General features: G+C 56.9%; 58 protein-coding genes (1 of these 58 cut by a window edge). 31 read left to right on the top strand and 27 right to left on the bottom strand.

The features are described 5' to 3' along the window. The 3 genes from BLV11_RS02475 to BLV11_RS02485 form a co-directional block, all read left to right on the top strand. On the top strand, positions 1-325 hold a 325-nt coding region (locus tag BLV11_RS02475), incomplete at its 5' end, for an integrase core domain-containing protein (RefSeq protein WP_139173192.1). 375 nt (positions 326-700) lie between these two features. Then, the gene (locus BLV11_RS02480; RefSeq protein ID WP_091811385.1) at positions 701-1201 is read left to right on the top strand and encodes a hypothetical protein; all 501 of its coding nucleotides are present in this window, start codon (positions 701-703) and stop codon (positions 1199-1201) included. Between the two features lie 535 nt (positions 1202-1736). After that, positions 1737-2438: a transposase gene (locus BLV11_RS02485; RefSeq protein ID WP_091811386.1), complete on the top strand. Its 702-nt coding sequence runs from the start codon at positions 1737-1739 to the stop codon at positions 2436-2438. A 91-nt stretch (positions 2439-2529) separates the two neighbouring features. Here the strand turns inward: BLV11_RS02485 and BLV11_RS02490 are convergent, their stop codons facing one another. The 3 genes from BLV11_RS02490 to BLV11_RS02500 are packed head-to-tail and all read right to left on the bottom strand — an operon-like array spanning position 2530 to position 5435. Then, entirely contained in the window at positions 2530-4137 is a 1608-nt protein-coding gene (locus BLV11_RS02490; protein ID WP_091811387.1) for a GMC oxidoreductase, read from the bottom strand. Next, on the bottom strand, positions 4134-4583 hold the full coding sequence (locus BLV11_RS02495) for a hypothetical protein (RefSeq protein WP_091811388.1): 450 nt from the start codon (positions 4581-4583) through the stop codon (positions 4134-4136). Before BLV11_RS02495 ends, BLV11_RS02490 begins: the two co-directional genes overlap by 4 nt. A 15-nt stretch (positions 4584-4598) precedes the next feature. After that, complete coding sequence (locus tag BLV11_RS02500) at positions 4599-5435, bottom strand: SDR family NAD(P)-dependent oxidoreductase (protein WP_175528259.1); 837 nt, start codon at positions 5433-5435, stop codon at positions 4599-4601. Positions 5436-5594: 159 nt separating this feature from the next. On the opposite strand from BLV11_RS02500, the gene BLV11_RS18600 reads away from it, so the two are divergent. The 3 genes from BLV11_RS18600 (at position 5595) to BLV11_RS02515 (ending at position 7241) form a co-directional block, all read left to right on the top strand. Beyond that, positions 5595-6245, top strand: coding sequence for a TetR/AcrR family transcriptional regulator (locus BLV11_RS18600; protein ID WP_091811390.1), 651 nt, complete (start codon positions 5595-5597; stop codon positions 6243-6245). Between the two features lie 108 nt (positions 6246-6353). After that, entirely contained in the window at positions 6354-6707 is a 354-nt protein-coding gene (locus tag BLV11_RS02510; protein ID WP_245725890.1) for a transposase, read from the top strand. A 90-nt stretch (positions 6708-6797) separates the two neighbouring features. Continuing rightward, the gene (locus BLV11_RS02515) at positions 6798-7241 is read left to right on the top strand and encodes a hypothetical protein (RefSeq protein ID WP_091811391.1); all 444 of its coding nucleotides are present in this window, start codon (positions 6798-6800) and stop codon (positions 7239-7241) included. Between the two features lie 76 nt (positions 7242-7317). Here the strand turns inward: BLV11_RS02515 and BLV11_RS02520 are convergent, their stop codons facing one another. From BLV11_RS02520 to BLV11_RS02535, 4 genes are read right to left on the bottom strand one after another with little or no spacing between them, the layout of a single operon-like run. Continuing rightward, positions 7318-8325, bottom strand: coding sequence for a fatty acid desaturase family protein (locus tag BLV11_RS02520; RefSeq protein ID WP_091811392.1), 1008 nt, complete (start codon positions 8323-8325; stop codon positions 7318-7320). A gap of 31 nt (positions 8326-8356) precedes the next feature. Continuing rightward, a complete protein-coding gene (locus tag BLV11_RS02525; protein ID WP_091811393.1) occupies positions 8357-9355 on the bottom strand; it encodes a fatty acid desaturase family protein in 999 nt (332 codons plus the stop codon). A gap of 22 nt (positions 9356-9377) precedes the next feature. Then, complete coding sequence (locus tag BLV11_RS02530) at positions 9378-10430, bottom strand: fatty acid desaturase family protein (RefSeq protein ID WP_217634520.1); 1053 nt, start codon at positions 10428-10430, stop codon at positions 9378-9380. A 1-nt stretch (position 10431) separates the two neighbouring features. Beyond that, entirely contained in the window at positions 10432-11214 is a 783-nt protein-coding gene (locus BLV11_RS02535) for a PaaX family transcriptional regulator C-terminal domain-containing protein (protein ID WP_217634521.1), read from the bottom strand. 250 nt (positions 11215-11464) lie between these two features. Between BLV11_RS02535 and BLV11_RS02540 the strand changes: the two genes are divergently transcribed. After that, the gene (locus BLV11_RS02540) at positions 11465-12433 is read left to right on the top strand and encodes a crotonase/enoyl-CoA hydratase family protein (protein ID WP_091811395.1); all 969 of its coding nucleotides are present in this window, start codon (positions 11465-11467) and stop codon (positions 12431-12433) included. Positions 12434-12513: 80 nt separating this feature from the next. Here the strand turns inward: BLV11_RS02540 and BLV11_RS02545 are convergent, their stop codons facing one another. The 4 genes from BLV11_RS02545 to BLV11_RS02560 all read right to left on the bottom strand — a co-directional run bounded on the left by BLV11_RS02545 (position 12514) and on the right by BLV11_RS02560 (position 15756). Beyond that, complete coding sequence (locus BLV11_RS02545) at positions 12514-13998, bottom strand: hypothetical protein (RefSeq protein ID WP_091811396.1); 1485 nt, start codon at positions 13996-13998, stop codon at positions 12514-12516. Next, a complete protein-coding gene (locus tag BLV11_RS02550; protein WP_091811397.1) occupies positions 13995-14510 on the bottom strand; it encodes a hypothetical protein in 516 nt (171 codons plus the stop codon). Before BLV11_RS02550 ends, BLV11_RS02545 begins: the two co-directional genes overlap by 4 nt. Positions 14511-14724: 214 nt before the next feature. Then, a complete protein-coding gene (locus tag BLV11_RS02555; protein ID WP_091811398.1) occupies positions 14725-14946 on the bottom strand; it encodes a hypothetical protein in 222 nt (73 codons plus the stop codon). 327 nt (positions 14947-15273) lie between these two features. Continuing rightward, positions 15274-15756: a DUF1264 domain-containing protein gene (locus tag BLV11_RS02560; RefSeq protein ID WP_091811399.1), complete on the bottom strand. Its 483-nt coding sequence runs from the start codon at positions 15754-15756 to the stop codon at positions 15274-15276. A 252-nt stretch (positions 15757-16008) separates the two neighbouring features. Between BLV11_RS02560 and BLV11_RS02565 the strand changes: the two genes are divergently transcribed. Both BLV11_RS02565 and BLV11_RS02570 read left to right on the top strand, forming a co-directional pair. Further along, a complete protein-coding gene (locus BLV11_RS02565) occupies positions 16009-16902 on the top strand; it encodes a hypothetical protein (protein WP_139173193.1) in 894 nt (297 codons plus the stop codon). A 241-nt stretch (positions 16903-17143) separates the two neighbouring features. Further along, positions 17144-17815 (top strand): HAD family hydrolase, encoded by a 672-nt coding sequence (locus BLV11_RS02570; protein ID WP_091811401.1) that lies wholly within the window; start codon positions 17144-17146, stop codon positions 17813-17815. Between the two features lie 118 nt (positions 17816-17933). On the opposite strand, the gene BLV11_RS02575 is transcribed toward BLV11_RS02570, so the two are convergent. Next, the gene (locus BLV11_RS02575; RefSeq protein WP_091811402.1) at positions 17934-18488 is read right to left on the bottom strand and encodes a hypothetical protein; all 555 of its coding nucleotides are present in this window, start codon (positions 18486-18488) and stop codon (positions 17934-17936) included. Between the two features lie 226 nt (positions 18489-18714). On the opposite strand from BLV11_RS02575, the gene BLV11_RS02580 reads away from it, so the two are divergent. Together BLV11_RS02580 and BLV11_RS02585 are read left to right on the top strand one after the other, a co-directional pair. Continuing rightward, complete coding sequence (locus BLV11_RS02580; RefSeq protein WP_091811403.1) at positions 18715-19338, top strand: hypothetical protein; 624 nt, start codon at positions 18715-18717, stop codon at positions 19336-19338. 182 nt (positions 19339-19520) lie between these two features. Beyond that, the gene (locus BLV11_RS02585) at positions 19521-21152 is read left to right on the top strand and encodes a tetratricopeptide repeat protein (protein WP_091811404.1); all 1632 of its coding nucleotides are present in this window, start codon (positions 19521-19523) and stop codon (positions 21150-21152) included. Positions 21153-21234: 82 nt separating this feature from the next. Here the strand turns inward: BLV11_RS02585 and BLV11_RS02590 are convergent, their stop codons facing one another. The 3 genes from BLV11_RS02590 to nhaR all read right to left on the bottom strand — a co-directional run bounded on the left by BLV11_RS02590 (position 21235) and on the right by nhaR (position 23084). Beyond that, a complete protein-coding gene (locus BLV11_RS02590; RefSeq protein WP_217634522.1) occupies positions 21235-21681 on the bottom strand; it encodes a phosphate-starvation-inducible PsiE family protein in 447 nt (148 codons plus the stop codon). 61 nt (positions 21682-21742) lie between these two features. After that, positions 21743-22078, bottom strand: coding sequence for a DUF7352 domain-containing protein (locus BLV11_RS02595; RefSeq protein ID WP_091811405.1), 336 nt, complete (start codon positions 22076-22078; stop codon positions 21743-21745). Positions 22079-22157: 79 nt separating this feature from the next. Continuing rightward, positions 22158-23084 (bottom strand): transcriptional activator NhaR, encoded by a 927-nt coding sequence (gene nhaR, locus BLV11_RS02600; protein ID WP_091811406.1) that lies wholly within the window; start codon positions 23082-23084, stop codon positions 22158-22160. A gap of 562 nt (positions 23085-23646) precedes the next feature. Between nhaR and BLV11_RS02605 the strand changes: the two genes are divergently transcribed. The 5 genes from BLV11_RS02605 (at position 23647) to BLV11_RS02625 (ending at position 29482) form a co-directional block, all read left to right on the top strand. Further along, positions 23647-25233 carry a glycoside hydrolase family 5 protein gene (locus tag BLV11_RS02605; protein WP_091811407.1) on the top strand — a complete coding sequence of 529 codons (1587 nt, stop codon included), beginning with the start codon at positions 23647-23649 and terminating at the stop codon, positions 25231-25233. 238 nt (positions 25234-25471) lie between these two features. Then, positions 25472-26557: a helix-turn-helix domain-containing protein gene (locus BLV11_RS02610; protein ID WP_175528260.1), complete on the top strand. Its 1086-nt coding sequence runs from the start codon at positions 25472-25474 to the stop codon at positions 26555-26557. A 96-nt stretch (positions 26558-26653) separates the two neighbouring features. Beyond that, positions 26654-28417: a DNA repair helicase RadD gene (gene radD / locus BLV11_RS02615; protein ID WP_091811409.1), complete on the top strand. Its 1764-nt coding sequence runs from the start codon at positions 26654-26656 to the stop codon at positions 28415-28417. A gap of 73 nt (positions 28418-28490) precedes the next feature. After that, positions 28491-28973, top strand: coding sequence for an FKBP-type peptidyl-prolyl cis-trans isomerase (locus tag BLV11_RS02620; RefSeq protein WP_091811410.1), 483 nt, complete (start codon positions 28491-28493; stop codon positions 28971-28973). Positions 28974-29026: 53 nt separating this feature from the next. Beyond that, positions 29027-29482 carry a GatB/YqeY domain-containing protein gene (locus BLV11_RS02625; RefSeq protein WP_091811411.1) on the top strand — a complete coding sequence of 152 codons (456 nt, stop codon included), beginning with the start codon at positions 29027-29029 and terminating at the stop codon, positions 29480-29482. 170 nt (positions 29483-29652) lie between these two features. On the opposite strand, the gene BLV11_RS02630 is transcribed toward BLV11_RS02625, so the two are convergent. Together BLV11_RS02630 and BLV11_RS02635 are read right to left on the bottom strand one after the other, a co-directional pair. Further along, entirely contained in the window at positions 29653-29838 is a 186-nt protein-coding gene (locus tag BLV11_RS02630) for a hypothetical protein (protein WP_091811412.1), read from the bottom strand. Between the two features lie 167 nt (positions 29839-30005). Beyond that, positions 30006-30518 (bottom strand): MOSC domain-containing protein, encoded by a 513-nt coding sequence (locus BLV11_RS02635; RefSeq protein ID WP_091811413.1) that lies wholly within the window; start codon positions 30516-30518, stop codon positions 30006-30008. Positions 30519-30694: 176 nt separating this feature from the next. Here BLV11_RS02635 and BLV11_RS02640 point away from each other — a divergent pair, with 176 nt between their 5' ends. Together BLV11_RS02640 and BLV11_RS02645 are read left to right on the top strand one after the other, a co-directional pair. Then, positions 30695-32224, top strand: coding sequence for an arylsulfatase (locus BLV11_RS02640; RefSeq protein WP_245725891.1), 1530 nt, complete (start codon positions 30695-30697; stop codon positions 32222-32224). Between the two features lie 133 nt (positions 32225-32357). After that, on the top strand, positions 32358-33143 hold the full coding sequence (locus BLV11_RS02645; RefSeq protein WP_091811415.1) for an alpha/beta fold hydrolase: 786 nt from the start codon (positions 32358-32360) through the stop codon (positions 33141-33143). Between the two features lie 42 nt (positions 33144-33185). Here the strand turns inward: BLV11_RS02645 and BLV11_RS02650 are convergent, their stop codons facing one another. After that, positions 33186-33902: a nitroreductase gene (locus BLV11_RS02650; protein ID WP_175528261.1), complete on the bottom strand. Its 717-nt coding sequence runs from the start codon at positions 33900-33902 to the stop codon at positions 33186-33188. Between the two features lie 178 nt (positions 33903-34080). Between BLV11_RS02650 and BLV11_RS02655 the strand changes: the two genes are divergently transcribed. Together BLV11_RS02655 and BLV11_RS02660 are read left to right on the top strand one after the other, a co-directional pair. After that, positions 34081-34662, top strand: a complete 582-nt coding sequence (locus tag BLV11_RS02655) for a DJ-1/PfpI family protein (protein ID WP_091811417.1) — start codon at positions 34081-34083, stop codon at positions 34660-34662. Between the two features lie 83 nt (positions 34663-34745). Then, on the top strand, positions 34746-35054 hold the full coding sequence (locus BLV11_RS02660; protein ID WP_091811815.1) for a ribbon-helix-helix domain-containing protein: 309 nt from the start codon (positions 34746-34748) through the stop codon (positions 35052-35054). A gap of 131 nt (positions 35055-35185) precedes the next feature. Here the strand turns inward: BLV11_RS02660 and BLV11_RS02665 are convergent, their stop codons facing one another. Beyond that, the gene (locus BLV11_RS02665) at positions 35186-36190 is read right to left on the bottom strand and encodes a 3-isopropylmalate dehydratase small subunit (protein WP_139173195.1); all 1005 of its coding nucleotides are present in this window, start codon (positions 36188-36190) and stop codon (positions 35186-35188) included. Positions 36191-36433: 243 nt separating this feature from the next. Between BLV11_RS02665 and BLV11_RS02670 the strand changes: the two genes are divergently transcribed. Both BLV11_RS02670 and BLV11_RS02675 read left to right on the top strand, forming a co-directional pair. After that, positions 36434-36778 (top strand): PBPRA1643 family SWIM/SEC-C metal-binding motif protein, encoded by a 345-nt coding sequence (locus tag BLV11_RS02670; protein WP_091811419.1) that lies wholly within the window; start codon positions 36434-36436, stop codon positions 36776-36778. Between the two features lie 37 nt (positions 36779-36815). Next, positions 36816-37247, top strand: a complete 432-nt coding sequence (locus BLV11_RS02675) for a DUF3010 family protein (protein ID WP_091811420.1) — start codon at positions 36816-36818, stop codon at positions 37245-37247. 73 nt (positions 37248-37320) lie between these two features. On the opposite strand, the gene BLV11_RS02680 is transcribed toward BLV11_RS02675, so the two are convergent. Then, the gene (locus tag BLV11_RS02680) at positions 37321-37692 is read right to left on the bottom strand and encodes a VOC family protein (protein ID WP_091811421.1); all 372 of its coding nucleotides are present in this window, start codon (positions 37690-37692) and stop codon (positions 37321-37323) included. A gap of 961 nt (positions 37693-38653) precedes the next feature. Here BLV11_RS02680 and BLV11_RS02690 point away from each other — a divergent pair. Together BLV11_RS02690 and BLV11_RS02695 are read left to right on the top strand one after the other, a co-directional pair. Continuing rightward, a complete protein-coding gene (locus BLV11_RS02690; protein WP_091811422.1) occupies positions 38654-39646 on the top strand; it encodes a lipid A deacylase LpxR family protein in 993 nt (330 codons plus the stop codon). Positions 39647-39841: 195 nt separating this feature from the next. Then, positions 39842-40231, top strand: a complete 390-nt coding sequence (locus tag BLV11_RS02695) for a DUF2750 domain-containing protein (protein WP_091811423.1) — start codon at positions 39842-39844, stop codon at positions 40229-40231. A 21-nt stretch (positions 40232-40252) separates the two neighbouring features. On the opposite strand, the gene BLV11_RS02700 is transcribed toward BLV11_RS02695, so the two are convergent. Genes BLV11_RS02700 through BLV11_RS02710 form a run of 3 tightly spaced genes read right to left on the bottom strand, consistent with a single transcriptional unit; the run spans position 40253 to position 43688 of the window. Continuing rightward, a complete protein-coding gene (locus tag BLV11_RS02700) occupies positions 40253-40783 on the bottom strand; it encodes a PqiC family protein (RefSeq protein WP_091811424.1) in 531 nt (176 codons plus the stop codon). 2 nt (positions 40784-40785) lie between these two features. Beyond that, on the bottom strand, positions 40786-42402 hold the full coding sequence (pqiB, locus tag BLV11_RS02705) for an intermembrane transport protein PqiB (RefSeq protein WP_091811425.1): 1617 nt from the start codon (positions 42400-42402) through the stop codon (positions 40786-40788). Continuing rightward, positions 42399-43688 carry a paraquat-inducible protein A gene (locus BLV11_RS02710; RefSeq protein WP_217634523.1) on the bottom strand — a complete coding sequence of 430 codons (1290 nt, stop codon included), beginning with the start codon at positions 43686-43688 and terminating at the stop codon, positions 42399-42401. The genes pqiB and BLV11_RS02710 overlap by 4 nt, the downstream gene beginning before the upstream one ends. Positions 43689-43838: 150 nt before the next feature. Here BLV11_RS02710 and BLV11_RS02715 point away from each other — a divergent pair, with 150 nt between their 5' ends. After that, positions 43839-44681 carry a DUF2914 domain-containing protein gene (locus BLV11_RS02715; protein ID WP_091811426.1) on the top strand — a complete coding sequence of 281 codons (843 nt, stop codon included), beginning with the start codon at positions 43839-43841 and terminating at the stop codon, positions 44679-44681. Positions 44682-44801: 120 nt separating this feature from the next. Here BLV11_RS02715 and BLV11_RS02720 read toward each other — a convergent pair whose 3' ends face one another. Genes BLV11_RS02720 through BLV11_RS02730 form a run of 3 tightly spaced genes read right to left on the bottom strand, consistent with a single transcriptional unit; the run spans position 44802 to position 47213 of the window. Continuing rightward, complete coding sequence (locus tag BLV11_RS02720) at positions 44802-45608, bottom strand: SDR family NAD(P)-dependent oxidoreductase (protein ID WP_139173196.1); 807 nt, start codon at positions 45606-45608, stop codon at positions 44802-44804. Positions 45609-45617: 9 nt separating this feature from the next. Further along, positions 45618-46637: an NAD-dependent epimerase/dehydratase family protein gene (locus BLV11_RS02725; RefSeq protein WP_091811428.1), complete on the bottom strand. Its 1020-nt coding sequence runs from the start codon at positions 46635-46637 to the stop codon at positions 45618-45620. Positions 46638-46697: 60 nt separating this feature from the next. Further along, positions 46698-47213: a 2,4'-dihydroxyacetophenone dioxygenase family protein gene (locus tag BLV11_RS02730; RefSeq protein ID WP_091811429.1), complete on the bottom strand. Its 516-nt coding sequence runs from the start codon at positions 47211-47213 to the stop codon at positions 46698-46700. Between the two features lie 142 nt (positions 47214-47355). On the opposite strand from BLV11_RS02730, the gene BLV11_RS02735 reads away from it, so the two are divergent. The 4 genes from BLV11_RS02735 (at position 47356) to BLV11_RS02755 (ending at position 52935) form a co-directional block, all read left to right on the top strand. Further along, the gene (locus BLV11_RS02735; RefSeq protein WP_091811430.1) at positions 47356-48369 is read left to right on the top strand and encodes an AraC family transcriptional regulator; all 1014 of its coding nucleotides are present in this window, start codon (positions 47356-47358) and stop codon (positions 48367-48369) included. A 341-nt stretch (positions 48370-48710) separates the two neighbouring features. Then, entirely contained in the window at positions 48711-49754 is a 1044-nt protein-coding gene (locus BLV11_RS02745; protein WP_091811817.1) for a helix-turn-helix domain-containing protein, read from the top strand. Between the two features lie 256 nt (positions 49755-50010). After that, entirely contained in the window at positions 50011-51561 is a 1551-nt protein-coding gene (locus BLV11_RS02750; RefSeq protein WP_245725892.1) for a parallel beta-helix domain-containing protein, read from the top strand. Positions 51562-51663: 102 nt separating this feature from the next. Continuing rightward, entirely contained in the window at positions 51664-52935 is a 1272-nt protein-coding gene (locus BLV11_RS02755; protein ID WP_091811432.1) for an SO2930 family diheme c-type cytochrome, read from the top strand. 82 nt (positions 52936-53017) lie between these two features. Here BLV11_RS02755 and BLV11_RS02760 read toward each other — a convergent pair whose 3' ends face one another. Continuing rightward, positions 53018-53899, bottom strand: coding sequence for a DMT family transporter (locus tag BLV11_RS02760; RefSeq protein ID WP_175528286.1), 882 nt, complete (start codon positions 53897-53899; stop codon positions 53018-53020). Positions 53900-54411: 512 nt separating this feature from the next. On the opposite strand from BLV11_RS02760, the gene mtgA reads away from it, so the two are divergent. Next, the gene (mtgA, locus tag BLV11_RS02765; protein ID WP_091811433.1) at positions 54412-55107 is read left to right on the top strand and encodes a monofunctional biosynthetic peptidoglycan transglycosylase; all 696 of its coding nucleotides are present in this window, start codon (positions 54412-54414) and stop codon (positions 55105-55107) included. A gap of 97 nt (positions 55108-55204) precedes the next feature. Continuing rightward, positions 55205-55477, top strand: the 5' portion of a protein-coding gene (locus BLV11_RS02770) for a PilZ domain-containing protein (protein ID WP_175528263.1). The gene runs 150 nt beyond the window's last position; only the first 273 of its 423 coding nucleotides appear in the window; its start codon is at positions 55205-55207; its stop codon lies beyond the right edge, outside the window.

Consider the following 55477-nt stretch of genomic DNA (forward strand, 5'->3'; position numbering starts at 1 on the left):
ACCAGAAAAAGTCATGTTCCACTCGGATCAGGGAAGCCAGTACGCCAGCCGCAAGTTCCGTCAGCGGCTCTGGCGCTGCCGGATGACGCAAAGCATGAGCCGGCGCGGCAACTGTTGGGACAACGCACCGATGGAGAGATTGTTCCGAAGCCTGAAATCAGAGTGGATACCGGCCTTGGGATATCGAGGCCTGTTGCAGGCAGAGAAGGATGTTGGTGGCTATCTGATGGGCTACTACAACCGGCAGCGACCACACTCATTCAACGGTGGCATTTCTCCGGTTGCTGCCGAGGAAAAACTTAAAATACTGTCCGGGATTAGTTGACCACTACATTCGCAGTAATGCGTTAGGTGAACGGAATGAGCTGGTCGCTGAACACCCGTTGTTTCTTGCGTTGGGGCGAGAGGAGGGCGCTCGCCGTCAGGCCTATCGTGAGTTTTTTCGATTCAGTCTTCCCCGGGAACTCTGAAAGGAGATTGCTGATTGTTTGTCGGTCAGCCAGTTATTGGGGAGCGGAGGATTCAAGGAGCAGGTGGAAGCAGCCTTGGGGCGCAAAGTGAGAATATAACGGGGTCAGGTCTTGCCTTTTGCCCCCTTGCCAATTTTGGGAGGGCATTGAAGTCTAGCTGACTGATATGAGGCAAAAGACAAGACCTGACCCCCGGATAACCCGGTTGCAGGAAATTTTAAGAAGGTATCGTGAAAATTGATTTCATTTTACTTGGAGTTTTCTTTGAGACTATTAGCCGTTTTTTTGTTGTATTTTTCGTTCCTGTGTGGGGGGGGGGGCATGCGAAAGAGCTTCCCGTCCCAAGTTTGTCAATAAATTATTTTGGTGATTTGCGAGATATTGATGGCCTGACTGGTGAGGTTGAGAAAAGATTTTTTGAGAAAAACCTTTGTAAGGCGGAAATTTCAAATGATTCTGACTTCGAACTTTTCCTGGATGGAAATGTCGTGGGCGAGTATGGTCCGGTTTTTATTTCCTACACGATAATTCAACGGTTTGAAAAAGATCCAATTTTCAGAATCCTTGGGATGGAAAGTGTAGAAAATAGCGATCGATTAAAAAGAACTCCAGTATTTGTTGGGAGTTGGACATCTTATTTAGAGTCATTGGATTTTCAGTCATTGGCTTTAGATATATGTTCTAGTTATCACGAAATGGTTGAAGTTCCATTGTTAAATAGGTTGGAATAATAGGTTTGGTTAGATCCACATTAAAACAACTAAGGTCAACTAAAGGGGGCAAACTAAAGGTGTCAGATCGATTTTAAATTGATCAATTCAGCCCCGCCCCGAACATCCGATACAGTTCTCCCCATGAGCTAATGGATTGGCTCCAACCTTCAAACGGAATTGCACCATGCCACGAAAGACACGGATGTATCTCACGGGCGTTCCTGCGCATGTGGTCCAACGCGGTCACAATAGGGATGCCTGCTTCTTCGCGGAAGACGATTTCCGCTGCTATCGCTACATCGAGCTAAATCCCGTCACGCCTGTATGGTCGTTCAGCCGGAACAGTATCCCTGGAGCAGCTTTCGCAGTAATGCGTTAGGTGAACGGAATGAGCATTCCTTAAATTAATTAACATATTGAAATGTAAATAAAAGGTCAGATTAAAGGGGTCAGATCGATTTTAAATTGATCAATTCGGCCCCGCCCCGAACATCCGATACAATTCTCCCCATGAGCTAATGGATTGGCTCCAACCCTCAAACGGAATTGAACCATGCCACGGAAGACACGGATGTATCTCCCAGGCGTTCCCGCGCATGTGGTCCAACGCGGTCACAACAGGGATGCCTGCTTCTTCGCGGAAGAAGATTTCCGCTTCTATCGCCAAGTGCTGGCGGAAGGCCTGAAGCGCTACGGCGCTGAGCTTCATGCGTATTGCCTGATGACAAACCACGTTCACCTGTTGATCACGCCGCAACATGCCGACAGCATCTCCAGGCTCATGCAGCATGTAGGTCGCCAGTACGTTCAATACGTCAACAAAACCTACCGGCGGTCGGGGACGCTGTGGGAAGGGCGGCACAAGGGAAGCTTGGTGGACGCCGAGAGCTATCTATTGAGCTGCTATCGCTACATCGAGCTAAATCCCGTCACGGCCTGTATGGTCGACCAGCCGGAACAGTATCCCTGGAGCAGCTTTCGCAGTAATGCCCTAGGTGAACCGAATGGGCTGGTCACTGAACACCCGTTGTTTCTTGCGTTGGGTCGAGAGGAGGGCGCTCGCCGTCAGGCTTATCGTGAGTTGTTTCGGTTCAGTCTTCCCCGGGAACTCCGAAAGGAGATTGCTGATTGTTTGTCGGCCAGCCAGTTGCTGGGGAGCGGACGATTCAAGGAGCAGGTGGAAGCAGCCTTGGGGGGCAAGGTGGGGCAGGTGGGCCGCGGGCGTCCGAAGGGGGCGCCCGAGTTGGTCAATTAAAAATCGATCTGACCCCTTTGACCAAAATCGATCTGACCCCTTTGACCCCTTTCTCGGACCCCTTTCTCGCCCCTGTCCTGGTTTCCAGTACTCAGTCTCCTTTCGTGGGAAACTGGGCGGCAAAGCGTTCCGCCATAGCGGTAATCGTCAAGCTGGGATTCACGCCAAGGTTGGCCGGAATGGCGCTGCCGTCGACAACATATAAACCCGGGTGGTCGAAGACTTGATGGTTTGTATCTATGACCCCGTTTTTTGCTGAGTCCGAGATCACCGCTCCCCCCAATACGTGGGCGGTGACCGACATGTTGGCCACACTCTCAATTACTGTGTTCTGGGCAACACCATTGCTGGCCTGGGCCACGGCGCGTGCGGCTGCGTTGGCCTGTGGCAGGAAAGATGGTGTACGGCCGCCTTTTGCCAGCCTGGATTTGAGGCCAAACCGGAAGCCGCGTAACAAGGTTCGACCATAGCCAAATGCAAGCTCGTTGTCGGCATGCTGCATTACAGTGAGGTAGGTCGTGCGCTTGTGCCAGTCTCGGGCAAACCACGTGAACAGCCCCTGGGACGGTTTCAGCACAAATGCCAGAAGCGTTTTTAGTGCGCGTATTAACGGCCGTGTTCCGTCGATCATTGGCATCATGTAGAGCTTCATGGCGCCGTAACTTGGCGGCAGCCGATTCTGGGTTATATGGGTGCTGTCATCAGCATAAAAGTGCGTTGAAATACTGGCACCGTGCGTGACATCAATGTCTTTGTCACGTGCCAGAATACCCACCAGCGCTTCACTATTGGTGCGTACATGCGCTCCCAGTGAGGCAGGAATATCGGGCAGCGTCTTGTAGCGGTCGCGACAGGCAAACAAAAGTTCCATTGTGCCCAGAGCGCCAGCGGCGACAATGACGTTTGCTGCCACGAGTGGGGCATGCGGGGTACCGTTCAGGCTGTGCTCGCTATGCACCAGATAGCCGTTTTCTGACTTTGAAATGTGCGTGACTTTGCGTTCAGGCAGCACCTCCACTCCCAGTTTTTCGGCAAAGTACAGATAGTTCTTATCGAGACTGTTCTTGGCGCCTTCAGCGCAGCCGGTAAAACAGCGGCCGCATTGGGTACACCCCTTCCGCTCTGGCCCTTCACCATCAAAATAGGGGTCTCTTGGAGAGTCGTTTAGGTCACCAAAGTAAATGCTTTGTGGCACCGACCCGAAACTATCGTGAGCACCCATGGTTTTGGCTGCTTGCTCCAGCCAGTCGTCCTGAATGCCCCGGTAGGGGTTGTCATTGATGCCAAGCATGGTGCGAGCGGTGCGAAAGTGCGGCGCCAGTTCCGCGCGCCAATCATCGCTCAAGTGACACCATGCCGGGTCCTGATAGAAGGCATCCTTGGGTTCCAGTGACACGGCTCCATAGACGATACTGCCGCCGCCCACGGCGATGCCGCGCAGTATCGCAACGTGCTGATAAACCTCCTGGGCGAAGAAACCTTTCATGCCCAAAGCCGGCATCCAGGCCAAAGCGGTGGGGTTCGTCGCAGCTTTGTGAAAGTCCTCGTTGGTCAGGCGTCGACCCTGCTCCAGCACGGCAACGCGGTAACCTTTTTCCGCCAAGCGCAGCGCGCTGACACTGCCACCGAAACCCGAGCCGATGATGATGACGTCGTAATCTTGATGGTGATTTCTTGTATTTTGATTAAGGTCGCTCACGCTGCACGCTCCAGTAGGAATGGCATAGGGAAGTGTCTTAAAACAGGCAGGTCGACAAAGGTGATGCCCAGTAATGTGTTGTCATCAATGGCACGCAATTCATCACGCACCCAACGCCATGGAATGGGGGCTTCTGCACCGTAACGTAGCGCGACGCCAGGGCTGCCGTCCACATACGAGGTGACATTCGCCACCGTCATATTTAGCGCGTCAATATGCTCCCCTTTGCGCAACAGGACATTGGTTGCGGTGTCACTGGTGAGAAAGCGTTTTCCTTGCCATCCCGGCAAGCCGGTCAGGTCAAGGGTTGGTCGGCCGGATATGCGCATCCAGAACGGGCCAATAAAGCTGGCACGGAAAAAGCCGTGGCGCATCTCCGCACCGGGGACATGCAGGCTACTGTAGAGGTCTTTCAGCGCACGGACGCTGGCAACACGATAGTTCATGGGCGATTCCATTGATTAATAAGGGTCGGCGGTATGGGTTGCCTGAAGACGTCGTGAAGGACCCCATAATCCGACGGCACGGAATAGCGTGATGAACAGGCGTGGTGCCTTGCGAAATGCCGCAATGGCGGCCCATAGCAATGCCGGGAAAACAACTTCACGCTGGTTCTTTTCGATCGCTCGCCGTACTTTTCGGGCAACACGTTCGGGTTCAGATACCGGGAAGATCGAGGAGATTTTCGGATACCAGGCCAGGTCGGCGTCGTTGCGTTCAAAGTAGCCGGTGTTGACCTGCGCCGGGCAAATCAGTGAAACGCCGACCCCGGTGCCGCGCAGCTCTTCAAACAGGCTTTCCGACAGGCCAACCATGGCGTGACGGGCACTGGTGTAGGGGGCCATGAATGGCAGTGGGAAAATGCCGGCGGGGCTGGTCAGGTTAACGATGTGCCCACAGCCACGCTCACGCATGCCCGGCACCACGGCGTGGATTGCGGTGATCGCCGGCACGAGTGGCAGACGCAGGGCGATATCGCATTCCTCATCGCTCATGCAATGCAGTGGTTTGAATGTGCCGGCGCCGACGTTGTTGATGAGGATGTCCACAGGGCCCAGCTGTCGAGATACTTCTGCAAGGGATTGTCGAACCCCTTCGGTTTCACCCAGGTCGCAGCTGATCGGCAACGCCTGTGCTCCCAGCGCCCTCAATTCCTCAGCAACCTGGCGCAGTGCGTCTTCGTTACGTGCCAGCAGCGCGACTTTGCATCCCATCCGGCCCAGTTCCAGCGCAATGGCGCGGCCGATACCCGCTGAGGCTCCGGTTATTACCGCTACTCGGTTATTCAGATCTTTCATAGTCAGGAGTCTCCGCCCCCTTTTGCGGGGGAAATATATCTCTAATAAACGTAACATTACAGTTATATTAAATAAGGGTCAAGACCGCGGTTATAGATGCATGGCTGCAGCAAACAGGCTAGTCTTGTCCGCCAAGCATGAGCCAAGCGGGGTATAGAGGTGTCATCAGGCAAGCAAAACCCGATAAAACAAGAGGGGCAGCGCGGCCGCCCTCCGGTCACGGGTGCGGCGCTGGCGGCTCGCCAGGCTGGTGTTCTCAAGGTGGCAGGGGAGTTGCTCGTTGACAGACCTTCCAGTGACATCACTGTGGAACAGCTGATTCGGGCAGCGGGCACATCGCGTCCGACGTTCTATCGATGGTTCCCAGGTGGTGTTGATCAGGTAGTTGAAATGCTGATCGAGCAGGCCAATCAGGACCTGACGGCCCGAATTATCGCCGAGGCAAGCACCGATAATGGGCTACACCAGCGCATTGAGGAGGGCATAAGAGCCTACTTTGCCTGGGGGAGTGAGATGGGACCGGTTGCCTATGGCATCTATCGTGAGGGTTTTGACGAAAAGTCTCCGGCTTGGCGCTATCGGCAGCAAACCATCAGTGCCGTTATCACCATTATTCGTCAGCAGTTAAACGTTTTGGGTTTTAGGCATGTCAGTTGCCTGTCCATTGAAACTTTAGTGGGCTGGATCGAAAGCGCTGGCGCAACCCTGTTCCGCCATTACCCGGTGGCAGCTGACACCGTGGAAGAGCAAAGAGAGCTGACGACGCAGATGGTTAAGGTCATGCTCGATGTGGTGCTAGAGAAGAATTAAATCAACGAGGGCCCACATCGCGGAAGGTCTCAAGCTATTCGCTAAAATGGCGCCTCTTTGGCTCAGAGCGGACTCTGGGTCGTCACCCACAAAGGCAAGGAGGAGCCAATGCCCCGTCAGGCTCGGGTTATCGCGCCCGGTCTCCCACACCACCTTGTTCAACGTGGTCATCATCGGCAGCCGGTGTTTGTCGAGGATCGCGACTACCAATACTGCCTGTCGAATCTCAAGGAACGGAAAATGACGCTTGGTTTGGCGGTGTACCGCTATTGTCTGATGACGAATCACGTACCTCTGGTCGTGGGTGCCAATGACGAGCTGACCGCTATTCCCCGGTTGATGAAGCGTCTGGCCGGACGTCAAACACGGTTTGTGAACGCCATGGAAAGACGAAGCGGGTCACTTTGGGAAGGCCGCTACAAGGTCAGTCCCATCGAACTAAAGGGGGCAGATCGGTTTTAAATTGATCAATTCGGCCCCGCCCCGAACATCCGATACGATTCTCCCCATGAGCGAATGGATTGGCTCCAACCCCTCAAATGGATTTGAACCATGCCAAGTAAGACACGGATGTATCTCCCGGGCGTTCCTGCGCATTTGGTCCAACGCGCTCACAATAGGGATCCCTGCTGCTTCGCGGAAGACGATTTCCGCTTCTATTGCTACATCGAGCTAAATCCCGTCACGGCCTGTATGGTCGTTCAGCCGGAACAGTATCCCTGGAGCAGCTTTCGCAGTAATGCGTTAGGTGAACAGAATGAGCTGTTCACTGAACACCCATTGTTTCTTGCGTTGGGTCGAGAGGAGGTCGTTCGCCGTCAGGCTTATCGTGAGTTGTTTCGGTTCAGTCTTCCCCGGGAACTCCGAAAGGAGATTGCTGATTGTTTGTCGGCCAGCCAGTTGTTGGGGAGCGGACGATTCAAGGAGCAGGTGGAAGCAGCCTTGGGGCGCAAGGTGGGGCAGGTGAGCCGCGGGCGTCCGAAGGGGGCGCCCTAATTGGTCAATTAAAAATCGATCTGACCCCTTTCTCCATCTGACCCCTTTCTCCGCCTTTCTCCCATGCGTGTGGAGCTTATTCGTTTATAGTGGTGCAGGCTTTGATCACACCTCGGTAAGTCCAGCCGGCCGGTACCTTGCCTTGCTCGAGTAAATGAGCGTGCAATGCTGGTAAACGGTAGTAAGGCGTGCTGGCGACCAGGTGATGCTCAAGATGATAGTTAACGCGCAGTGGTGCCACGGTCAGGCGGCCAAGCAGGCCTGCATAGGTCGTGCGGGTGTTCTTTATCGTTTGGGGCACGTCTTCCAGGCAAGCATGTTCGGCCATGGCGCGCAGGCGAACAATCAACGAGAAGGGGCTCATGTAGGCGAGTATCCAGCAGGCGTAGAGCCAGCCATAGCCGGTGGCTGCCAGTGCGAGATACAACATCACGTTGACCAGAACCGTGCCCCAGATATCCTTGATAAAGAGTACGGGGAATTCCCACCAGCGGCGTGTTTTCACCTGTGGATCAGGCTCTCCAATGGCGTCAGACCATGTCAGGATGCCTGCGCTCATCAGTAGCCGGCCAATCAGAAATTTGGCGCCGGTCACGCCAATCATATCGCGTAAGAACTTTCTTGCCAGTGAACCGGGCGGTACCGGGTAAGCGCTGTAAAGCGGTTTATCCGGGTCAAAGTCTGCGGTGGTATTGGTATGGTGAACCAGATGATGCGCCCGGAATTTGGCGACCGAATTCCAGATGGGTTTTGCTGCCAGCCAGTCGGTAAGAACGTCGTTGCCCCAGCGTGATTTGAACAGCGTTTTGTGGGCCGCTTCATGCATCAGGATGGCCAGCGCCAGATGGCGACCGCCAAGGACGACAAAGCCAGCCAGGAACAGGGGCAAGCCGGCATACCAGGGCAAGGTGGTCGCCAACGCCATGGCGGCGAAGCACAATGCAATGCTGCCCCAAACTGAAACGATTGCCCAAAGGCCGCGCAGGTCAGAGCGCAGGGTGAATTGTTTCAACTCCTCATTATTCAGGAAGTCGGAAACATGATGCCCACGTATCCGTGGTTTGTTGGTGTTGTTGCCGCTCATGTTCAATCGTCTCGGTTATTTCGTGATGAATTCAGGCAGATGAAACAAGGCGGAGGACCTGCCAGTAGCTTGGCGGTTTGGAGGTCACGTTGCGTTCTTTCAGCATGCGATGCAGGGTTTTCAGGCGGAACCACGGAACCGACGCCATGGCGTGATGCTCAATGTGGTAGTTCACCTTCAAAGGTGCCACAAAGGTTCTGGCAATCCAGCCCGCCCGGGTGGTTCGGGTGTTTTTGAACATGTCGCTGCTGCGTTCAGTGCAGGCATGTTCGGCCAGGGCGCGAATGCGGATAAACAGAGGGTAGGGAATCAGATAGGCGATCAGCCAGGCCAGATACAGTTCTGGATGGCCACATAGAGCAAGCACGGCGAATAACAGCAGATTGGTGATGACGGCTGGCGATGCATTGCGGACCAGCAGGGCCAGATGAAAAGGCAGGCCTTGATAGGGCAGGCGTTCCACATTGGTGGCGACAGTCCATTTTATGAGGCCGGCATCCATCAGCAGGCGCCCCAGCAGGAATTTCAGCCCGGTAATTCCGCACACATCACGCAGGAATTTTCGCAACAGGGAGGCCCGTGTGGTGGGCAGACCTGCGATCAGCGAAATATCGCTGTCTTCATCCGTACCGGTGCGGGTGTGGTGGATAAAGTGGTGCGTGCGATACTTGGCAAGGTCCAGTCCAATGGGCCGCGCGCATAGCCAGTCGGTTAGCCCGTTGTTGGCCCATTGGGTTTTGAACAGGGTTTTGTGGGTCGCTTCGTGGGTAATGATCGCGAGCGCAAGTTGCCGACCGCCGAGCAGGGCAATCCCTGCGATGATCATCGGAATAGCCAGGGGTAACGGTTGAGACATGGCCCAACCGATCAACGCAAAGTAACTTGCAATCAACGCCCAGGTGGAAAGGATGGCCCAGATGCCCGCCAGATCTGAGCGCGCTGTCAGTTGGCGTATTTCATCCCGGTTCAGTATGTCGGTGATCTTTTTCCGGGTTTCCGGGCTGTGCCTGTAAACCGCATCATTGTTCATGTCGTTATCTCCGCAAGTCCTTTCAGGCAGGATTAACCGAAGGGCGCTGGGCGCCACTGCCCATGATTTTCAGTACTTGCCAATATGTGGGTGGAACAGGGACGGCTCCCCGTTCTTGCAGCATCTTGTGGGCGGTCGAAAGACGGAACCACGGACAGGACGCGACGATGTGGTGCTCCATGTGATAGTTGACGCCAATCGGTGCAACCAGCGCGCGTGCCAGCCAGCCGGCTTTTACCGTTCGGGTGTTCTCGAACATGTTCAGGTTGCGGGTGCAGGCCGCATGCTCTGCCATGGAGCGAATACGCATAAACGCCATGAAAAAGGTGAGATGGGCCACGACCCAGCACAAGTAAAGCCAGGCATACCCAGCCAGGTACAATGCGCCGAATAACAGAATATTGGTGATCAGCATCGGTGTGGATTCCGTGATAACGCTGATGATGGGCTGATACCAGCGCCGTTCGTTTTGAGGCAGCCACGTCACTTCACCGGTCACGGTCCAGTTCAGTATGCCTGCGTCCATCAGAACCCGGCCCACGAGATACTTGATCCCCACCAGACCACTCAAGTCACGGGCGAATTTCCGGGTCAGGGATTGAGGGGTAGTCGGGTAGCCATTACGTAGAATCAGGTCGGGGTCATCATCCGTACCGGTGCGGGTGTGATGAATAAAATGGTAATCGCGATACTTGGAGAGATCATTCCACAGCGGGCGAGCGCAAAGCCAATCGGTAAGGTGTTGGTTCAGCCACTTGGTTTTAAACAGGGTGCCGTGGGATGCATCATGCACGATGATCGACAAAGACAGCTGACGCCCCGCCAGAAACAGCATGCCGACAACGATGCCGGGTGCAGCAAGCCATATTGGTTGTTGGCTGACCCAGGCCATCAAGGTGAAGATGAGAGCGACGCCGCCCCAGGTCATGACAATAGCCCAGGCGCCCATCAGGTCAGACCGTTTTGTCAGCAAGGCAATTTCCTGACGGGAAAAGAGGTCGGTCACTTTCTGGCGGGTTTCAGGACTGTTTTGATAAACGGCATCGTTATTGATTTCGTGCATCGTCTTGCCCATCTCAATGCGCTCTCGTCTGTTCGTCATTTGAGGCACTCGGGTTGTTGACCTGTTTGTATAGGGATAACCAAATGGCCTGCCCGGCCTGGTCAAATTGAAGAACGGATTCAATGAATTTATGCCGCTCAAGGCTGTCGACCAGCTCGTCAGGTAACAGTGGATCAAACACCAGTTTTCGAATGGCCGCATCGCCAATTACGAACGACTCCCGTGCGGCTTCCTCGATATCCAGTTCCTTGTGTCGCGAAAGCCATTCCTCCAGCCGCAGGCGAGTATCCCGATACATGTCAGTCAGCGCTTCGCCATTCCAGAGGCGACGTGCCCGCTGGTCTCGTGCCTCATCAAGGTTGCTGATTTCAAAGACCGGAGCATCTGCTTCAAGTCCCTGAGCGTAGAGACGCTGGCGTAATGTCTTGCCGGTTTCATTCAGGTTGTTGGGGCGAATAAACAGATCTTTTTCAAGCTCGCGAAAACCATTCATGGCCAGGGCCCGTTCGCGAAGCCGTAACGCGGCGCGATCAGACCGGCCTAACCCGGCGCAATGCACGGCGAGCCAATGACCATCCCAGGCTTTGAGACGTTGCTCCAGGGTGCGCCACTTACTGATCCCGGATGCGAGTTCGCTGGCCTGATGACTGAGTTCGTACTGTCCCCGGCCGCACGCTTGAATGAGTCCTTCTGCGGAGAGGCGGGCCAGGGTGACCCGGACGGTGGTCTCTTTAATGCCAAAGAGTGCGCAGGCCGCGATCAGTTCCCTGACACTGATCGACTGCATAAACGCCATAAAAAAATTCAGTATTAGCCGTTTGGGCTTTAACGCATTACGTGACGTCATAATCAATTTCACACGATCTGATAAGGAACACGATGCTTACTCATAAGCAGCACGGGTTCATATTGAGTTCATAAAAACGTTTCTGTGACGCCACGTCTGGTGGGTCAGCTCCGTCTGTCTTGCTTGTCAGGATGAGGCTTAGTGTCAATCGGCAAACATTACATCCTATGTCGACATGTCAATTTATATGTAATATAACATGATCAGTCAATTTATTTTATTTGGTGTAACAAGTGAGTGGAGGGCTAGTCCTGTGAATTCCCTTTCGACGATGACCTACGAAGTAACTGGCCGCATTGCCAGAATTACCCTGAACCGACCCAGTCGTGGCAACGGCATAACGATGGCTCTGCCCATTGAGCTAAAGGCGTGTGTAGAAAGAGCCAATCAGGATCAGTCCGTCCACGTCATCGCCCTTTCGGGTAACGGCTCCGGATTTTGCGGCGGTTATGATCTTGTCGAGAGCGCAGAGGGGGTGATGGAGGGCGGCGAAGACCCCCGCAGGCCCGCGGGCACCGTGCTGGACCCGCTAGTGCAAATGATGAACCACCAACCCAACAGCAATTGGGATCCCATGGTCGATTACGCGATGATGAGTCGCAATGTGAAGGGCTTTATGAGTCTGTTTCACAGTGAAAAACCCGTTGTCTGCAAGGTGCATGGGTTTTGTGTGGCAGGAGGGACCGATATGGCGCTCTGCTCTGACCTGCTGGTAATCGCGGATGACGCCAAAATTGGTTATCCGCCGGCGCGTGTATGGGGATCACCGACCACGTCTATGTGGGTATACCGGCTTGGCATCGAGAAAGCCAAACGCCTGCTGTTTACCGGCGATTGCCTCAGCGGGAAGGAAGCGGTGGAATGGGGATTGGCTATTGAATCCGCTCCGGCATCATCGCTGGATGAGCGATTTGAGATCTTGCTGGAGCGTATTGCGCGGATGCCGGTAAACCAGCTTGTGATGATGAAGTTGCTGACCAATCAAACCCTCTTGAATCAGGGGCTCAACACCACCCAAATGCTGGGTACTATTCTGGATGGTATTACACGCCATACCCAGGAAGGTTATGACTTCCAGCAGCTGGCCATGAGAGAAGGGTTCAAGGAGGCGGTGCGACAGCGAGATGAACCGTTTGGCGACTATGGCATGAGTACATTCAAGGGGTAACTGCTGTTCGGCTGCCTGTTTACAAGCCTGGGAGGAGCCATAGCGTGGTATGCCGACAGCTGGTTGGCCCGGCTCAGGTATTAAAGCTCCGTGAAGTTCTGGCAGGGCCGCCCTTCGTCGGTCTGATTTGGATCAAAATTGTGCTCGTAGGTGTCTACACTGCCTTTGGTAAGGTAGCCCTCATGGGTAATAACCTTACCGCCGTACTGAACGCGCAGCGTGTAATCCGTTGAAGCATTATTTGCCGTTACCTCAATCGTATAATTTCCGCCCGGGTTATTACGAGCGACGTAGTGAAGATCTTCATCCCCTACGATCGGAAAACCCGGTAGTGTCTGACCACCCGGCCTGGTGACTCTGAGTTTCAGGTTAAATTCATCGCTTCTGATAAGCCTGATAAACAGGTCGGCGGTGGCTCCCTGTCTGTGACCTTCGCTACTCAGAAGCCTCAGTGATTCCTCGGCCCGAACTTGTAATTGCCTGGGCAACGCTCCCTGCTGTTGCACCAGCTGCTGTAACTGGCCCAGAGTGCCTTCCTGAACCTTGCCATCGGTCATCATCTGGCAAAGCGCATCATTGGTCACAGCCATGGCCTGTTCCGTTGCCGACTGCTTTCTACGGTCAACAAAAAAGCTCTGCTGCTGTGTGAAAGTCCGGGATTGCTCATCCCCAAACGCTTCCACGGCACGGTCGGCGAGAGCCTGTCGGCGCCTGCGAAGCTGAGGGTCGGGTTCAGACTGCGCCGCTGCCAACAGACTGTTCAGCATCGTCGTGCGCGGGGCGTTTCTGAAGTAGGCCATTCGGAAGTCTTCTGAATGAGCGGCAATATCGTTTAACACCCCGTACATATTCAGGTTGAGATCTTGCAGTCTCTGGGCCTGGCCTTGGCAGGCAGGCTCGCACTCCTTGACCAACATCGAAAAGAGATCGCGAGCCTCGGCTTGTGAATACCAGTGAATCGGCCGACTTCCATGGTCAACGTATTCAAAGCTGCTAACCAGAGCGCGCCCCCATGAAGGGCTACCCGGAACGTTCCACCCCCAGCTGCCAGGGGGGCCAAAGACCCCGTTGAAACCGCCCAGCATGTTGATCTGCCCGTAGTTACCAACAAAATGGGCCGACACCACTCGAACCTGATCAATGAAGCGTTCAAAGGGATAGCTAACGTTAAGTGAGCCAGCCGTTCGGCTGACTGAAATATCATCACCGCCCCACAGCTCAATGATCGCCCAAGTGTCGCCATTGGGGTAGGGAATCCCTTGTGCCTGAGGCGTACCGGTCACTTCCCTGTAGAGATGAACCGTCGGCTTATGGATGCCATCCTCCTGACCATCGAACCAGTAACGTACGTTGTTATTGGTTACGGGCTCACCCAGCAGGGAGCCAAAACTCTGCCTCACCTCAAAATTCAACCCGTGAATGGTCCCCCATTGCTTGCCCGTCAGTTGAAAATTGTAGGGTTCGGCGAAGAATTCATACTTGATCACGGCCTGGGCCATCACCGCTGAAGACATCAGGCTTGTTAAAAGAAGAACCCAAAATCCGACAATAGCCTGTTTTTTCATTGCTCTTTGTCCGCTTGTATCAGCTCTTCCAATAACTGTTCTGCCAGTTCTATATCGTTACCCAAGCTGGCCGACATGGTGGCTTCAGACAGTGTGTTCATGCCCTGTTGATGGTTGCCCTGATTTATTTCTCGACGGGCCTGCCCCGCCAACGTGTCGGCCTCAGCAACCAGGGCCTCGTAATCCGGTCCAGAGGAGAACGCATCCCAAACGGTCGTCGAAATGTCACCGTAGCCCTGACTATTAAGAAAAGTGAGGGTAAATGGGTTTAGCACAAGCAGTAGGCCCGCCCAGGCGCCTGATTTACGCCATCTTTTTCTGTCGGCGAGCACCAGTGTCGCAATGCCGGCACCTATGGCTATAACGACCGAAACACGCGTAATGTTCTTTATTCCGGCCAGGTCCCACAGCAATACCAGAGCAATGAGGCTAACGATCAAGGCAAGGAAAAAACCACCAAAAAACTGACCCGGTCCACCCGCACTGCTGGGTTTCAGGTCACGGAGGGGCATGCCGGATTCAGGCACGCTACTTTGTGGCTGTACCACTTTCCTGTCGTGGTTATTGGGTAAGCTCACCCCTGCTTTGGGGGACCAATGAAAGACGACGTTGCATGCCGCACAGCGAATGTTCCTGGCTTTGTTCAAAGAATCGTGTGGCTTGATTCGTGCTCCGCAAGCGGGACAGGGGAGCCCGGCAGGAAGATCCTCAACACGACTCACGGCCTCATAACTGCTCAGTGGATGAAGACCGCGTGATGGTGCCCAGAACATTCTGGTACCACAGCTTTTGCAGCCCACTTTCCCACTTCGATCTAAGGGAAACGTCAGGGATTTTCTGCACCCCAAACATGGAATCATAGATACTTACACCCAGTTCGACCGCCATGGCCTGCACCGCAAGCCGCGCGTTGTCATCGCTGCCCGGTAGCCGCTCCGAGCAGACCATAAGGCCCGCTCCGCCTTGCTACAGACACAGTGAAGATGTTTATTGAGGGACGCTATCACAAGGGGGCCGGAAAGTGAAAACAGGGCCAGGTTCCTTTCCGGCCTTGTTTGGGGCACCGTTACCCTTCAAAGGAGGGGGGCGTGTTGGAAGCAAAATGACCGCGCCCCCGGAATCGCCAGCGCCAATTCCGGGGGCGCGGTCATTGGCCAATGAAGGGCGTGCTTGAGGCTGGGTAAAAATCAGATAACGAACGGGGGCCGATCAACCTATTGTCAATCGGCCCCCGGCTTCCTCCCCTTTTGCTCTGTTTTTACGGTGCGCTACGGCTTAGTGCGCTTCGTCTCCGGCCATGTCATACGCCATTGGTTGCCCGACCGGCAGTTCGTCTTGCGCCGTGTTCCAAATCAGGAAGATTTTGCCGTAGGTTTCTTCTACGCTCTTCACGAATTCCGCGGCTTCTTCTTCGGTCATGTCAGGCATGACGGGGTCTACCACGCCTATCTCTTCCTTGTGATAGTGCCAAAGTGCTTGTTCGGTCTCTGGCAGAGCGGCATAAGCTTCGGCACCGATAATGAATTCCACACCCACCAGGCGTGCATTCAGTGCGTCGCTGTCATACAGCTGGCATGCCGTCACGCCACCGGGGAGTTCCTTGCAGTAGTGGTGTGCGACGGCGTTAACATCGCCGGTGATATGGCGTTTGGCATCAATGTGGAGAGCCCAGCCTGAGGTAGGTGGCTCGTGGGCGATGGCTGTTCCTGCGCCAAATAAGCATCCGATGCTGAAAAGGACTAACGAAATTCTGTACATAACGACCTCCCTATGTCATTTCATGGAAGTACCGCTACGCTCACTTTTCAGTGTTGGCTTTATCAGATTAGGGTATGGCGCGAGGACCCACAAGTATCGGGCTAAAGGGGGCAGGGCGGTTTGAGATGGATCAGTCCGGCCATGCCCCGAACACCCGGTACGCTTTTTCCGACGGGTGGCTGATGGGTTTACTTGCCCACCCTGTGCCCCTTTCGCCTACAATAATGGCCCTCCCGATTTGCTGCAGAGAGCATGATGTCGTTATCCCAACCTGAATCCGCTCGTCACACCAAACCCAACCCGGCCCTGAATGTGCTGGGTACGGTCTTGCTCATCGTGGGTCTGGTCGCACTGTTTGTACCCTCCACCATTCAACCACTGTTACCCCCGGAGCTGGCTGGGCTGCTTGTCGAACATGCCAAGCTGCTGATAGGCCTTGGGATCGCCCTGCAAGTGATTGCAACCCTGACTCGGTTCAAAAAAATCATCAGAGGCGGCTACCGATTGGGGCAACAGCAACAGGCCGCCGGGCCCCACCAGCCTGATAAAGGTGAGGACGTTGACTGGACGCCCCTCAAGGCAGGCGGGGCCAACTTCAGAACCCACCACCTGGTTCAGGTCAGCCCGAGCCGGCTGGAGGTCCGCCCCAGCATCCAAATGATGCTGTTCTGTCTCCTGTTCATGGCTCTGGGGGCCGGTGTCGGCGGTGTGTTTGTCGTCACCGGTATTCGCGACGGCAATCTGATGACAGCGGTGATACCCGGTCTGGTTGGACTGGTCTTTTTGCTGACGGGTGCACTGCTGTTGAAATCCGCTAGCAAACGCCGCGTGTTTGACCTGTCCCTGGGTGGCTATTGGCGGGGTTCCGGCAGACTGAACGGCCCCCAGGCTCTGGTAACCCAGGCGGAATGGGCCTGGTTGCAGGAGATCAAGGTGATTCAACTTCTGCAGGAACGGGTAACCAGCAGGAGCGACAACGGCCGCAGCAGGTCCTACTGGAGCTACGAACTGAATCTGGTGCTCATCGACGGCCGCCGCTTGAACGTCATGGACCACGGCAACCCGGGCCGGATCCGTCAGGATGCCGAGGTGATTGGCCAGTTCCTGGGAGTGCCGGTGCTGGACCCCTTTCGGCCTTCCCCCTGAACATCCACTTCATTGCCCTCGATGAGCCAACGGATTGGCTCCAAATCCTCAAACGGCATTGAACCATGCCTCGGCAGACACCGATGTATCTCCCGGGCGTTCCTGCGCATCTGCTCCAATGCGGCTTAACCGTCAACGAGTGACCGAGGAGCGGCCAGTAAGGGGGGCGCGTACTGTCGGCATCCCGCCATCCGCTGAACTACACTTTGTGAGCCTGCAACGGTACAGGGAGGCTCTTGAGATGGCTGTCCGACCGAACGTAGTTTTCTTTGATGTTCTTGAAACATTGATCAACCTGGAGCCATTGGCGGACCGGCTGGAAAAAGTTGGCCAGCCGGGGCTCATTCTGGAGCCCTGGTTCCTGCGCTTTCAACGCGATGCCATGGCGCTGACCCTGGCCGGTGACTCGGCACCCTTTGAGGCGGTTGCACGGGAATCGCTTCGAACGGAAACAAAATTCGCGCTCAGTGAACGGGACATTGAGTACGTAGTCGACGGTTTCTCCACCTTGCCCACTTTTGACGATGCCGCGCCTGCCCTGAAGAAGATCGCGGATGCTGGCGTGGGGGTTGGTTGCCTGACGGTGAACAGCCCTGACAAAACACGCCGTTTTCTTGAAGGGGCTGGGCTTATCGGGTTCGTTGATCATATTGTGACGGCTCAGGACGCTGGGGTCTGGAAACCTCATCCGGATATCTACCGGTTTGCCGCGCAATGCTCGGGGACGCCGATTGAACGCCTGGCTCTGGTTGCCGTGCATGCCTGGGATTGCCACGGTGCAAAACGGGCCGGGGCGCTTGCCGGTTGGTGTTCACGCCTTGAGTACGGGCCAGGCGATGTGTTTCTGCCCGCGGATGTCACGGGAGACAGTCTGGTTGAGGTTGCCGACAAGCTGATGTCGCTGCACCACTAATGGGGGGCGATCGACTCCAGATTGATCCTGTTCCGTTCGTCTGCCGAGGGGGGTACTCCTCAATCCGATCCCGCTTGGGGAGCACCTTACCGTCTTCTTGGAGAGCCGCGAAACCCGCTTAGTTCACGCGATAGTACGGACGACTGTAGTCGAGAGTGGTTGGGCGCTGCTCCGGCGTCTCGGCTTCACCCTCGCCGATGTAGAGCGTGTCGTCCTGAATGTAGATGATGTTGTAGTCGTCGATGATAAACGGCGCGCCATTGAACTGAGTGATATGGCTATCGTGTTCGGTGGCTGTGACACCATCACCCAGCACCACGTTGTCACCCAGTGTGAACGTCCCTGATGCGGTAGGGTTGGGGGCCTCGGCATACGGGGTGGTGCAGCTGGCATCGATATAGTTCTCGATACTGCTGGTAAACGTATTGCCGGTGCTGGTGAACGTCACGATATCGTGGTGCTCCTGCCCTGAGACGGGGCCGCATGGTTTTCTCCAGGTGCCTTCCAGCACCGTCGCCTGACCGCTTCCCGAACTGCTGCCGTTGCTGTCCTGAGAGGAGCCCGAGCCGGAATCGTTGCCCAAGCTGTTGCTGTCCTGATCGCCGCCGTTACTGCCACCCCCGCAGCCAGTCATCAATGCGGATACCAGAGTGAAGGCCAAGATTTTTTTCATAATTATGTCGTCCTAACAATATTATAGAATGGAAGGTGTTTATATCATTTTTGTATAAGGGGGCGGCAGCCGTGGCAGGTTAGTGAAAACCGAGATAGACCTGTGCTTCGTAAAGTTGATAATGATAACGATTGGCATTAAGATTTATTGCTGTGTCTGGCGTAGTCTGTTCGGTCAGTGCGCCAGCGACGGTTTGTGCAATCTCATGCTGATAACGGAACAATAGATGGAAGCGCAGGGTATAGATGTTGTTGAAGTACTAAGAATGTCTCTGATTCTTGTACATGTGATGGCAGTTGTCGTGGCGGGTGTCGGTATTGCGTTTGGCGACTATGCCATTCTTGTTGTGCGGAGGATGAATATCAGTCTCTTGTTCGAGGCGAGCAGGATTATTTCGGTGGCCCTTTCACTTCTCTGGATGACAGGGCTATCCGTCATTTGGATTGACACTCAGTTTGAGTGGGAGGTGCTGGCTAACAGCCCCAAGATGCTCGCAAAGTTGGCGGTTGTTTCTATCCTGACGCTGAATGGTGTTGCGCTGCACCTGGTTGTCTTCAAACGGTTGCAAACGCCGGATTCCGACACGCGGCGTACGGCCCTGTTTCTCACCCTTCTGGGCGCAATTAGTGGTGTTACCTGGCTCTACGCAGTCTTTGTCGGGTTAGCAAAACCCGTTGCACCTTTGCTTGGGCTTTCCGGCTTTCTTGGGTTTTATTTTGTCGCATTACTCATAAGCATCGCAGTGGCCTTGGTGCTGATAGAACCCAAAGTGGCGGGCAGGCTAATTGAAAGACTGACCTGCACGGAGGGGCCGCAGGGGGAAAGGGCATACCAACAAGTTTCCGCCTAGGCAAAATCAACCCGGTCCCGCCCTGAGCATCCTACTGAATTCTGCTAAACCGGGTGGGATAGACTAACTTCAAGGTTATAAGCTGTGCATGCAAGGCCAGCAACTGGCAGTGTGTATTCAGTCCCTGACCGGTGTATGGCATGCCGGCTCCACCCGTATCACGGTTTAACTGGAGTCCTGTCATGAACACATGGTACCGATTATCACTTGTCGTCGTCCTTGCGACGCTCTCGCTTTCTGCCCCGGCGGGTCAGGCACCCGGGAACACCGGGACAGCCGCCCGTGGCGGGGATGCCATTGGCACCACCGATTTCCACGCAAACTGTCTTGAAGGCGTGCGTGCGGATGTCGACCACGCGTTGGGTTTGATGCATCACATGATGTACACCCAGGCCCGCGCCGAATTCGAGGCCATTACCAAGGCCGATCCTGACTGTGCCATGGCCCACTGGGGCGTGGCGACGACGCTGTTCCAGCCCTTATGGGGCACCACACCGAATGCGGCGGACATCACCCTGGGCCGCCAGTCGGTTGAGAATGCGCGCAAGGCCACAGATATTGAGCGGGAGCGCCTTTTGATCGAGGCCACCGCTGCCTTCTTCGAGTCCGATACCGACCAGGTCCGGGAGCGACTGGCCGGCTGGATCGAGGGCATGGATGCAGCCTATGACGCCTTCCCGGATGATCTGAACGTCGCCTCGCTGTATGCGCTGTCTCGCCTGACGTTGGCGCTGTCTGCCGAAGACCGGCAGGCGCTGCACGATGAGGCGGAGGCGGTGCTGCGTGCCGCCTGGGAGAACGAGCCAACCCATCCCGGGGCCGTCCATTACAGCATCCACGCGACGGATGCCGATGGTCGCGCGGCAAACGCGACGGAAATCGTGGATTCCTACACCGAGATAGCCCCCAGCGTGCCCCATGCCCTGCATATGCCTTCACACATCTATGTGCGCCTGGGTGACTGGCCGCGGACGATTGACTGGAACCAGCAATCGGCAAAGGTGGCCGTAGAGCACAAGATGCAGGGGGCGACATCGTTCCATTACATTCATGCCACGGACTACCTGGTCTATGGTCATCTCCAGCGTGGTGAAGACAGCGCTGCGCTGGGCATCTGGGAAGGTGCGCAGGCCAACGGTCCGCACCAGGGCAACTTCCCGGGGGCCTTCCACCTGGCGTCTATTCCAGCCCGGCTGGCGGTTGAAACACGCAACTGGGAGGCGGCCGCCGCGATTACGCCACGGGCTGTGGACTACATTGACTGGGATAAGTTCTCCTGGCCAGAGGCGGTGAGTTGGTTTGCCCGGGGCCTGGGCGCCGTGCACACCGGTGACGTGGAGACGGCCCGGGAGGCGGAGCAGCGGTTAGCCACCCTGGCGGAGAATGCCAGGTCCGCAGCCGATCAGCGTTTCTCAACCTACATTGAGGTGGATCGAAGGATCCTGGCCGGCTGGATCGCGAACGCCGAAGGGGACCCGGAGCGCGCTATTGAACTGATGCGTTCTGCCGGAGAGCTGGAAGCCACCGTTGAGAAGCACCCGGTCACCCCGGGGGCCTTGCTGCCGCCCTACGAGGCTCTGGGCGACGTCCTGCTTGCCCAGGGACGCCCGGCAGAGGCGCTTGTTGCGTATCAGCAGTCCAACCGCATCTGGCCGCAACGCTACAACACCCTGGCCGGCGCAGCCCGTGCGGCCGATGCCGCAGGCGACAGCGAGGCCGCTGCACAATGGTCACGCCGGCTGCTGGAGGCCGCTCCGGGATCCGAACGTGAGCCGGTCAACGGCATCAAGGCAGTGGCGGAGCGCCAGAACTAAAGGGTAACTGAAGGGGACAGATTGATTTGAGTTTCATCAGTCTGCCCCCTTTTGAGCTTGCACGCCTGCGCGGGTATCCCGCCTAAACATGCTCCTCATCGCTCTGATCGCTGGCTTTGCGCACGATGAAGTAGGCAATGCTCATGGTCAGCACAATCAGTGCAATGCCGATCAGGTAGTCCGGTTCTACGGTTTCGAGATCGAGAATGATAACTTTCCTTGCAATGGCCATGAGTGCGGTGGCAATCACAATGCGGACGTGGATAACGTTATCTTTCAGGTAGATGGTAATGTTGATGAAAATCTCTATGGCAATCAGCACCGCCATGAACGCCCCGAAGGTGGCCAGCATGTCTGAGATGGTCAGGATATACATCGGTGGCGTGATCATCTTCTGGTAAAGAGTCCAGCCGACGTCGACGACCCCCATGATAATCACCAGCACCATTAACAGGGCCAGCAGGCGAACGGAGAGACGGATAATCTCACTCAATACCGCCAGAAACTTCGGGTCCAGATCGTTCATCATAGCGGTCAGATCCTGCGGGGCTGCCCAGAAGGCAGCCCCGGGGTAGGCGAGACGAATTCGGTCAGGCTGCAATCAGCGGTCGCAGCGACATTGGCCGGTCGGTGGTGGTCGATGCTTTCCGTTCCGGCGCTTCGAATACGTGGTAGGCTTCCGGGCCAAAGGGGTCCAGAGCGGTGCCCCGGTAGAGGTAGTGGTCAGGGACCGGCTCACCGGAGAAGGCCACCCGAAAGCTTGACCGGCATTCGGGGATGTCTACTTTCAGGGGCTCTTCGACCCAAAGGTAGACGGTCTTCTCCGACACGATGTACTCGCAGCGAACGATCTTGAACCCTTCCCTCAGCGAGAGTTCGTTCAGTTCTTTGGAAACCTTGAGCGGATACTTGTGAATGGTTTTCATGATGCCCCCTCCTGTTTGCGCTGGGTAGAGCCATCATGGAGGGCGGAGCGATAAGAAAGAATCAGGCAGAATAGTTCTTTCAATCAGTTTTTTTCGATGCATTCGCCTTTGATGCTTTCGATGCCCCCTGAGTACAAATGGCCTCCACGGCTGGATGAGCCTGCACCTGGTTCCGGCTGATGGCATAGAGTGTGTCGGTGACCGATTCAACTTCCCCGATCATCTCGACCTGGTACTGGCGGCATACTTCATCACGGATGACGGTTGGGGCGGCGAACACCCCGAACCCATTTCGTCCAAACACTTTGAGCAGGGCGCTGTCGTCGATTTCTACGGATACGTCCAGCCGGATGCCCTGATCATGGAACCATTGCATCAACTGGTGTGCGTAGGGTGTGCGGATTGCGTTCGCCAGAAATGCCTGATTGTGCATGCTCTGAGGAAAGTCGTCCCGCAACTGTGCCGCAAGTTCCGGGATGGCAAACAGGCTGATGGAAGACTGGCCAATGGTATGGATGCCCCAGTGATTTTCAGGGTTTGATTCCGGCAGGCGGTCACTGAGCACCACATCCAGACGCCTCGATTTCAGGTCCCGGAGGAGCGCTTCAAGGCCGCCAGTGTGACAGCTGATATGAACTTGCCGGTCCAGTTTGATGGCGGGCTCCAGCAGCTGGTAGGCAATCAGCTTATGAATGGATGCGGCAACCCCGACAGACAGGGTTAAGGGGCGGTCAGCGGGATCGCTATCGAGAACGCTCTTGAGTTCATCGGCGACCCTGAACATTTCGTCCGCATAGCGGAAGGTCGTCTGGCCCAGATCCGTTAACACCAGACGGCGGTGCTCCCGGCGGAACAGCAGGCTGCCGATGGACTCTTCCAGGGCGGTCAATTGACTGCTGAGGGTCTGGGGGGCCAGGTCGAGTAATTCACTGGCTCTGACCAGTGAGCCTTCTCTGGCGATGACCCAGAAGTAATACAGATGTTTGTAGTTGAGGGTGCCAGGCATGGGATGGAGGTTTCCGTTGACCGGCTGGTGCTGCGTGCTGCCCCGCCGGCTTGGTCATTGTTGCCACAGATAGAGCATAAGAACATAGCCCTTGTCTGGGCGGTCTGCAAAATACAATGTGATGAGCGCTGGTTTTGTCTTGTGCCCGATGCTGAAAAAGGGAACGGATCGATTCTGAAATCATAAATCTGACGTCTTCGACCCTCGCTATCCGTATTTTGCAATCCCCGTAACCCTTGGTGTGACCAGTGCGCCGCCTGCCAACAGGGTTACGAGCAGGAGCAAAGCCAGGATAAACGGCTTTAGTCCCAGATGCTGGAGCGCTTCAACCCGGAGCTGATATTCCCTGCCCAAAGTCCCAACTTTCTTGTCCGTGCTTTTCAGTGGCCAAATTTGTCAAAAAGTGGCTGCCCGCGTCAATCATGCCGAACCATGTGCTGGCAATATTGCACAACCGTACCAGTCTTGGCGGTGGGCCAGAAATTAAAGCAATAAGCGGCGTCTATCACTGTCGATTCATACAACCTCCGTGCAAATAGCAATTAAAATAGGGTATAGCACAATGAAAAAGTCGTCTTTTGGGCGAGTGTTTCCTTTCGCCATCAGCCTAGCGCTGGTTTCATTTCTCAGCGGTTGCATGGGTGATGGATCGTCTTCAAACCCTCCATTGCAAACAGGGGCTACCGAGGGACCATCAGCCGAAGGCCCTGCACATTCGAGCAGGTCCGTCTGCGATGACTCCATAGCGCCCGGTAGACTGGGGCAGGTAGGACGATGGATAGTTGATTCAGATTGCCGGGTGGTCATTTTGCAGGGCGTTAACCAAATCAGTAAGTTACCGCCATACACGCCGGAATCTATCGGCTTCGGTGAAGATGATCTGGACTACATTGCCAGCCAAGGCTTCAACACCATTCGGCTGGGCTTTATATGGAAAGCCTTCGAGCCAACACCCGGTAACTATGATTACGACTACCTGGAGTCTCTGTACCGGACGGCACAGGCAGCGGCGGATGTCGGCCTGTGGGTGTTGTTCGATTTCCACCAGGATATGTACAACGAAAAATTCAACGGTGAGGGTTTTCCGGACTGGACCGTATTTGATGATGGTCTGCCCAATGAGCCAGACTTGGGCTTTCCCGGTAATTATTTCGCAATGCCGGCTCTGTGGCGTGCTTACGACCATTTTCTCGATAACGATATGGACACCGTCGGTCGCCCGATGCATGAGGCTTTTGCTGAAGCCTGGCGGCGTGTTGCAAGTCGCATCAAGGATGTGGACCGTCTGCTGGGCTACGATCTTTGGAACGAACCGTTCCCAGGTTCCTCGCTTGCGCTTTGTGCCAACCCTTTGGGTTGTCTTCTGGTGGATCAGGACCGGAAGCTTACCGACGTGGCCCGCGTTGCTGCGAATGCCGTTCGGGCCGAGGACGACAGCGCCATCATTTTCTACGAGCCGTTTGTCACCTTCAATAATGGCGTTGACACCGCCCATGGTGGCGTAGGTGAGGGTATTCGCGCTGGAATGTCGTTTCACAATTACTGCTTGGCAGCAACGCCGGGTTTACCCCCATTGCCGTACTCAGACGCACTTTGCTCCGTTGAGGAACAAATGGTGTTCACCAATGCTGAGCAGCAATCGAAGACGTTCAATGACACTCTGATGCTCAGTGAATTTGGAGCTTCGGATGATTTGGCGACAATTGAGCGTGTCATCTCGTTGGCGGCAGAGAATCGGGTGTCCTGGCAATACTGGGCCTGGTGGAATCGGGATGTGTGCTGTGAGCGTCCAGATGAAGGTATTATCTCGCACCCCTCAATGCCGCCGGTGGATGCTAACCTTGACCAAGAAAAACTGGATGTGCTGGTGCGGGCTTACCCCCGGCACATTGCCGGAATACCGGAGCACTATAGCTTTGACCGAAATAACAAGCTATTTGAACTCCGCTACTCCACTCAGCGGCCAGATGGTAAGGGGCGATTCCCACCCGGAACCGTAACCGAGATTTTCGTGCCTGAACGCCATTATTCTGACGGGTATCGAGTGATCATTGAGGGTGGGCAAGTGATTTCGGGCCCCGGCAGCGAGACTTTGCGTATTGTTAGCTATAACGACGCAGAGCAAGTATCCGTGACGGTGGTTGAGTAAAAGCCAAGGTTACCTTGTTGAGCATAAAGCCCTTCTCCGCAGTGAGAAGGGCTATCGGAGCAGGGGCGTCTCTTGCGGTAGGGCATAGCCTTGAGGTTGCGCTTTGAGTCGGATGATGCATGGCGTGTGATGGGGGGCGGTGTTCTGGACGCTTAAAATTAAACCAATTCGAGCTTTATGGCAGGTTACTTACATAGAGATTGGGACGACGATGGTAACCGAGATTCAGGACCACCAAATGAGCGTGACCAGTGACTTTTCCGGGTTGCTGAAAGCGTACAGTGCTGAAGCCGAGTTGGCTCCCGGAGAGGTGAGCGAGGTCTTGGCATTGGTGGGACTCAATAACCGGAAACCTACCCAGGCCTCCAATGCGGGGCGCATCCCCTACAAGAAGTGGTGCGAGCTGCTGGAAGCCCTATACAAACGAGCAAATGATCCGGCTCTGGGCGTTCACCTCGGAGGCGCTGTTAAGCCCTCGAACTGCGGTGTTCTTGGTTATTTGGCGATCAACGCAAGAACACTTGGAGAGGCTATCTTTCAGTTTGATCGATACCAGCAACTGCTATGCAGTGGCAGTAGGGCCCGGATGACCTTGACCGGCGACTGTCTTCGCGCTGAGTGGCCCGTCCACGAGCAGAGCCTGGGCATCGGGCTGTCCGATGAAGTATTGCTTTATGGGCTGATGAACTTTTTCCGCATCCTGCTCGGTGGCCAAGAGGGTGAGGACGATCTTCTTAAGTGGCTTGCACAAACCTCCCTGTCTTTCGCTCACGCTTCTATCGCACCGATGTCTGAATACCACTCAGGTGGCATTGGTGAGGTCTCGTTCAACCAGCCAAGACTGGCTCTATCAATGCCTGCTTCCGTTTTATCGTTGCCGATACGAACTCACGATGCAGCGTTGTTCGACATTCTCAACCAGCAAGCGGACGCCTTACTCCGTGTCTTGCCTAATGCCCAGGACTGTTTCGAACAGAGCGTAAGAGATTATCTTCGGAAGTCTCTCCCAGAAGGGGGAGCGACACTGAACGGCCTGGCACGTTCGCTTTCATTATCGGATCGCACCGTACGGAGACGTCTTGCCGAACGCAGTTTGAATTTCAGCGTTATACTCCAGCAGACCCGCTATCATTTGGCGCGTCAATATCTGGACGATGGGCGGACAACTCTTAGTGAGGTTGCCCTCATGCTCGGCTACAGCGAGCAAAGTGCTTTCTCCCGTGCCTTTAAGCTATGGGCCGGTGTATCTCCGCTACAATATTCACGGTTATCCGCAACACAGCGAGATAGCGATGACCAATTAAAGCGCTTGAGGGATGGCTAAAGGAGGCAGAACGGCCTTCTTTTCCCGCGGCAAGTAACTAATGCCATCTGCTAGTATGAGCGCCCTTTCAACCGTATAGCGATCAAACCCTGTGCAATGAATGCGCCTTTCAAACTGCGTCCCTACCAGCAGGAAGCGGTCGATGCCACGCTGAGTCATTTCCGGAAATCCGATGACTCTGCCGTTATCGTGCTGCCAACCGGTGCCGGGAAGAGCCTGGTTATTGCTGAGCTGGCCCGGCTTGCCCGTCGCAGGATTCTTGTGCTGACCCACGTAAAAGAGCTGGTGGAGCAGAATCACGCCAAGTACCAGAGTTATGGGTTAACGGGCGGCATTTTCTCCGCCGGGCTGAAGCGTAAGGACCATCGGCACCAGGTCACCTTCGCCAGTGTGCAATCCGTATCGGCAAATCTGGATCAGTTCCGGGATGAATATTCGCTGGTCATCATCGATGAATGCCATCGGGTCAGCGGAGATGAAACCAGCCAGTATCAGCGGATCATTGAACGGCTGCGGCAACAGAATGACACCCTCAAGGTATTGGGGCTCACCGCCACACCTTATCGCCTGGCCATGGGCTGGATTTACCGCTACCACTACCGGGGGTTTGTTCGCGGCTCGGATGAAGAGCAGGACAAGCCCTTCCAGCACTGCATCTATGAACTGCCGTTGAGCTATATGATCAGTCGGGGGTATCTCACCAAGCCTGAGATGGTGAACGTGGCGGTGGCGCACTACGATTTCTCCGCGCTGGCTCAGGACCGCTTTGGCGAATACGCCGAGAAGGACGTCAACCAGCTGCTGAACAAACACAAGCGGGTGACCCGGGCGATCATTGAGCAGGTGATGGAGCTGGCCATTGAACGCCGGGGTGTGATGATCTTTGCGGCAACGGTGGATCATGCACGGGAGATCACCGGCTATTTGCCGGAACACCAGACCGCCCTGGTGACCGGCGCAACCGATCTGAGGGATCGGGACCTGCTCATTCAGCGCTTCAAACAGCGGCAGCTGAAATATCTGGTGAATGTGTCTGTGCTCACCACGGGCTTTGATGCACCCCATGTGGACTTTATTGCCATTCTCCGGCCCACCCAGTCGGTCAGCCTGTATCAGCAGATTGTGGGGCGCGGTCTTCGGCTGGATGAAGGCAAACAGGACTGCCTGGTGATGGATTACGCGGGTAACAGCGTGAACCTGCATCACCCGGAGGTGGGAGAGCCGAAACCGAACCCCGACAGTGAACCGGTGCAGGTGTTCTGCCCTGGCTGTGGGTTTGCCAATATCTTCTGGGGCAAAACTGACGGCGATGGCCATGTGGTCGAGCACTACGGGCGCCGTTGTCAGGGGCTGCTGGCGCCTGCGGATGGGGACGGAGCGCGCCTGCAACAATGCGATTACCGTTTTCGTTTCAAGGCGTGCCCGCACTGCGGTGGCGAGAATGATATTGCGGCTCGTCACTGCCATCAGTGTCAGAAGGCCATCATCGACCCGGATGATCAGTTAAGGGATGCCCTGAAACTCAAGGATGCCATGGTGATCCGTTGCGCCGGGATCACGTTGGGTGCTGGTGGGAGCAAACTGAAAATCACCTATCACGGTGAGGATGGGGAAGAACTCAGCGAGTCGTTTGATTTCAGCAAGTCGCCACAGCGCCACATCTTCAACAAACTGTACGGGCGTCGTTTCGCCAATGGCCAGGCCCCGAAAGCATTCGGCCGGGCGGAAGAGGTGCTTGAGATTCAGGCCTTGCTGCCCGCACCGGACTTTGTCATTGCCCGCAAGCAAAAACACTACTGGCAGGTACAGGAACGGATTTTCGATTATCAGGGCTGCTACCGTAAGGCGAATGAAGCGTGAGGCGATGAAAGGGGTAAGCCTTTGCGCCGCCGCTGGCTATAATGGCGTACTTTGAACCGTCGCAGAGAACTTTATGCCAATCGAAAAGAATCAGGTGGTTTTGTTCCACTACAGCGTTCGTGATGAGCAGGGCAACGTTGTTGAAAACTCCCATGGCGGCGAACCGAACGCCTACCTCCATGGCCATGGCGGCATTATCCGTGGGCTGGAAGAAGCCCTGGACGGGCGCGATGCCGGCGATACATTCAGTGTCACCGTCACGCCGGATAAAGCCTACGGTCCGCGCAAGCCTGATGCCATTCAGCGTGTGCCGATCAAGCATCTGATCGGTGCCAAACGCTGGAAGGCGGGCATGATCGCTCAGGTGCAAACCGAGCAGGGCCCGCGTCATGTGGTTGTCGCCAAGGTTGGCCACAAGTTTGCCGATGTCGACACCAACCATCCGATGGCCGGAAAAACCCTGACCTTCGATATCGAAATCATCGAAGTCCGCGCTGCCGACCCGGAAGAGATCGCGCACGGCCACGTGCATGGGCCGGGTGGTCACCATCACTGATTAGACGATTCCCCCCTTCATTACAGCTAAACCCAACGAACAGGAGCTTGATCATGGCTGAATCATCACTCAAGGAACAACTGGCCAGTGCCGTCAAAACGGCCATGCGGGAAAAAGACAAGGAGCGGCTTGTCACCCTGCGTATGGCCCAGGCGGCGGTTAAACAGATCGAGATTGATGAACGCCGGGAGCTGAGCGATGACGATGTTCTGAAGGTGCTGGATAAGATGCTCAAGCAGCGCCGTGATGCCGCCAGCCAGTACGATGAGGCCGGGCGCAGCGAGCTGGCAGACAAGGAACGGGCGGAAATGGCCATTATCGAAGAGTTCATGCCTGTCGCGCTCACGGAGGAGGAGCTGGAGAGCCTGATCCGCACGGCCATCAGTGCCACCGGCGCCGAGGGCATGCCGGACATGGGGAAGGTCATGAACGAGTTGCGGCCCCAGGTTGTAGGGCGGGTCGATATGGGCCTGCTGAGTAAACAGGTTCGGGCAGCGCTGGCGGGCTGACGTCTTGTCTTCCTCTGAAAACATGTTCAGTCGTTTCGGCTGAACGCGCTCAATCCTTTTTTCTTTCTGGTCGATCAGTCCCAGGCGCTCCTGAACCCGCGGGGCGTAGGATGTGGGCCATGCCATCATGGCTCGCATCACCTGAACTGACCTGACCGCCCGGAACACCGTCAGTGGCGCGGGTTGTTTTTATCCGGGGAAGACTCGTCGTCAGAGACGTTGTCATCCGAGGTGAGGTAGTAGTCCTTGTCGTCGAAGGTTTTCATCTCAGGGTCTTCAATGGCGTGCTTGCGCCGGCCCTGATAAAGCCAGAAAGCCACCCCCGCGACAATAATGATCAGTATGATCCATTTCATGCCCATATCCTCCGCTCACTGATACGTCTCCTATTCAGGCACCGCATTGGGGGATCCGTCAATGTCGCTGAGTATCTTCTGTCACCGTCGCGTTGCAGACGTTCAGGGCAGCCTGCCGAAATACAGTGGTGACCTCTTTAGCCAGCTCGCTTTCGGGGGATGCGTGACTAAGGCGCTTTTGTCGGGTCGCCAGGCCTGACTTCTACGCGGTCTCCCAGCACCAGTTCTCCGCCTTCAATCACCCGCGTCGTGATGCCTCCGTGCCCACGCATGGCATTGTATCCTCCCGGCCCCAACACACTTTCCATTTTGCTGCAGGGGTGGCACAGACCGGTGTACTCCAGCACCACGCTGCCAATTCTGAAACGCTTTCCTTTCAGCGCCTGCAGGTTCAGGCCTGAGACCACAATGTTGCGTCGGAAAACCGCCGGTTCAATGGCATCCCGCTGCAGGCAGGACGCGATGGCATACAGGTGTTCCTTCTGGATCAGGGTAACCTGCCGCTTGCTGGTTTCGCGTCCTTTGAAACGATCGCCGTCCAGTCCACTGCCGGGACGGACGATGACGCGTTGGAGCGGCGTCATGGCCTGCCCCCGGGCCGGGCGTACGCCAATCCATTCCACCCGGCCGCATTGTGGCAAGGTGTCCAGTAAGGTCTGCAGTGGCGTGGACTCAGGCATACAAACTCATCTCATCGGTGAACAGGCGTTGCTATAGGCTAGCAGGGCCCGGCGTTGAATCAACCCGTGCGCCAGTCGGTTCCTGTGGCTGCTGCTACACTGAACGTCTTACTTCTGTTTTTGACCCGCAGGGGTATTGATCGCTCTACGTGTGAGACTAAAAAAGGAGTTTGACCATGCGCAGTAATGCTCAACGTGTAATGACCGGACTGATGCTCGTTACGCTGACCCTGTTGGCAACGCCGCTTCTGGCCGCTGACAAACCCAACGTTCTGGTGATCATGGTGGACGACGTAGCGCCAAATGCGTTGGGAGCCTACAGCCTGGGGATGCAGTACCCGACACCGAACATCGATCGAATTGCCAATGAGGGCGTGTTGTTTACCGATCACTACGCTCAGCCAAGCTGCACGGCGGGCCGGGCGGCGTTTCTGATGGGGCAGTTGCCGGTACGCACCGGACTGACCACCGTAGGACAACCGGGCAATCCACTGGGTATCCAGCCGGAGGATCCAACCCTGGCGGAAGTGCTCAGGGAGGAGGGGTATATGACCGCCCAGTTTGGCAAGAACCATCTGGGAGATCTGGATCGCCATCTGCCAACCCTGCACGGGTTCGATGAGTTTTATGGCAACCTCTACCACCTGAATGTTTCTGAAGAACCGGAACAGGCGGATTACCCGACCAGCGAAGAGTTTCGGGCGCAGTTTCTGCCCCGTGGGGTGATTGAAGCCGTTGCTGATGGCAATGGTGGTCAGACCGTACGCGATACCGGGCCACTGACCATTGAGCGAATGAAGACGTTCGACGAAGAAATCCTGGCCCGTACCGTTGGCTTTATGGAACGGGCGAGTCGCGAGGATACGCCGTTCTTCATCTGGCATGCCACCAGCCGGATGCACGTCTATACCCACCTCAAAGAAGAGAGTGAGCACCTCGCAGCCGGGATCAGCTCAGCGGAAGACAAGTTCGGCAGCGGCCTGATGGAACACGACGGCCATGTGGGGCTGTTGCTGGATAAACTGGATGACCTTGGCATTGCCGACGATACCATCGTGATTTACACCACGGATAACGGCCCGGAATCCACCACCTGGCCTGATGCCGGTGTAACAATGTTTCGCGGGGAGAAGATGACAACCTGGGAAGGGGGTGTCCGTGCTCCGTTTCTGGTTCGGTGGCCCGGGCACATTCCCGCGGGCCTCAAGCTCAACGGAATTTCCTCACACGAAGATGTGCTGCCAACCATTGCGGCGGCGGCGGGGCGACCGAACATTATTGAGGAGTTGCGGGAGTCTCATGATGTCATGATCGATGGCGTGAATAACCTCGATTACTGGACCGGTCAGGCCGAGGCGTCGGCCCGTAATCATTTTTTCTACTACTACGAATCGTCGCTGACCGCCATACGGGTGGGGCCCTGGAAGCTCCATTTTGCGACCAAGCCCGGTGGCCGGTATTACGAAGACCTGGTGTTTCATACCATGCCGAAGCTCTTCAACCTGAGGAAGGATCCTTTCGAACACTACGATGGTGACATCGGGTTCCATCAGATCATGCGCAAGAGCTGGGTCTTTCAGCCGATGCTCGCAATCCTGACCGAACACTTGAAAACGTTTGAGGAGTTTCCCCCCCGGCAGGAGGCCGCCTCCCTCAACATAAATGAGGCCATCGAGCGGGCACAGTCAGCCATACATCGCCAGTAGCTCCCAGAAAGGGGGCAGCTTTGCCCCCGCTTCAGTACCGGTTGTCAGGTCCGCTTCCCCGGATGCTTGATTCGTCGGAATATCTGGATAAAGATAGGGTGCTACGTTAATCCAACAACAAAAGGGACGTGTTATGGCTTTCGCCGACGTTAATGGTCAGCGTTTGTATTATGAAGATACCGGTGGCACTGGTCCGGTGGTGGTGTTTTCACACGGTCTGCTGATGGACCACGAGATGTTTGCGCCTCAAGTTGCGGCCTTGCGTGACCAGTATCGCTGCATCACCTGGGATGAGCGTGGGCATGGTCAGACCGCCGTTGCCGAGCCGGAGCCGTTCAGCTATTACGACTCCGCGGACGACCTCGCCGCGTTGCTCACACACCTGGGAATCGACCATGCCGTCTTGGTGGGAATGTCTCAGGGGGGCTTCCTGTCATTGCGCTGCGCGCTGATGCACCCGAGTCGGGTGAGGGCGCTGGTGATGCTGGATAGCCAGGCGGGAACGGAGATGGAAGAGAAACTCCCGATGTATCAGCAACTGATCGGTACCTTCATGACAGAGGGTCTGACCCCTGACGTGGGTACGACGATTGCCCAGATCATTCTCGGCAGTGACTATCCGGACAGTGAACACTGGAAAGAGAAATGGAAGACCATGTCTCCTGCCAATATCGGAAACAACTTTCTGACCCTGGCCAGTCGTGATGACCTGACCGAACGCCTGTCGGGCATTACCCAGCCTGCACTGATCATCCACGGTGATGCCGATATCGCGATTCCCCTGGAGCGGGCTCAGATGATGGCTGATCAGATCCCGGACGCTGAACTGGTGGTGATCCCCGGTGCAGGCCACGGGGCTAATCTGACACACCCGGATCCGGTAAACCGGGCGCTGGCTGATTTCCTGCAGAGGTTATAGTCCAGGCCGGATTGAAAACCGGAGTGCCCTCTTCACCTGGGCTCAGGCAGGTTTAAGAATCACCGTGTCCCTGGAGCGCTTTTCCGGAGCGTAGCGGTTCACCGCATGGCCACCGGGATAGCCGATGGAAAGACCACAGATGAGTTTGTAGTCAGGGTCAACGTTGAATCGCTTGCGAACCGGGCTGCCCCACACGGCCAGGGCGCCCTGGGGGCAGGTGCCCAATCCCTCTTCCTGGGCGGCCAGCATCAGGGACTGCAGGAAAATTCCGGCATCCAGGGCGCTGTATACGCCGAGGGCCTTGTTGATATACACGAAGATAACCGCCGGGGCATCGAAGAACTCAAAGTTACGTCGCATCTGGCGGTCGCGGGCTTGGTAGTCCTTGCGTTCGATGCCGAGGGTTTCATACAACCCCATGCCGCAGTCGAACTTGCGTTCCCGCAATTCCTGCGGGTACTTCACATCGGGATTATAGTCACCATCGGGCAGGATGTTTCCGGTGACGCCGTGCCACAGCTTCAACGGTAACGCCATTTTCTTTACCTGGCTGGCCCGGTCGTACTTGGCACACAGCTCATCCCGTATTTCCTGCCGAACCTGGCCGGTGGCTACCGCGATACGATAAGGCTGGGTATTGCCACCACTGGGGGATTGCAGGGCGTGATCGAGCACCCGCTCCAGAACGTCGGGGGGAATCTCGCGGTCCTCGAACTGGCGGATACTGCGACGGTGGTACAAGGCATCAACTACGTTCATCCGGGCCGCTCCAGGTAGTGGCATGCAAGGTTGGTTACAGTATAAATAGTTGCTGAGGAAGGCAATAAGAACGGCAAAGCCAGAGGGCTGGCGCTCATGTAGTATCCCGCTGTTACCCCTCCCTTCGTGAAGAGGCGCATCATGGTCAGACATTGCCATAACCAGAAGGGGGAACATCATGTCTGACAAGAAACTGTTGCTGCTCGCGGGTGACTTTGCGGAAGACTACGAAACCATGGTGCCGTTTCAGGCGCTGACCATGTTGGGCTATGAGGTCCATGCGGTGTGCCCGGACAAAAAATCCGGCGACTCGGTCAAAACGGCCATTCATGATTTCGAAGGCGATCAGACTTACACCGAGAAGCCCGGCCATAATTTTGTCCTGACTTACGATTTTGACGATGTTCGTGAAGAAGACTACGTTGGCCTGGTGGTTCCTGGCGGGCGGGCGCCGGAATACCTTCGGCTGAATGCTCGGGTGATTGAAATCGTACAGGCGTTCAACGCCGCTGGAAAGCCGATTGCGGCCGTTTGTCATGGTGCTCAGCTGCTGGCGGCGGCCGGGGTGCTGGACGGTCGAGAGTGCAGTGCTTACCCGGCGTGTGGACCGGACGTCCGGATGGCCGGTGGCACGTATATGGACATTCCGGTGGATCAGGCCCATGTGGAGGGTAACCTGGTGACCGCGCCGGCCTGGCCAGCACACCCGGCCTGGCTGTCAGCGTTTGTTAAACTGTTAGGGGCGCAGATCTCACTCTGACGTCAGACCCGCAAACCCTGGACCCGTTGACCTTGCGCCCGGCAGTCGTGATGAGCGGCTGCCGGTCACTGGAGAAGGAACCCATGTGCGAACTTTACGTAAAGGCTGACCCGATTCTCTACGAGTGCCGCTCCCGCTCCCTGCGGATCCGGGGTGTGGTGACCACCCTGCGGCTTGAAAACCAGTTCTGGGATATCCTGCAGGAAATTGCCGAGGTCGATGGCATGACCACCAACCAGTTAATCACAAAACTCTATGAAGAAGTGATGGAACTGCGGGGAGAAGTGGTGAACTTTGCGTCTTTTCTGAGGGTCAGCTGCACGCGTTACCTGGCTCAGAGAGACGCCAGGCCGGTGCCGTTGATGGTGGTCGGCAGGGAAGCAACGGGCTGACCTGCACCCGGCCGCATTGCGGCAGGGTGTCCCGCAGGGTTTGACGTGCACTGGCCTCGGCTATGGCCGGCTTGTGTTGATAAAGGCAGTTGCTACGGGCTTTAGCAACCGCCTTCGGGGCCGCTGGATTCTCAAGCAGGTACGGCAATTGGCAGACCGGTAAACCTGGCCAACAGAATCAGGTCTGCGGTCATCTGGTCTTGGCCTGCGTGGTTCAGCAGGGAGTGGCTCCGGCCATCCTTAAGATTGAGCTGGATCTGGTGGTTGTTAAAGGTATGCCTGCCGGTCACCAACACGTTGTTGAGCTGTAGTGAGGCAATGTCCCGGAACGGGATCGCGTCGGTGTTGCCCAGGAAACGGAAGGCCTGGTGTTGCCCGTCAACGGTCACGCTACTGCCGCCGCTGGACAGGATCAGGAGCGTGCCCAGGCCGAAGGAAGCAAGCATGACCAGGCTGTTGGTGATCATGCTGAACTCGGCATCCCAGCCACGACTCAGGATGTCGTTGGTGAGGTATACCGCGTCAATTGCGAAAGAGGCCAGCGGCCCCACCAGGAACGCGGCCGCAAAGGCCTGGATGATTTTTCCGCCACGAATCCGCAACTCGGTTGGACTGTGCTGGCGGATGCGGCCGGTGACAAAGTTGCTGCCGCCGGACACCGGTGCCGGGTCGGTCCGATAGGACGCGGGGTCCAGCCGGATCCCCGAAATGCTGTCGAGAGGTTGCTGAATCAGCTGGCGATCCTGGGCGGAGAGCTTGCCTTCCGGGTCGCGGGCGTAGACCACCGCAAACACTCCGAGTCCCAGAAAGACGCCGATGAGGCCACTCCACTGCCGCAGGTAATGGCGCTCGACACGTTGTTGTCCCGCTTCGACGCCGCCAAGGACCTTGTCCAGTCCCTCAATGGTCTTGGTCAGGTGGCCTATCAGCCAGAGGTCATGGTCACTGGGATTTTCCCGGGCCTGAACTTCCGCCAGTTCCTGCATCAGCTCCGTTCGTTTGGACTGGATTTGAAGGAACTGGCCTGTCATTTGCTGGCTGTGGCTTTGCTGTCGTTCGATCGACTGATAAAGCTGGTACATCGCCGTCGTCACGAGGATCGAAACGCACAGGCCAATCGCGAACTTCTTAATCATAATGTCCCTATCGGTAAGAGTCGTGTTGAAAGCGGGCACCCGGGTCGGGGCTTGCCGGGGCTGCATGATATAGAAATTGCGTTCAGGAAAACGGGGGCAGATCTGATTTTCTGAACGATTGCTCCAGATGTCGCGCTGATTGGCCCCGGTTTGGCTCGATTTCCACATTTGCCTGTATCGCCAATTCCGTAAGCGTGCTAAAACCTCACGCCCAGATAGTCTTCCCATTTCCAGGAACTCAGCATGTCAGACAAATTTTTCTACAAAGGCCGGCAGGATGCGCGCCAGCATCACACCGCTTACGGTGGCTTCAAGACCAAGGCCAGCGAAAAGAGCGGCAGCAAGAAGTTCCCGTTGACGCTGGTGGTTACCAGCGAGGCGCGCCAGCAGGAGATCGAAGCCCTGGTGGCCGAGGCCGGGCTGCATGCAAACATTTCGGTGGATACCCGCGAGGGTGCCGTTGAATCCATCGCCGAGCTGACGGTTATCCTGAACAAAGGGGCGACGGTGACAACCGAAAAAGGTCCTTCCCGTAATGACCCATGCCCCTGTGGCAGTGGTGTTAAATTCAAGAAGTGCTGCGGCTGAAGCCGGAGTGAGCAATGAGCTTAAGCAGGGGTGAGTGATGATTATTTGCGGAGTCGAGCTGACCGGTAGCGATGCGGTGCTGTGTTTCCTGAGCCTGGACCGGGGACAGTTCAGTCTTCCGGAGTGCAAAGTGCGCAAACTGTCGTTACCGAAAAACCATACCCGTGAGGACCTGAAGCAGTTTCAGGCGGTGTTTGCGGAACTGATGGTGGAGAACGGGGTGGCTGGTGTCGCGATCAAGGAGCGCATGCCAAAAGGCAAGTTCGCCGGTGGTGCGATCAGTTTCAAGCTTGAGGCTGCCATTCAGCTGATCAGCGGTGTTGAACTGGACGTCAGGTTGTTGCCCTCCGCGCTGATCAAATCCACCCTGGCCGCCAACCCGTTGCCAATCCCCTTTGCTGACACCGGGTTAAAGGTGTTTCAGGAAACCGCTTTTGTTGCCGCCTACGTAGGGCATACCGCGAAATAACGGCAGGGCGCAAATAGCAGAAAGGGCAGGCGGGTTGTGATAATCCGTCTGCCCTTTTTTGTTGACCGGCCCGTTACCCGAACTGGAAAAACGCCAGTTTGTTCCCGTCCGGATCACGCACATAAGCACCGTAGAACTGGTCGGGGATACGTTGCCCCGGTTCACCATCACAGGTGGCGCCCAGTTCGATGGCCTTGTTGTACATGGCGTCCACGGCCTCCTTGGAGCCCGCAGGCAGGGCAATCATATTGCCATTGCCCGGCTGATTGGTTTCGCCATTATAGGGGGTGCAGACCGCCAACATGGGACTGGCCATGCTTTGGCCGATGAACGCAATGCGGCCCATATCCAGCAGTACTTTTGCCCCCGCGTCGCTCAGCAGGTTGGCGTAGAAGTCTTTGGCTTTCGCCATATCGCTGACACCAATGGTCACGTAGCCGATCATGTTGTTCCTCGCTGTTGTTGAGCATTCATTGTGTACTGATCTGCCGGGGAGCGATTGAAGGTCATCCAACCTGCCATCCCGGTTTGCGTTAACGGTTAGCGTCAGATCAGGTTAGATTAGATTGGATTCTTTTCAAAGGCTGGAGTGTGGGAAGTGACAGTTAAGAGGTGAAATATGACAGCCGACGCAGCAGGTCTGCGCACTGGCTGCGCCAAAACCACCCGATGCCCCGGTGATCAACACGACCTTGCCTTTCAAATCGTACTGGAATGCCTCGCTGCATTCTAAGCCGTACCAATCGGATGTCTGCGCGATTAGTTAAATATCGTTCGTCATAGGCCAAGCATTCAATCGTTGAGGGTATAACAATGGGCATCCTGCGGATGGCAGCCAGGATGTGCGGCCCCTGATTCCGCTGTTAAGGGGAATCAAAGCTGGCCGCTCAAACCTTCACCTTCATAGAGTCAAACAATGATAGAAACGCCTTACGAATTCCTGTGCGACGGCACAACTTGTCGTGGTGTTTTGTACACGCCGGACGCGGGTGGTAAAAATTTGCCGTGCATCGTGATGGCCCACGGTTTCGCGCTGACCCACGCGAGTGGCCTCGCACCGTTCAAGGAAGCCTTCTGCAATACAAATGCCGAATTCTGAAGTAAAGCACTATCCGGTTGGTCATGTCGACGTATACCGTGGTGAGCCTCTGGCTCAGTCCATCAGGGATCAGCTTGAGTTTCTGAGGCGACAGCTGCCGTTATAATGACGAGCAAACAAGGGGCATGATCAGATCGATTTCAGAGCAATCAGTCTGAGCGGGTTTCTTGTGTTCGCCTTCGTTGGAGTGTCCTCTGTAAACCATCCCCGATGGGTAACAGTGGTCCTGCGGTGTTGATCCTGACCACTTTTGTTCTTTTGTTTCCAGGCACCTGCGGACTGACGCAGGTGTAAGTGAGGTTGCTTCATGTCATGGGCTCGTTTTCTGCTGGCGCTGCCGGTACTGGTTCTGTTTCTTCCCCTGTCCGCGGGTGCCGATACCCTGGCGCTGTCCTGGGACAATGATCTGATGGTCGGCTCAGACGGTCGCTATACCAATGGCGTTCGCCTGAGTTTTGTGGGCGATACCCACGATGACTGCGGTCGGCAGGACGGGGCTGTCTGCACCGTGGCCCGAGGGCTGGACCTGTTGCCGGGTATCGATGCTGCGGGCAATAGCCACACGGTCACCATCAGCCTGGAACAGGCCATGATTACCCCCAGTGACATTACCCGTGAACAACCTGACTTTAATGACCTGCCCTATGCGGGGCTTACCAACCTTGAAATGGGGCTGTTCAGCAGGGACGACGATTCCATGGTGGGCTATGGATTCCGGTTTGGGGTACTGGGCCCTGATTCCCTTGCCGAGCAGGCCCAGACGTGGGTCCATGAACTCACCGGCTCCGATGAGCCGAAAGGTTGGGACGACCAGTTGGGGCAGGACCTGATTGGCGGTATCTGGGTGTCTGGTACGCAACGGATGGTGCAGTGGGGGGGGGGCGGAGGGCTTGAAACCGAGGCGGGATACGCCTGGGCTGTTGATGCCAACAATTTCTTGGGCAATGCCCAGGTGGGGGGATTTGTGCGGGCCGGGCGAAACCTGCCCGGTAACCTGATTCCGGACTATTCAGGCTTCGGCACTGCGGGCTCGCTGGTGGGTGTGTTCGACAAGCCCGGTTTTGGTTGGGAGGTATTTGTGGGGGCTTCCGGGCAGTACATAGGATACTCCTACATCGTCGAACACAGTGGGCCCTATCATGTCGACGGCCGGGACACGATCGCTGGACTGATCGTCGGTGGCAGCGTCCGCTGGGACCGTTTTGCAACCTCGCTGACCCTGCGCGGCTCCACGTCGCCGGTACGGGACAGCAAGAAGGTGCTGAGCTACGGTAACCTGTCGTTTATGTGGGCTCTCTAAACCGGGAGGGCTCTGGTTTTAATCCATCCAGTGCCAGGGCGGGCAGCAGATCCGGCTGCAAGCTTGTCTCCAGTTCGTTCAACACCATCATGACCCATGCGCAGTGGGTGCCCTTGTCCGGGAAATCAGGACTACGTCTGTCCCGGGTTTACGGTAGACTGCTCTGCTAATTTACCGCAGCGCACTGGAGCCGCCATGAGTGATAACCCGTTAACGCACGTACTCGAGATGGATGGCGAGGAACGGTATGACTATTTTCTGGATGCCGTGGTTGAGGAGCGCGAGCTCTGGATACTGGTCAATGCCGACAACCACTTTCTGAAAATCGTTTCGGAAGAGGACCGGGTGGCGTACTTGCCGGTCTGGCCCGGCTCGGATTTTGCGCTCGATTACGCGAAAGGAGCGGGGGATCTTTCGCCGAAATCGATCTCTCTGCCGGATTTTTTCAAGAAGTGGGTGCCGGGGCTAACCGGGGACGGGCTTGGGGTCGGCGTTTTCCCGGGGGCCGAGAGTGAACTCTGGATCACCGAGCCCGAAGAGTTGAAGAAGGACCTGCAAGAGGTACTGTCGGGCTCTGGCTTCTAGCATCATATAGGGTCTGCAGGGTTATTGTTCGAGTCCGCTGACAATGACCCTCGCGGTGTCCTGCCAGCCTCGGTCCAGGGTTTCGACCAGTGTCGGGTAACCGTCTGCCGGAACCGGCGCTTGCCAGCTGATCGTACCCTGCCGGGGAGCTTCTCCAGCCTTGCTGAACAGCCAGACGCCCCGAATGACCGCCTGATCGCCTCCGTCAGACTGTACGCCCTGGAACTGGCTGAGGCTGACCACGAGCTGGCCGGAGTCGGGCAGGTCATGACTGGCGAGCGCTGCGTGAAGCGACCGTTCCAGCTGACTGTCCAGAGGCTCTGCCCAACGATGCTGGCGGGCGAGGTGAAGCTCGCTGTTGCTGAGCTGGTACACGATGCCCCCCTGGTCGAGATAACCGGCTAACCGAACCTCTACCGTTACCGAATGTGCGCCAATGGCCGTCGCGCCGGGTAGCAGGTACCCTGGCGGCGGAATCACGGGGGCCTGGCTACAGCCCGCCAGCAACACGGCGAACAGGCAGGCAAGGGCATATCGTCGTTGGGTCATCATGGCTACTGCGCTCTTGGCTGTGGGTCTGGGGCTGCGCTGTCCTGAAAAATCAGGGCGTTGGGGCGTTCGTTCAGGGTCTCCAGCACGGGGGTTGCCCTGTCGATCATCTGGTTCAGTTTTTGCAACGTGGACTGAATCTCACGGAAGGCTGCGCTGTTCTGATCCCCTCGCCAGGATTCCAGCACTTCCTGCAAGGCAACGAGGGTTTTCTCGGCTTGCTGAGGCAGGCTGTTCAGTGCCGGGTTGGCCACAAGGGCGTCCAGACTCTCAGCGGCTTGGGTCATGGCATCCAGGTTGTGGTTCAGGTTGTTGGCAATGTCGTTAAACGGCAGGCTGTTCAGTGTGGTGAGAAGTGTGTTGACCTGATCCTCGATCTTGCTGATACCGCTGCCATCCACGGTCGGGAAAATCGGAACTGAACGGTAGGTCTCTTCGAGTGTGGCCGGGGCAGTGTCAGGATGGAAATCCAGCGTGACGATCAGGCCGCCGGTCAACAGATTACCGGTCTGCAGGCTGGCTCTCAGGCCGCCATCGACCATGGCCGCAATCTCGGTTCTCCAGCGGCTCATGGAAACCTCAGTTCGTTGTGCCTGGCGTTGGGGCTCCAGCCGGATCAGCACCGGTACCGGGTTCTGCTGCATGGAACTCGGGCCTTCATAACCGAACCCCCAGGCAACGGTTTCAACCGTGCCAACGCGGACCCCGCGATACTCGACCGGAGCGCCGGGACGCAGTCCCCTTACGCTGCCCTGAACCATCAGGACATAATCCAGCGTCTGCGAATACAATGCCCGCCGGGCAGCTTCCTGGTCAGGGTAAAGGGTGAAGGTGTCGCCGTCCTGGGCCGAGGGGCCGAGGCTCATGTTCGGGTCGGGCACGGCAAATGACACGCCCCCGCCGATCAGTGATTCCAGTGACCCGATCTGAGCCTCAAAGCCTTGGGCCCCCAGCTTGAAACCCAGCCCGCTGGTCTCCCAGAAGCGGCTGGTTTGAGTGACCAGTACATCGTAGGGCTGCTCGATAAACAGCTGATGGCGGAAGACCTTCTCGTCCGGGTCGAATTGGGTGTCAACCACCCGGCCCACACGCAGGTTGCGGTAGTTGACCGGGTCTCCGGTGTCGACGGAGCTGCCGACATCGCTGATCAGAGTAAGGAACAGACCGTCTCCGGTCAGTTGCGGCGGTGGTACATCGCTCACTGCATAGGCTCGGGGTGGTTTGCCACCAGTGCCGGGGAGCAGTTCGATGTAAGCGCCGGACAGTACGGTGCTCAGGCCGCTGATGCCCTCGCGGTCGACCCGGGGCTTGACGATCCAGAACTGGGTGTCTTCCACCAGCATCCGCTCGGTACCTGCCTGCATCTGGACAGTCAGCAGGGTGTGGCTGAGATCTTCCGACAGCCTTACATTTTCAACCAGTCCTACCTGCACATTCCGTGTTTTAACGGTTGTTTTACCCGCGGTGATCCCTTCCGCATTCTCCATGGTCAGGGTGATGGTCGGGCCCTTGCCGGAGAGATTGCTGTACACCAGCCAGGCGCCAATCAGCGCAGCCAGCAGGGGAATGACCCAGACGGCGGACAGTTTTGGTGGGGGCGATGTCGTCGGGGTATCGCTCAAGCGGTCGTCTCCGGTTTGAGGGGGGATGTCGTGGGGCTTTGCTGCTGGTCCCAGATCAGTCTCGGGTCGAACTGAAGCGCAGCCAGCATGGTGAAAATAACAACGGCCGAGAAGGCGAGTCCGCCAAAGCCGGGCTCAATGGTCAGGATGTTACCCAGCTGGAACAGCCCGACAATGATCGCTACAACAAACACATCGATCATCGACCAGCGTCCGATCCACTCGGTGACGCGGTAAAGCCGCATTTGGCTGGCCATGTCGAGGGTATGGTTTCGTCTGCTGGCGGCAATGCAGAGCCAGCTGATGGCGAAGATTTTCCCAAAAGGCACCAGCACGCTGGCGGTGAAGATTACAAGTGCGATCGGCCAGTCGCCGTGGTCGAGGAACAGCATCACGCCACCGATGATGGTGGACGGATCAGATTGGCCAAGGCTGGTGGTGACCATGATCGGGTAGAGATGGGCCGGAAAGCAGGCGATGATTGATGTGATCAACAGCGCCCACACCCGCTGCAGGGTGAACGGGTGACGTTCATGGAGCGGGCTGCTGCAGCGCAGGCAATGGTGCTGTCCCAGGGGTTGTAGCTGGCCGCACCAGGCACAGCCGATCAGCCCCTGGGCTTGCGCGGTCAGGCCGGGGCGGGTGCCGAGGGGCTGCAGCAAGGTGCCCAGAAGCCGCTGCCATAGGGAGATGGTGTTCATGCGGGTCACGGTGATCAGCAGGAGCAGGGCGTAACCTGTAAAGGTCCAGAAGGCCTCAAGGAGCTGAACATGCGCCATGGCGATGATCTTTACCAAGCTGACCAGTGCGGCAATAGCGAATACGTCTGCCATCATCCAGGGTTGCAACCGCGGTAGCCATCGCGCCAGCATCAGGCTACCTGGCAGGTGTTGGCGCGCAGCAAGGCTCAGATGAATCCAGCATACCGACAGCAGGTAGAAAGCGGGTATCACGATGATGGTGGCAATGACGATGACCGCAAGCAGCGGGTGGTGATAGATCGCCAGCTCACTGGCGGCATCGGTGACGGTCATGGCGCGTTCGAGACCGCTTTGTTCAAACGCGATGTAAGGAAACGCGAGGGATAGGGCGAGCAGTATTAATGCCGTGAAGGCCAGGGCTGGTGTGAGCTGGTCGTTTTGAGCAGGGCGAAGCAGCGCGTGGTGGCACCGGGGGCACTGATGCCACTCACCGTCCTGGCGGATCATGATGTCTGAGACCAGATCGCACTCGTGACAGGCAAGCAACAGGTGAGGGCGTTCTGGCCTGGGGTGTTTATCGGGCACGTTGATGCGAGCTCACTGCAAGATGGCTAATGCCCTGAAGTTTAGCGCAATTCCCCGTTGCTTGCGGTGACACTTAGCTCCCGGTCCCCTATCGACTGATATACTGCCTGTTAACGTAACCAGATAAGTGACCAGGGACGAGTTACCACCATGACCGAACCACGCACTCCCGGCCAACGGCTTGGCGTTCACCAAAGAACCGGCGACGTTATCCCGCCGGTTCAGGAATATGTTGAGTATCACTGGCACCGCATTTTTACGGCCCTTGCGGTCGTGGTGATCCTGATCGCGGGTGCAGTTTACGGTGTGAGGGCCTGGCTGGGTGATTCGGAGCATTCGCCGGAGGACATGCCGGACACCGCGGCCGCTCCGGCAACCCCTGAGGAGTTACCGGCTGTCGATAAACCTGCCCTCAGTGCGCCATTGCCCATGGCCGAGTCAGAACCGGAACCTGTGCCAACCCCGCTCGTGCCCCAATACACCGTTGCTGTGGAGACGATAGCCCCGGAGCTGTCTCCGGCCGGCGAAGCGAGCGGGACGTCTGGCTCCAGCGACGTCCCCGCCACAGTGCCGCCGAAGGAAACGGAGCCGGGCACGGAGGCGCCTGCTGAAGGGGATCGGGCCGTACCGGTTTCGGCCCCGGCTCTGGTTGAGATCCGGGCGCCAGGGTTGACGCGGGCCCAGCTCACCCTCGAGCTTGAGGATAAGGAACCGGTGGGTCTGATGCCTGGACAGCTGGCGATGAACGATCAGGGCCTGTTAAGGGTGTATCTGTTTACGGAAACCCGGGGACTCAAGGATCAAAGTCACTTTCATGACTGGTATCTGAACGGGCAGCGGGTCGCCAGGGTTCGTATCCGGCCCTATGCCAATGAGATGCGGGCGTCATCCAGTAAGTTCATCGACCGTAACATGACCGGAGACTGGCGTGTGGAGGTGGTGATGGCGAATGGTGAGCCGTTGGCCACGGGAGCGTTTGTGGTAACGCCCTGAGGTCGGGTGCAAATCTGAGCGGGGGATGGATGGGCGGGGCCTGAATCCGGTCCCGCCCAATGCCTCAAATCCGGTTCCGGAGAGCCGGCGTGGCGCAAACAGCGTTTCGGGTGCGGCCCTCTACGCCTCGATCGGATACTGCTTCAGCAGTTTTTTCACGGTCATCTGGATGTAGGCGTTGAAGGCTCCCGGCATATGCCGCGCCACGAATCCGGTGAGTTTGCCCGTGAAACTGGGGATGATCATCCACTGGCGACCATCCAGCCCGGCCACGATCTGGTCGCAGGCATCCTCCGAATCCATGCAGCCGGCCGTTTTTTTCAGTTCCAGCGAAATCGGATTGCCTTCCAGTCGTTCTTTATCCACCATCGGGGTATGCACCTCGGGCGGACAGATACAGGAAAGGTGAATGCCCAGCGGCTCGTATTCGTAACGCAGTGCGGTTGCCAACCCGACCACCCCGAATTTTGAGGCAGCGTAGGCACTGTAACCGTAGTTGCTGGTAATTCCCGCCAGCGAGGCAACCAGTGCCAGGCGTGCGCCTTTTTTCATCTGCGGCAGTACGGCAGAGGCAAAATGCAGGCTGCCGTTCAGGTTAATGTCGATGACCCTGCGGAAGTCGGCCGGTGTCATATCCGCGACGGTCTTGTTGATGACCACGCCGGCGGAGTTCACGGCCAGATCAGGACTTCCGAACTGGCTGATGGCCTCGGCCACGGCCTGGGCAACCGCGGCATCATCGGTAATGTTCATTTCAAAGAAAGCCCACTGGGCTTTCCCTTCCGCGGCAGCCTTTGACAGCTTCGCCTGATTCTCTTCATTCACCAACAGGTCCAGGACACTGACGGTCACACCGCGCTTCAGGTAGCGCTGCGCCATGCCGAGCCCCAGTCCACTGCCACCGCCGGTAATCATGACGTGTTTCACGGCCGTCTCCTAGTTCAGTTCGCCAATGGCCTTGAGCCATTCCTGTGATCGTTTCATGCCTTCTTCCAGTGTCACTTTCGGCTGATAACCCAGCAAACGGGCGGGTTTATCGGTTGAAAAAGCGCCCTTGCGCGAAAACATCAGCATGGTATCGGGCGTCACCTCGTCCTGGCGCCCGAGCAGCCGGTTCAGTTTCAGGACACCGGTGGTCAGTGCGAGTGCCGCTTTTAACGGCAGGCTGCGGGGGTGACCGCTGCGGCCCGCCCAGTGCCAGTGGTAGGTAAAGAATTCCTGGCAGGAAACGGCTTCGCCGCCCCACAGGATGAAGATCTGGCCACGGCCTTCATCCAGCCCGGCCGCCAGCATGACGCCATCAAGCAGGTCCTCGATGAACACAGGGGTGAATACTCCCTGGCCGTTATTGGGCAGAATCAGCTGGCCGCTGTGTGCCATCTTCAACGGCTCGATCAGCCAGGCGCGTGAGCCCGGGCCGTAGACGTCCCCGGGACGGATGATGGTCACGTCAATTTCGCCGGCTGCGTGGGCGGCCAGGGCGACGTGTTCACTGGCGCCTTTGGCAACGCCGTAGAGGTAGTCTGAGCCGATGGCGACCGGGCTGGTCTCGTCGGCGCCGTCCGGGTAGTCGTACCCCATGGCCGCAATGGAGGAAAAGTGCACAAATCGCTGTGCGCCACCCGCAATCGCCACGTCGAGTGCATGGCGGGTGCCATCCACGGTGATTTTGCGGTACATCGGCCAGTCTGCCGCCAGGGACACGACCGCTGCGGTATGGATAAACAGGTCACAGCCCCGGGCGTGCTCTGCCCAGGTGGACGGATCGGTAATGTCGCCAGCGACGATCGAGGCTTCGGGGACCGCGTGCAGGTCCATACCGCGAACCTCGCAGCCCAGCGCCTCGTACCGTTTCATGAGTGCCCGGCCGATAAAGCCGCCAGCGCCTGTGATAAATACGGATTTTGGAGTCGACGGCTGCTGGCCATCTTTTCCGACGGGGATTGTTGTTGTCATGGGGGGTACTCTGTATCAGGTATGCAGGGAGCCCCTGCGTGTGAGGGGCTCCAGTTGGATTCAGCCTTTGATGTTCATGGCATAGTCCGGCATGGACGGCTTGATGTAGCCTGCGGGCTCAAGACCATTCTCCTGGATGTACTGCTCGATCAGCAACGTGATGGAGTTTGCGTCCAGAATGCTGTGATACTCGCCATTCTGTTCAAAGTTGACGTTCGCGCCTTCCACCAGCATCAGGGTTTCGGTGGGTTCGGTGTTGTCTGCGGGAACGTTGAAGGTATGAATGCTTCCGCCTGGCTCGAACAGGTAGCAACCTGCAGTTTGCGGCTGGTCCGGGTACTCGACATAGTTCCATTTACCGGACAGGGTCCAGAGATGAACAGTGCCGGTGTGATAGTGCATCGGCAGCTTGACGCCTGGGTGGAATATGACGCGCAATACCCAGATGCCCCGGTTGATATCAATGTATTGCGGCTGAACATCGAGGCCTGGAACCATGATGTCCTTGTAGATGGGCATCTCGTTATTGTTCAGGGTCAGCAAACTTTTGTGGTCGTTCAGGGTAATCGGTAGCATATTAACTCTCCCAGAATAAATATTGTTGGTCTCGGGATAGTCATAGTGCGCAGAAAAGCTTTTGTATAGTTGATAAAGTGTGCCAATGATTTAGTAATTGGTGCCACGACAACAAGAATAAGCAGGTTTCGGACTATCAGTTATGCAGGATTTCGCGAGGGCATCCGCCCTGAACGGGTTTGACACTCTGACGGCTGAATACGGGCTGTCATACACCGAGCTTCTCCGTGACGTAGGGTTGCCTGAAAATATCCTGGATAACCTTCAAGGTTTTGTTTCCTATAGGGCTTTTCTCGAGGTCTTGCAGCTGGGTGCCAGCCGCAGCGGAGATCCTCTGTTTGGCCTGACACTTGGATTGCGCCAGGGGGTATCCATCTTCGGCCCCATTCTCTACCTGCTGAATAATGCCCGTACCGTTGGCGACGCCCTTCGGGAGCTGGAACAGTACTTCCATCTTCATATGGGCGCAGCCCGTGTCGAAATCAGTCGTTACGGTGACCGGATGCAGCTTGTCTATCGGGTGCTTGATCCGACCCAGCCAGGTCTCAGCCAGGGCGCAGAACTGGCTCTTGGGGTGGGTAGCAAGCTGCTGCAGACCCTGATGGGGGATAACTGGACGCCTCATCCCATGCTGCTCGAACATGCCCCCCAGGCTCCGCTACAGGCGTACCGGAATTTACTGGGTGTTTCCCCACAATTTGACAGCGATACCACCGCGTTGCTGCTGAAGCCGGAAGAGCTGGATTTCCCGCTAAGCCAGGCGGACCCGGTGCTGCATCAGCTGATACGGCAACACCTGGATAACATGCAGCGGCTGACCGACCTGGAGCTTCCCGGCTACGTCAGCAATCTGCTCCGGGATTTGCTGCCCCAGGGCCGGGTCACCGTGGATCAGGTGGCCGAGTGCATGGCGATGAGCCGTCGTACCCTCCAGCGTCGCCTGAATGATTCCGGTACCACGTTTCAGACTGTGCTCAACGAAACCCGGCAAAAAATGGCGCAACGGTACCTGCGTGATTCCCACCTGCAGGTGACACAGCTTTCAGACCTGCTCGGCTACAGTGATCTCAGCGCTTTTTCCCGGGCCTTCACACGCTGGTTTGGCGTCCCTCCCTCTCGTTGGGCGGACGTTAGGTCTTCCGCGTCCAAGGTTTAGGGCTTTTGCACGGACATTCCCATTGCAATCATCGGTTCTGAACTGTCGCCCCAGGTGCGCAAGGTGCTTGTTTACCTGCGACTCAGACACCTTCCCTACCAAAACGATGAAGTCGCGCTGTCGGATTCGACCGTGATCTGTGAACATATTGATGAACGCTACCGATCGTCACCGGACCCTCGTGTTGCTTTTGGTCGATTCATATCCCGCAAGGTAAAGAGTGATCCGGTTCGCGGTTTTGTCTTGATGGCTGTGGCATTTATTTTTCGTGAACGGGTCGTCATTTGTTCGTCTTGCGAACCACCTGGCGATGCTGACAAGAACAACAAAAGGTGAAAGCAGTGTTAATCCTGACCGGCTTTGGGCTTGCGTGTCTGTTGCAGCTATTTGTCATTTCCTTACGGGACTTTAGGCACCTGCTGGTGGGACGAGTGTTCCTGCTGGTACTGGTGGCCTCTGCAGCGTATCTGGTCAACCCGATGGTGGCGCCGGAGTGGCGCTGGCTGACCTCCGATATTCAAACGGCACTGCCGGGGCTGTTCTGGCTGATGTGCCAGCTGATCTTTGCTCCCCGTCCCAACTGGAAAAGCATCTGGGGGGCGATGGCCCTGTACAGTTTTGTCGCGCCCGCACTGGCCAGACCGCTGACGGCGTCCGGCCAGTTATCAGAGATTGGTCTCTTTTTCGGTTGGGAGTTGGGGCGTTACTTTGAGTATGTTGTGGTTCTGCACGGTCTGTCCTACGTGGTTCGCCACTGGCGCGACGATCTGGTGGAAACCCGGCGCAAGGCCCGGCTCGGGTTTTTGCTGGTGATTGGCGGTGCGGTGGGCGTGGCCACGGTGAGCCTGAATCTTGGGCTGTACCATGAATCAGTTCGGGGTGTGGTCACCAGTGTTGCCGCGTTCGTCACCCTGTTCTGCCTGGTCCGCTCGCGGGAAGGCATTATGGAGCTGGCGGTGAGTGAGTCACCGGCAGAGCGCCGGTCCGAGAATGATGAACCGGAGCCGGCCGACGCTAAGGGCCTCAGCGACGGGAGCGAGCTGGGCGCAAGGGATGACGATGAACGCCGGTTGGCGGACGCCATGGCCGCGGGGTTTTATCGCACTGAGAAACTGACACTGAAAAAACTCTCCGATGCGACCGCCATCCCCGAGTACCGCCTGCGTAAGGTCATCAACCAGACCCTGGGCTACCGGAACTTCAACGACTACATCAACCAGCTGAGGGTGGCTGACGCAGCCGAACGCTTGTTGAACGAGCTGGAAGTCCCGGTTCTGAATATTTCCCTCGATGTGGGCTATCGCACCCTCAGTTCCTTCAATCGGGCGTTCCGTGACATCATGAACACCACCCCGACGGAGTTTCGTCAGCGCCAGAATGGCTGAGCAAATCCTGCAAACCTGATCATTCGAGGATTTGCCCAGTGTTGCTTTGGGCCTTTCTCAGCCCTTGTGCCCCAGGGTATTCCAGGAATTGCACAGGGCTTCTGTGATTCTGCACAGCGGTTGTTCTCGCATCCTCACTTCAACCTGCCTACTGTCGAACGTGACATGACGTCCTGTTGGGCGCATGGATAACAATAATCAGAATTGGGCAGAGGATACGATGGGCCATTCAACAAAATTAAGAACACTTTTCGCAGTGACCGCTATCTCGAGCGGCCTGGCACTCACGGGGTGTGGCGGCGACGATGGGAAAGACGGGCAGGACGGCGTAGACGGTGCATCCGTCAGTGCCGGATCGCAACAGCTGGATGTGACAACATCGGGCTTCGGGATTCCCGAAGACGCCATTTTTGTTGCCCCCGATGCGGTGGATGGCGACGACATCACCGACGCTCTGGCGGCAGCCTTGTTTGCACTGCCCGATGATGCTCTGGTGGTCCTTCCCAAGGGGCGTTTCACGGTTTCACAGACGATCACGGTTAACAGCGCCAGCGGGCTGACGGTCACCGGTTACGGTATCCATGAAACTATCCTGGATTTCAGCCAGTCCACCGGCGATGACGCCATCCGCTTCCAAGGCGGTGTCGACATCACCATCCGTGATCTGGGGGTCTACGAGGCTCCCAAGAATGGCATCAAGGCCACCAACGTGAACGGCATCCGCATGGCCTATACCGCCACGGTCTGGGAGGGGGCGTTGGAGGCCAACAACGGTGCCTATGGTCTGTATCCTTTGCAGAGCCAGAATGTGCTGATGGAGCACAACTACGCCTATGGCTCTGCCGACGCGGGCATCTATGTGGGACAGTCGAACAACATCGTCGTTCGCAACAACACGGCCAAGAACAACGTAGCCGGCATCGAGATCGAAAACTCCACCATGGCCGATGTCTACAACAACCTGGCGGTGGGCAATTCCGGCGGGATTCTGGCCTTCGACCTGCCGGGGCTGGAGCAGGCGTACGGTGGCAATGTGCGTATCTTCAACAATGAGGTCTATGCCAATAACGCGGCCAATGTCGGCAGCGGTGCCGTGGGTATCGTCCCGCCCGGTACCGGTGTGCTGGTGTTCGCAACCAGTGACGTGGAAATCTACAACAACCGGATCACGGATAACGATACGGCCGCCATCGAAATCGCCAGCTACTTCCTCGCGGACAGTGACGTAGCGAATTACCCGGCGAACTATGGTGCAACCATGACCAATGGCTGGAGCCCTCTGGTCAAGAACGTCTACATGCACAACAACACCATCGCCCGTAACAGCACGAATCCGCAGGGTGTGCTGCTGGCGGACATTATTACCGGGTATACCACCAGTGCGAACGCCACAGGCATGCCGCAGACCTTTCCCGCGATTATGTATGGCGGTATTGGTGAACTGCTCTCAAACGCGGGTCAGCTGGCTGGGTTTGATGCCCTCGTTGGCCCCGAGGCCCAGGCGGATGGGGTGGACTATGACGCCTATGCTGCGGCAGACCTGATCTGTGCGAACAGCAACATCAACGCCAACCCTGCTCCGGATTATAACGAGGTGAATACCGGGTTGGTCTTCAGCACCAACCCTGCGGACCTGACCGTCGACGGCGCTGGTAATCCGGTTCCCAACCTGTTGATTGACCCGATGGTGAACAACACCTACCTGAACTGCACCCAGAACCGTCTGGCGCCTGCTTCCGTAAACATCGGCAACAAGGTTTACGGCTGTGCCGGAGACGATCTGGCCGAGGCTGCCTGTTCACTCTGATGGCGATGCCTGCCATCGGATGAACCCGAGTAACAGAGGTTGCGACGGAGTGTGGGGTCAAGGGGCTCCACACTCCCCACGGTACAATTGAGAGTGTTACCCATGAAATACAATAAGAAGCTATTCCCGGTTCTGGCGTCGGCCCTGATTCTGTCCGCCTGTGGGGGCGGTGGTGGTGGCAATGACAGTAGTGATGGCACGGCCTCCTCGTCTGCACTGAACGCGGGTGCCGGCGCGCCTTCAGGGGGGCAGGGGGATTGCAGCGTGGCCACCAGTGGCGTCAACTGGGACGCCCTGATGACTGAAATCTGCCCGAACCTGTCCGATTACAACCTGTTCGCCGATGCGACAGACCCGACCTCCGGGCCGATGAAAGGCGGGCTTTCCTATGATTTGTCGACCCCACTGTTTTCGGATTACACCAGTAAGTACCGCTTTGTATTTATCCCGGAGGGCGCCAAGGCGACCTACGATCAGTCTGAGGTCCTGAAATTCCCGGTGGGTACCGTGATCGCCAAGACCTTCGCCCTGCCGGAAAATACAGCGTTCCGGGACGGCGCAGAATTGGTGATTGAAACCCGTCTGTTGATTCACCGCAATGATGGCTGGATCGCGATTCCTTACTACTGGTCTTCCGAGTCAGACGCAACGCTGGCCATTTCCGGTAAGACCCTGACGGACGTGACCACAAGCCACAACGGTGTGGATGTGACCTTTAGCTACTCCGTGCCGGCCGCATCAGACTGTACATCCTGCCACGCGGTTGTGCCGTTGCTTGACGGGCCTGACGACAAGCGGGAGCAGATTTTCCTGCCCATTGGCCCTAAAGCTCGCTATCTGAACTGGGATTACACCTATGAGGACGGCACCGTCTACAACCAGCTTCAGTTCTGGACTGAAAACGGCCTGCTGGAGGGACTGCCTGTGGATATGCAGACGGTAGAGCGGGCTCCCCGCTTTACCGATACCACCAACATTAGCGCCCTCAGCGGGGCGGGACTGCATGATACGGCCAAGGCTTACCTCGACATCAACTGTGCCCACTGCCATCGTTCGGAACTGACACTTCCGGACAAGTACGCCGGAGCGGCAGGGGGGAGTGGACTGCAGGTTGAGTACAACCGTGCCTACGAAGAAAATCCCGGCAAGTTTGGTACCTGCAAGACACCGGTTGCGGGTGGGCACCCGGACTATCCGCGAGACGTTGTGCCCGGCGCCCCGGATGATTCGTACCTTTACTTCCGGATCACCACAAACGACAACCGCCACCGCATGCCGGAACTGGCCCGTAACGTGGTGCATCAGGAGGGCGCTCAGCTTATCCGTAGCTGGATAGACCAGCTGCCCCGTGCCAGTTGTTCGCCAGGCACCTGATCAGCCGGCTTGCACGGTTGTGACGAATAGGGGCGGATCGGTTGGCTCATAATCGATCTGACCCCTTTTCTTTTTTCGCCAGTCAGACATCTTTCGGGGGCGCCACCACCAGCGCCACGCCAATGATGGAGACCACACCGCCGGCCATTGCCAGCACACCCAGGCGTTCATCAAACGCCCAGAACGCCTCGAGGGCGGTGACCGGAGGCACCAGGTAGAACAGGCTCGCCACCCGATTGGCGGCACCACGACGTATCAGCCACATCAGCAGCAGGATGGCCCCGATTGAGACACCGAGCACCAGCCAGGCCATGGATAGCTGAAGTTGCAGGTGCCATTCGACGGCCCGGGTTTCCCAGGCGAAAGCGCCCAGTGCAAAGAACATTGAGGCGGCGGCATACTGGATGATGGTGCCCGGCACCAGTTCGACATGGGTACCATGACGCTTCTGATACACTGTCCCCAAGGAAATGCCGAACAGTGCCAACGCGGCCCAGGCCAGGGTCCAGAGCGGGAAGCCGCCGAGGGTATCGGTGGACAGCACCATTTTTTCAACCACCACCAGGCTGACACCAACCAGACCCAGCAGCAGCCCCGCCCATTGCCGAACGCCAATGCCTTCCCGCAGGATCGCCACCGCGGCTACCCCGGTGACCACCGGTTGCAGACCGACGATCAGTGAGACCACGCCAGACGGCATGCCACCGAGGATGGCGTAGTACACCCCACCCAGATAGCAGCCATGCACCAGCAGCCCGGTGACCGCGAGGTGTCCGGCACCGCGCCAGTCTGGCCAGCGCACGTTCAGCCACCACGCCAGTCCGGCCAGAACCGACAGTGTCAGCAACATACGGATCAACAGCAGGGTAAAAGGTTCGGCGTAGGGGAGGCCATACTTTGCACCGATAAAGCCGGTACTCCATAGCCAGACAAACAGGGTGGGGATCAGGTAACGGTAAACCATGGTTTGGATGCCCAGGCTGATGGTGAAAGTGTCCAACACTAGACCAACTCACGGTCTGAAGACAGTCCCCCTTGGTCTTACACCTGCACGCCGCTAACAGGCGCGTGGGAGTGGCTCCGGACGGGCCAAAATCCGGGCGCAAGGCGATACTCGTATCCGCGGGTAGCCCTTTCTCGCTACCATGCGTCGAGCAGTGTTCGCCATTAAAATCAAAAAAGTTATCTGAGGAGAGACCCCATGACCCTTTGCCCGATTGCTGCCGCTGTCAGCTGCACCAAATGTCCGATGTTCCGTATCTGCCCCGCGACAAAGATCCTGGGAGATCAGAAGAAGGAGCCGAAGCCGGCTGAAAAAACCGACAAGTGAGATTCCCGGGGGCAGGTGAGTTGTGTCACTGTCCCCACCTCTCCATTTCGTAACCGCGCTATTGTGTCGCTTCAGTTAACATTCTTCCTGCAATCAAGTATCCCTTTATTCTGTATACCCTCGATGGACAGGGCGGGTCTGGATCAATGGCCAAAACGTCGGTTATCCGAAAGTCGCTGCGTCTGCTGGCGCTGGTTCCCCTGGTGGGAATCGTGCTGGTGTTGCTGGCGATGCTGCTGTTCCGCTTTGTGAATCCCCCTGCGTCGGCGTTTATGCTGGGCTACCGAATGGCTCACCCCGGGCAGGAGCTGAGGCATGAGTGGGTGCCGATGTCCGACATCTCGCCCTGGATGCCGCTGGCGGTGGTCGCCAGTGAAGATCAGCGTTTCCCGCAGCACTGGGGCGTGGACTTTGTGGCGATACGCCAGGCTCTGGCGGAGTACCGGGCCGGTGAGGGGCTTCGGGGGGCCAGCACCATTACTCAGCAAACCGCCAAGAACCTCTTTCTCTGGAACGGTCGCAGTTTTGTTCGTAAGGGGCTCGAAGCGGTTCTGGCTCTGGGGCTGAATGGCCTCTGGTCGAAGGAACGTGTGCTCGAGGTGTATCTGAACATCGCCGAGTTCGGACCGGGCATCTATGGGGTTGAGGCGGCCAGCCAGGCCTACTTCGGCCGACCGGCCCGGTCCCTTTCCCAGTCCCAGGCCGCTCGCCTGGCGGCGGTGTTGCCAAATCCCCGGGTATTGAGTGCATCGTCACCGTCGCCCTATGTCCAGGAACGGGTGGCCTGGATTCGAGGCCAGATGGCCCAGTTGTCTGGCCTGCGCTACCTGCAGGGACTCTAGCCCGGCAAAGGGCGTGCCGGCGTTCTGATTTTGCTGAATGCCGAGACCTATGCCATGGTGTATAAAGTCTGCTGGTTTGGGGCAGGGAGGACGGACTATGCGACGTTTTATACGTCACCCCACAGAGTTTCCAATCCTGGTATTTTCAATCGACAGTGCCAATGGTGACGAGGCCAGCCTGTGCGACATAAGTCAGGGAGGGTTGGCTTGCAGTCTCCAGAACGAGCTCTGTCCGGGGACCTGTGTCACGCTGGGCATTCCATCGCTGCAACAGGAATACCGGGTGTCGGGGCTTGTGGTGAGGTGCTCCCGAGCTTCCAATGGATACCGGGTTGGGATCCAGTTCACCGACGAAGCGGAGACCTTTAAA

It is taken from the genome of Marinobacter mobilis, assembly GCF_900106945.1.
Lineage (GTDB): Bacteria > Pseudomonadota > Gammaproteobacteria > Pseudomonadales > Oleiphilaceae > Marinobacter > Marinobacter mobilis.

Bases quoted from the DNA above. Each gene is read 5' to 3' on its own strand.
- BLV11_RS02670 (WP_091811419.1), top strand. From the start codon at position 36,434: ATGTCAGACAAATTTTTCTACAAAGGCCGGCAGGATGCGCGCCAGCAT.
- BLV11_RS02695 (WP_091811423.1), top strand. From the start codon at position 39,842: ATGAGTGATAACCCGTTAACGCACGTACTCGAGATGGATGGCGAGGAA.
- BLV11_RS02680 (WP_091811421.1), bottom strand. From the start codon at position 37,692: ATGATCGGCTACGTGACCATTGGTGTCAGCGATATGGCGAAAGCCAAA.
- BLV11_RS02530 (WP_217634520.1), bottom strand. From the start codon at position 10,430: ATGGGCAAGACGATGCACGAAATCAATAACGATGCCGTTTATCAAAAC.
- BLV11_RS02555 (WP_091811398.1), bottom strand. From the start codon at position 14,946: ATGGTCTGCTCGGAGCGGCTACCGGGCAGCGATGACAACGCGCGGCTT.
- BLV11_RS02590 (WP_217634522.1), bottom strand. From the start codon at position 21,681: ATGATGAACGATCTGGACCCGAAGTTTCTGGCGGTATTGAGTGAGATT.
- BLV11_RS02630 (WP_091811412.1), bottom strand. From the start codon at position 29,838: ATGAAATGGATCATACTGATCATTATTGTCGCGGGGGTGGCTTTCTGG.
- BLV11_RS02550 (WP_091811397.1), bottom strand. From the start codon at position 14,510: ATGCCCCTCCGTGACCTGAAACCCAGCAGTGCGGGTGGACCGGGTCAG.
- BLV11_RS02560 (WP_091811399.1), bottom strand. From the start codon at position 15,756: ATGTACAGAATTTCGTTAGTCCTTTTCAGCATCGGATGCTTATTTGGC.
- BLV11_RS02495 (WP_091811388.1), bottom strand. From the start codon at position 4,583: ATGAACTATCGTGTTGCCAGCGTCCGTGCGCTGAAAGACCTCTACAGT.
- BLV11_RS02675 (WP_091811420.1), top strand. From the start codon at position 36,816: ATGATTATTTGCGGAGTCGAGCTGACCGGTAGCGATGCGGTGCTGTGT.
- BLV11_RS02535 (WP_217634521.1), bottom strand. From the start codon at position 11,214: ATGGCGTTTATGCAGTCGATCAGTGTCAGGGAACTGATCGCGGCCTGC.
- BLV11_RS02540 (WP_091811395.1), top strand. From the start codon at position 11,465: ATGATCAGTCAATTTATTTTATTTGGTGTAACAAGTGAGTGGAGGGCT.
- BLV11_RS02520 (WP_091811392.1), bottom strand. From the start codon at position 8,325: ATGAGCGGCAACAACACCAACAAACCACGGATACGTGGGCATCATGTT.
- BLV11_RS02645 (WP_091811415.1), top strand. From the start codon at position 32,358: ATGGCTTTCGCCGACGTTAATGGTCAGCGTTTGTATTATGAAGATACC.
- BLV11_RS02725 (WP_091811428.1), bottom strand. From the start codon at position 46,637: ATGACAACAACAATCCCCGTCGGAAAAGATGGCCAGCAGCCGTCGACT.
- BLV11_RS02635 (WP_091811413.1), bottom strand. From the start codon at position 30,518: ATGCCTGAGTCCACGCCACTGCAGACCTTACTGGACACCTTGCCACAA.
- BLV11_RS02640 (WP_245725891.1), top strand. From the start codon at position 30,695: ATGCGCAGTAATGCTCAACGTGTAATGACCGGACTGATGCTCGTTACG.
- BLV11_RS02595 (WP_091811405.1), bottom strand. From the start codon at position 22,078: ATGAAAACCATTCACAAGTATCCGCTCAAGGTTTCCAAAGAACTGAAC.
- radD (WP_091811409.1), top strand. From the start codon at position 26,654: ATGAATGCGCCTTTCAAACTGCGTCCCTACCAGCAGGAAGCGGTCGAT.
- BLV11_RS02585 (WP_091811404.1), top strand. From the start codon at position 19,521: ATGAACACATGGTACCGATTATCACTTGTCGTCGTCCTTGCGACGCTC.
- BLV11_RS02500 (WP_175528259.1), bottom strand. From the start codon at position 5,435: ATGAAAGATCTGAATAACCGAGTAGCGGTAATAACCGGAGCCTCAGCG.
- BLV11_RS02760 (WP_175528286.1), bottom strand. From the start codon at position 53,899: ATGGTTTACCGTTACCTGATCCCCACCCTGTTTGTCTGGCTATGGAGT.
- BLV11_RS02575 (WP_091811402.1), bottom strand. From the start codon at position 18,488: ATGAAAAAAATCTTGGCCTTCACTCTGGTATCCGCATTGATGACTGGC.
- BLV11_RS02545 (WP_091811396.1), bottom strand. From the start codon at position 13,998: ATGAAAAAACAGGCTATTGTCGGATTTTGGGTTCTTCTTTTAACAAGC.
- BLV11_RS02570 (WP_091811401.1), top strand. From the start codon at position 17,144: ATGGCTGTCCGACCGAACGTAGTTTTCTTTGATGTTCTTGAAACATTG.
- BLV11_RS02650 (WP_175528261.1), bottom strand. From the start codon at position 33,902: ATGAACGTAGTTGATGCCTTGTACCACCGTCGCAGTATCCGCCAGTTC.
- BLV11_RS02485 (WP_091811386.1), top strand. From the start codon at position 1,737: ATGCCACGGAAGACACGGATGTATCTCCCAGGCGTTCCCGCGCATGTG.
- BLV11_RS02655 (WP_091811417.1), top strand. From the start codon at position 34,081: ATGTCTGACAAGAAACTGTTGCTGCTCGCGGGTGACTTTGCGGAAGAC.
- BLV11_RS02755 (WP_091811432.1), top strand. From the start codon at position 51,664: ATGAAATACAATAAGAAGCTATTCCCGGTTCTGGCGTCGGCCCTGATT.
- BLV11_RS02700 (WP_091811424.1), bottom strand. From the start codon at position 40,783: ATGATGACCCAACGACGATATGCCCTTGCCTGCCTGTTCGCCGTGTTG.
- BLV11_RS02515 (WP_091811391.1), top strand. From the start codon at position 6,798: ATGCCAAGTAAGACACGGATGTATCTCCCGGGCGTTCCTGCGCATTTG.
- BLV11_RS02525 (WP_091811393.1), bottom strand. From the start codon at position 9,355: ATGAACAATGATGCGGTTTACAGGCACAGCCCGGAAACCCGGAAAAAG.
- BLV11_RS02510 (WP_245725890.1), top strand. From the start codon at position 6,354: ATGCCCCGTCAGGCTCGGGTTATCGCGCCCGGTCTCCCACACCACCTT.
- BLV11_RS02715 (WP_091811426.1), top strand. From the start codon at position 43,839: ATGACCGAACCACGCACTCCCGGCCAACGGCTTGGCGTTCACCAAAGA.
- BLV11_RS02580 (WP_091811403.1), top strand. From the start codon at position 18,715: ATGGAAGCGCAGGGTATAGATGTTGTTGAAGTACTAAGAATGTCTCTG.
- BLV11_RS02690 (WP_091811422.1), top strand. From the start codon at position 38,654: ATGTCATGGGCTCGTTTTCTGCTGGCGCTGCCGGTACTGGTTCTGTTT.
- BLV11_RS02565 (WP_139173193.1), top strand. From the start codon at position 16,009: ATGATGTCGTTATCCCAACCTGAATCCGCTCGTCACACCAAACCCAAC.
- mtgA (WP_091811433.1), top strand. From the start codon at position 54,412: ATGGCCAAAACGTCGGTTATCCGAAAGTCGCTGCGTCTGCTGGCGCTG.
- BLV11_RS02665 (WP_139173195.1), bottom strand. From the start codon at position 36,190: ATGATTAAGAAGTTCGCGATTGGCCTGTGCGTTTCGATCCTCGTGACG.
- BLV11_RS02660 (WP_091811815.1), top strand. From the start codon at position 34,746: ATGTGCGAACTTTACGTAAAGGCTGACCCGATTCTCTACGAGTGCCGC.
- BLV11_RS02625 (WP_091811411.1), top strand. From the start codon at position 29,027: ATGGCTGAATCATCACTCAAGGAACAACTGGCCAGTGCCGTCAAAACG.
- BLV11_RS02730 (WP_091811429.1), bottom strand. From the start codon at position 47,213: ATGCTACCGATTACCCTGAACGACCACAAAAGTTTGCTGACCCTGAAC.
- BLV11_RS02735 (WP_091811430.1), top strand. From the start codon at position 47,356: ATGCAGGATTTCGCGAGGGCATCCGCCCTGAACGGGTTTGACACTCTG.
- BLV11_RS02610 (WP_175528260.1), top strand. From the start codon at position 25,472: ATGAGCGTGACCAGTGACTTTTCCGGGTTGCTGAAAGCGTACAGTGCT.
- BLV11_RS02620 (WP_091811410.1), top strand. From the start codon at position 28,491: ATGCCAATCGAAAAGAATCAGGTGGTTTTGTTCCACTACAGCGTTCGT.
- BLV11_RS02605 (WP_091811407.1), top strand. From the start codon at position 23,647: ATGAAAAAGTCGTCTTTTGGGCGAGTGTTTCCTTTCGCCATCAGCCTA.
- nhaR (WP_091811406.1), bottom strand. From the start codon at position 23,084: ATGCCTGGCACCCTCAACTACAAACATCTGTATTACTTCTGGGTCATC.